At 59.6% G+C, this 56,514-nt stretch carries 50 protein-coding genes and 1 pseudogene (1 of these 51 only partly in view); 28 read left to right on the top strand and 23 right to left on the bottom strand.

What is annotated here, in order from left to right; genetic code table 11:
- The 17 genes from tssF to KGB24_RS04875 form a co-directional block, all read left to right on the top strand.
- Nucleotides 1-1,629: the 3' portion of a type VI secretion system baseplate subunit TssF gene (gene tssF / locus KGB24_RS04955; RefSeq protein WP_223415123.1), read on the top strand. The gene continues 159 nt to the left of window position 1, outside the view; 1,629 of the gene's 1,788 nt are visible here — the last part of the coding sequence; its start codon lies off the left edge, out of view; its stop codon occupies nucleotides 1,627-1,629.
- Nucleotides 1,593-2,600, top strand: a complete 1,008-nt coding sequence (gene tssG / locus KGB24_RS04950) for a type VI secretion system baseplate subunit TssG (protein ID WP_008030662.1) — start codon at nucleotides 1,593-1,595, stop codon at nucleotides 2,598-2,600. The genes tssF and tssG overlap by 37 nt, the downstream gene beginning before the upstream one ends.
- A gap of 13 nt (nucleotides 2,601-2,613) precedes the next feature.
- A complete protein-coding gene (gene tssH / locus KGB24_RS04945; RefSeq protein WP_223415122.1) occupies nucleotides 2,614-5,256 on the top strand; it encodes a type VI secretion system ATPase TssH in 2,643 nt (880 codons plus the stop codon).
- A gap of 10 nt (nucleotides 5,257-5,266) precedes the next feature.
- Nucleotides 5,267-6,784: a sigma-54 interaction domain-containing protein gene (locus KGB24_RS04940; RefSeq protein WP_192228188.1), complete on the top strand. Its 1,518-nt coding sequence runs from the start codon at nucleotides 5,267-5,269 to the stop codon at nucleotides 6,782-6,784.
- Between the two features lie 93 nt (nucleotides 6,785-6,877).
- Nucleotides 6,878-7,018, top strand: a complete 141-nt coding sequence (locus KGB24_RS04935) for a hypothetical protein (RefSeq protein WP_008030659.1) — start codon at nucleotides 6,878-6,880, stop codon at nucleotides 7,016-7,018.
- A gap of 17 nt (nucleotides 7,019-7,035) precedes the next feature.
- Entirely contained in the window at nucleotides 7,036-8,232 is a 1,197-nt protein-coding gene (gene tagH, locus KGB24_RS04930; protein ID WP_008038089.1) for a type VI secretion system-associated FHA domain protein TagH, read from the top strand.
- A 5-nt stretch (nucleotides 8,233-8,237) separates the two neighbouring features.
- Nucleotides 8,238-8,738, top strand: a complete 501-nt coding sequence (gene tssJ, locus KGB24_RS04925) for a type VI secretion system lipoprotein TssJ (RefSeq protein ID WP_223415121.1) — start codon at nucleotides 8,238-8,240, stop codon at nucleotides 8,736-8,738.
- A gap of 2 nt (nucleotides 8,739-8,740) precedes the next feature.
- The gene (gene tssK, locus KGB24_RS04920; protein WP_008030656.1) at nucleotides 8,741-10,072 is read left to right on the top strand and encodes a type VI secretion system baseplate subunit TssK; all 1,332 of its coding nucleotides are present in this window, start codon (nucleotides 8,741-8,743) and stop codon (nucleotides 10,070-10,072) included.
- 5 nt (nucleotides 10,073-10,077) lie between these two features.
- Entirely contained in the window at nucleotides 10,078-10,953 is an 876-nt protein-coding gene (gene icmH, locus KGB24_RS04915; protein WP_008030654.1) for a type IVB secretion system protein IcmH/DotU, read from the top strand.
- Between the two features lie 13 nt (nucleotides 10,954-10,966).
- Nucleotides 10,967-14,506, top strand: a complete 3,540-nt coding sequence (tssM, locus tag KGB24_RS04910; RefSeq protein WP_223415120.1) for a type VI secretion system membrane subunit TssM — start codon at nucleotides 10,967-10,969, stop codon at nucleotides 14,504-14,506.
- Nucleotides 14,506-15,234, top strand: coding sequence for a PP2C family protein-serine/threonine phosphatase (locus tag KGB24_RS04905; protein WP_223415119.1), 729 nt, complete (start codon nucleotides 14,506-14,508; stop codon nucleotides 15,232-15,234). The genes tssM and KGB24_RS04905 overlap by 1 nt, the downstream gene beginning before the upstream one ends.
- Nucleotides 15,231-16,232, top strand: a complete 1,002-nt coding sequence (locus KGB24_RS04900; RefSeq protein WP_192228191.1) for a serine/threonine-protein kinase — start codon at nucleotides 15,231-15,233, stop codon at nucleotides 16,230-16,232. The genes KGB24_RS04905 and KGB24_RS04900 overlap by 4 nt, the downstream gene beginning before the upstream one ends.
- Nucleotides 16,233-16,260: 28 nt before the next feature.
- Nucleotides 16,261-18,297, top strand: coding sequence for a type VI secretion system tip protein TssI/VgrG (tssI, locus tag KGB24_RS04895; RefSeq protein ID WP_223415118.1), 2,037 nt, complete (start codon nucleotides 16,261-16,263; stop codon nucleotides 18,295-18,297).
- 5 nt (nucleotides 18,298-18,302) lie between these two features.
- On the top strand, nucleotides 18,303-19,322 hold the full coding sequence (locus KGB24_RS04890) for a tetratricopeptide repeat protein (RefSeq protein ID WP_223415117.1): 1,020 nt from the start codon (nucleotides 18,303-18,305) through the stop codon (nucleotides 19,320-19,322).
- 16 nt (nucleotides 19,323-19,338) lie between these two features.
- Nucleotides 19,339-22,377 (top strand): calcium-binding protein, encoded by a 3,039-nt coding sequence (locus KGB24_RS04885; RefSeq protein WP_223415116.1) that lies wholly within the window; start codon nucleotides 19,339-19,341, stop codon nucleotides 22,375-22,377.
- 3 nt (nucleotides 22,378-22,380) lie between these two features.
- A complete protein-coding gene (locus KGB24_RS04880) occupies nucleotides 22,381-22,791 on the top strand; it encodes a hypothetical protein (protein ID WP_223415115.1) in 411 nt (136 codons plus the stop codon).
- Nucleotides 22,792-22,983: 192 nt separating this feature from the next.
- Nucleotides 22,984-24,222 carry a lysozyme inhibitor LprI family protein gene (locus tag KGB24_RS04875; RefSeq protein WP_223415114.1) on the top strand — a complete coding sequence of 413 codons (1,239 nt, stop codon included), beginning with the start codon at nucleotides 22,984-22,986 and terminating at the stop codon, nucleotides 24,220-24,222.
- Nucleotides 24,223-24,352: 130 nt separating this feature from the next.
- On the opposite strand, the gene KGB24_RS04870 is transcribed toward KGB24_RS04875, so the two are convergent.
- Nucleotides 24,353-24,751 carry a DUF6124 family protein gene (locus KGB24_RS04870; RefSeq protein ID WP_008030625.1) on the bottom strand — a complete coding sequence of 133 codons (399 nt, stop codon included), beginning with the start codon at nucleotides 24,749-24,751 and terminating at the stop codon, nucleotides 24,353-24,355.
- Between the two features lie 334 nt (nucleotides 24,752-25,085).
- On the opposite strand from KGB24_RS04870, the gene KGB24_RS04865 reads away from it, so the two are divergent.
- Complete coding sequence (locus KGB24_RS04865; protein WP_008030620.1) at nucleotides 25,086-25,475, top strand: hypothetical protein; 390 nt, start codon at nucleotides 25,086-25,088, stop codon at nucleotides 25,473-25,475.
- Between the two features lie 78 nt (nucleotides 25,476-25,553).
- Here the strand turns inward: KGB24_RS04865 and KGB24_RS04860 are convergent, their stop codons facing one another.
- The 6 genes from KGB24_RS04860 to exbB all read right to left on the bottom strand — a co-directional run bounded on the left by KGB24_RS04860 (nucleotide 25,554) and on the right by exbB (nucleotide 32,507).
- Nucleotides 25,554-26,954 (bottom strand): aminoacyl-tRNA deacylase and HDOD domain-containing protein, encoded by a 1,401-nt coding sequence (locus KGB24_RS04860; RefSeq protein ID WP_008030618.1) that lies wholly within the window; start codon nucleotides 26,952-26,954, stop codon nucleotides 25,554-25,556.
- 78 nt (nucleotides 26,955-27,032) lie between these two features.
- Nucleotides 27,033-29,108 (bottom strand): ATP-dependent DNA helicase RecG, encoded by a 2,076-nt coding sequence (recG, locus tag KGB24_RS04855; protein ID WP_008038062.1) that lies wholly within the window; start codon nucleotides 29,106-29,108, stop codon nucleotides 27,033-27,035.
- Between the two features lie 9 nt (nucleotides 29,109-29,117).
- Nucleotides 29,118-30,047, bottom strand: coding sequence for a hydrogen peroxide-inducible genes activator (locus tag KGB24_RS04850; RefSeq protein WP_008030615.1), 930 nt, complete (start codon nucleotides 30,045-30,047; stop codon nucleotides 29,118-29,120).
- A gap of 313 nt (nucleotides 30,048-30,360) precedes the next feature.
- Nucleotides 30,361-31,107: an energy transducer TonB gene (locus tag KGB24_RS04845; RefSeq protein WP_008030614.1), complete on the bottom strand. Its 747-nt coding sequence runs from the start codon at nucleotides 31,105-31,107 to the stop codon at nucleotides 30,361-30,363.
- A complete protein-coding gene (gene exbD / locus KGB24_RS04840) occupies nucleotides 31,104-31,532 on the bottom strand; it encodes a TonB system transport protein ExbD (RefSeq protein ID WP_008030611.1) in 429 nt (142 codons plus the stop codon). Before exbD ends, KGB24_RS04845 begins: the two co-directional genes overlap by 4 nt.
- Before the next feature lie 6 nt (nucleotides 31,533-31,538).
- A complete protein-coding gene (exbB, locus tag KGB24_RS04835; RefSeq protein WP_223415113.1) occupies nucleotides 31,539-32,507 on the bottom strand; it encodes a tonB-system energizer ExbB in 969 nt (322 codons plus the stop codon).
- 188 nt (nucleotides 32,508-32,695) lie between these two features.
- On the opposite strand from exbB, the gene KGB24_RS04830 reads away from it, so the two are divergent.
- On the top strand, nucleotides 32,696-33,553 hold the full coding sequence (locus tag KGB24_RS04830) for an SDR family oxidoreductase (RefSeq protein ID WP_223415112.1): 858 nt from the start codon (nucleotides 32,696-32,698) through the stop codon (nucleotides 33,551-33,553).
- A gap of 138 nt (nucleotides 33,554-33,691) precedes the next feature.
- Here KGB24_RS04830 and KGB24_RS04825 read toward each other — a convergent pair whose 3' ends face one another.
- From KGB24_RS04825 to KGB24_RS04800, 6 genes are all read right to left on the bottom strand, one after another.
- Entirely contained in the window at nucleotides 33,692-34,432 is a 741-nt protein-coding gene (locus KGB24_RS04825; RefSeq protein WP_008030606.1) for a hypothetical protein, read from the bottom strand.
- A gap of 70 nt (nucleotides 34,433-34,502) precedes the next feature.
- Nucleotides 34,503-34,883 (bottom strand): RidA family protein, encoded by a 381-nt coding sequence (locus KGB24_RS04820; protein ID WP_003229509.1) that lies wholly within the window; start codon nucleotides 34,881-34,883, stop codon nucleotides 34,503-34,505.
- 25 nt (nucleotides 34,884-34,908) lie between these two features.
- Nucleotides 34,909-37,014: a bifunctional GTP diphosphokinase/guanosine-3',5'-bis pyrophosphate 3'-pyrophosphohydrolase gene (gene spoT, locus KGB24_RS04815; RefSeq protein ID WP_008038056.1), complete on the bottom strand. Its 2,106-nt coding sequence runs from the start codon at nucleotides 37,012-37,014 to the stop codon at nucleotides 34,909-34,911.
- Nucleotides 37,015-37,071: 57 nt separating this feature from the next.
- Nucleotides 37,072-37,335 carry a DNA-directed RNA polymerase subunit omega gene (rpoZ, locus tag KGB24_RS04810; RefSeq protein ID WP_008030604.1) on the bottom strand — a complete coding sequence of 88 codons (264 nt, stop codon included), beginning with the start codon at nucleotides 37,333-37,335 and terminating at the stop codon, nucleotides 37,072-37,074.
- A gap of 167 nt (nucleotides 37,336-37,502) precedes the next feature.
- The gene (gene gmk, locus KGB24_RS04805; RefSeq protein WP_192420542.1) at nucleotides 37,503-38,123 is read right to left on the bottom strand and encodes a guanylate kinase; all 621 of its coding nucleotides are present in this window, start codon (nucleotides 38,121-38,123) and stop codon (nucleotides 37,503-37,505) included.
- Between the two features lie 12 nt (nucleotides 38,124-38,135).
- Entirely contained in the window at nucleotides 38,136-38,999 is an 864-nt protein-coding gene (locus tag KGB24_RS04800; protein WP_008030602.1) for a YicC/YloC family endoribonuclease, read from the bottom strand.
- 281 nt (nucleotides 39,000-39,280) lie between these two features.
- Here KGB24_RS04800 and rph point away from each other — a divergent pair, with 281 nt between their 5' ends.
- The 3 genes from rph to gltS all read left to right on the top strand — a co-directional run bounded on the left by rph (nucleotide 39,281) and on the right by gltS (nucleotide 42,078).
- Nucleotides 39,281-40,003 (top strand): ribonuclease PH, encoded by a 723-nt coding sequence (gene rph / locus KGB24_RS04795; RefSeq protein ID WP_008030600.1) that lies wholly within the window; start codon nucleotides 39,281-39,283, stop codon nucleotides 40,001-40,003.
- 29 nt (nucleotides 40,004-40,032) lie between these two features.
- The gene (locus tag KGB24_RS04790) at nucleotides 40,033-40,401 is read left to right on the top strand and encodes a DUF4870 domain-containing protein (RefSeq protein ID WP_008038052.1); all 369 of its coding nucleotides are present in this window, start codon (nucleotides 40,033-40,035) and stop codon (nucleotides 40,399-40,401) included.
- A gap of 471 nt (nucleotides 40,402-40,872) precedes the next feature.
- Nucleotides 40,873-42,078: a sodium/glutamate symporter gene (gene gltS / locus KGB24_RS04785; protein WP_223415111.1), complete on the top strand. Its 1,206-nt coding sequence runs from the start codon at nucleotides 40,873-40,875 to the stop codon at nucleotides 42,076-42,078.
- Nucleotides 42,079-42,137: 59 nt separating this feature from the next.
- Here the strand turns inward: gltS and KGB24_RS04780 are convergent, their stop codons facing one another.
- Nucleotides 42,138-42,917 carry an exodeoxyribonuclease III gene (locus tag KGB24_RS04780; protein WP_008030595.1) on the bottom strand — a complete coding sequence of 260 codons (780 nt, stop codon included), beginning with the start codon at nucleotides 42,915-42,917 and terminating at the stop codon, nucleotides 42,138-42,140.
- Between the two features lie 82 nt (nucleotides 42,918-42,999).
- On the opposite strand from KGB24_RS04780, the gene pyrE reads away from it, so the two are divergent.
- Nucleotides 43,000-43,644: an orotate phosphoribosyltransferase gene (gene pyrE, locus KGB24_RS04775; RefSeq protein WP_008038033.1), complete on the top strand. Its 645-nt coding sequence runs from the start codon at nucleotides 43,000-43,002 to the stop codon at nucleotides 43,642-43,644.
- Between the two features lie 139 nt (nucleotides 43,645-43,783).
- On the opposite strand, the gene KGB24_RS04770 is transcribed toward pyrE, so the two are convergent.
- The 7 genes and pseudogenes from KGB24_RS04770 to coaBC form a co-directional block, all read right to left on the bottom strand.
- A complete protein-coding gene (locus KGB24_RS04770; protein ID WP_008030589.1) occupies nucleotides 43,784-44,167 on the bottom strand; it encodes a hypothetical protein in 384 nt (127 codons plus the stop codon).
- Nucleotides 44,154-44,726, bottom strand: a complete 573-nt coding sequence (locus KGB24_RS04765; RefSeq protein WP_008030586.1) for a hypothetical protein — start codon at nucleotides 44,724-44,726, stop codon at nucleotides 44,154-44,156. The genes KGB24_RS04770 and KGB24_RS04765 overlap by 14 nt, the downstream gene beginning before the upstream one ends.
- 18 nt (nucleotides 44,727-44,744) lie before the next feature.
- Nucleotides 44,745-45,005 (bottom strand): hypothetical protein, encoded by a 261-nt coding sequence (locus KGB24_RS04760; RefSeq protein ID WP_008030584.1) that lies wholly within the window; start codon nucleotides 45,003-45,005, stop codon nucleotides 44,745-44,747.
- Between the two features lie 190 nt (nucleotides 45,006-45,195).
- On the bottom strand, nucleotides 45,196-46,101 hold the full coding sequence (argB, locus tag KGB24_RS04755) for an acetylglutamate kinase (protein WP_008030582.1): 906 nt from the start codon (nucleotides 46,099-46,101) through the stop codon (nucleotides 45,196-45,198).
- 17 nt (nucleotides 46,102-46,118) lie between these two features.
- Nucleotides 46,119-47,522: pseudogene (locus tag KGB24_RS04750) on the bottom strand (phosphomannomutase/phosphoglucomutase); the annotation flags it as partial.
- Between the two features lie 256 nt (nucleotides 47,523-47,778).
- Complete coding sequence (dut, locus tag KGB24_RS04745) at nucleotides 47,779-48,234, bottom strand: dUTP diphosphatase (protein ID WP_008030580.1); 456 nt, start codon at nucleotides 48,232-48,234, stop codon at nucleotides 47,779-47,781.
- Between the two features lie 5 nt (nucleotides 48,235-48,239).
- The gene (coaBC, locus tag KGB24_RS04740) at nucleotides 48,240-49,448 is read right to left on the bottom strand and encodes a bifunctional phosphopantothenoylcysteine decarboxylase/phosphopantothenate--cysteine ligase CoaBC (protein WP_008030577.1); all 1,209 of its coding nucleotides are present in this window, start codon (nucleotides 49,446-49,448) and stop codon (nucleotides 48,240-48,242) included.
- Between the two features lie 135 nt (nucleotides 49,449-49,583).
- Here coaBC and radC point away from each other — a divergent pair, with 135 nt between their 5' ends.
- Entirely contained in the window at nucleotides 49,584-50,258 is a 675-nt protein-coding gene (gene radC, locus KGB24_RS04735) for a RadC family protein (protein WP_223415110.1), read from the top strand.
- Nucleotides 50,259-50,396: 138 nt separating this feature from the next.
- Here radC and KGB24_RS04730 read toward each other — a convergent pair whose 3' ends face one another.
- Entirely contained in the window at nucleotides 50,397-51,983 is a 1,587-nt protein-coding gene (locus tag KGB24_RS04730; RefSeq protein ID WP_192228201.1) for an ABC transporter substrate-binding protein, read from the bottom strand.
- Nucleotides 51,984-52,429: 446 nt separating this feature from the next.
- Here KGB24_RS04730 and rpmB point away from each other — a divergent pair, with 446 nt between their 5' ends.
- Nucleotides 52,430-52,663 carry a 50S ribosomal protein L28 gene (rpmB, locus tag KGB24_RS04725; protein WP_003176907.1) on the top strand — a complete coding sequence of 78 codons (234 nt, stop codon included), beginning with the start codon at nucleotides 52,430-52,432 and terminating at the stop codon, nucleotides 52,661-52,663.
- Nucleotides 52,664-52,674: 11 nt separating this feature from the next.
- Nucleotides 52,675-52,830 carry a 50S ribosomal protein L33 gene (gene rpmG / locus KGB24_RS04720; protein WP_007894709.1) on the top strand — a complete coding sequence of 52 codons (156 nt, stop codon included), beginning with the start codon at nucleotides 52,675-52,677 and terminating at the stop codon, nucleotides 52,828-52,830.
- Nucleotides 52,831-53,018: 188 nt separating this feature from the next.
- Here the strand turns inward: rpmG and KGB24_RS04715 are convergent, their stop codons facing one another.
- Nucleotides 53,019-53,381: a cupin domain-containing protein gene (locus KGB24_RS04715; RefSeq protein ID WP_223415109.1), complete on the bottom strand. Its 363-nt coding sequence runs from the start codon at nucleotides 53,379-53,381 to the stop codon at nucleotides 53,019-53,021.
- Nucleotides 53,382-53,629: 248 nt separating this feature from the next.
- Between KGB24_RS04715 and KGB24_RS04710 the strand changes: the two genes are divergently transcribed.
- Nucleotides 53,630-55,123 carry an aldehyde dehydrogenase gene (locus KGB24_RS04710; RefSeq protein WP_223415108.1) on the top strand — a complete coding sequence of 498 codons (1,494 nt, stop codon included), beginning with the start codon at nucleotides 53,630-53,632 and terminating at the stop codon, nucleotides 55,121-55,123.
- 177 nt (nucleotides 55,124-55,300) lie between these two features.
- Complete coding sequence (locus tag KGB24_RS04705) at nucleotides 55,301-56,446, top strand: MFS transporter (protein ID WP_008030563.1); 1,146 nt, start codon at nucleotides 55,301-55,303, stop codon at nucleotides 56,444-56,446.
- The last annotated feature ends 68 nt before the right edge of the window (nucleotides 56,447-56,514 follow it).

Raw genomic sequence — 56,514 nt, 5'->3', positions numbered from 1 at the left:
CGCCTGCGTCAGAAGCTCGACGACGAACTGCCAGAGCTCAGCCATTCCCTGATGCACCTGCTGTGGCCCAACTACATGCGGCCGTTGCCGGCGTTCAGCATTTTGCAGTTCGACCCGTTGAAGCGTTCGGGGCCTGCGTTGAGGGTCGAGCGTGACACGCCGATCGAGAGCGTGCCGATTGATGACGTGCGTTGCCGCTTCCGCACCTGCTACCCGACCGAGGTGTTGCCGCTGGATCTGGCCGCGCTGAATTACTCGGTGAAGGGCGACGGTTCGCTGTTGAGCCTGCGTCTGGAGATGAGCGCTGACGGTCACCTCGGTGAGCTGGAATTGAGCCGTCTGCGTCTGCACTTCGCCGGTGAGCGCTACATCAGCCAGATGCTGTACCTGAGCCTGCTGCGCAATCTGGAGGGCATCGAGTTGATCCCGCTGGACGGCGTCGGCAAGCCCATCAATGGCGCCAACGGCACGCCGATGGCGTTCAAGATGCCCGGCGACCGTGTGCAGCCGGTGGGTTTTGCCGAAGAAGAAGCGTTGATCCCGTATCCGCTGAACACCTTCCGTGGCTATCGTTACTTGCAGGAATACTTCGCCTTCCAGGACAAATTCCTCTTCGTTGATATCAACGGTCTGGACCTGCTCAAAGCATTGCCGGAAGACACGCTCAAGCAGATGCGCGGCCTCGAATTGCGCTTCGACATTCGCAAGAGCGGCATCATGCGTATGCGTCCGACGCTGGACAACGTGAAGCTCTACTGCACGCCTATCGTCAACCTGTTCAAGCACGACGCCTTGCCGATCCGCCTCGACGGCAAGCAAGACGAATACCTGCTGCTGCCCGCCGAATTCGATCTGCAAAATTGCGGCGTGTTCTCGGTGGAAACCGTGACCGGCTGGAAGCCCGGCGGCCTCGGTTATCAGGAGTACGTGCCGTTCGAATCCTTCGAGCACGACCCGAGTTTCGACGTGCCCAACAGCCGTCCGCATTACAGCATTCGCCAGCGTTCCTCATTGCTGCACGACGGCCTCGACACCTACCTGAGCTTCGGCATCCGCCACACCGAAGCCCATGAAACCCTGTCGATCGAGCTGATGTGCACCAACCAGAACCTGCCGCGCAAGCTCAAGCTCGGCGACATCTGCATGGCCTGCGAAGAGACGCCAGAGTTTTTGAGCTTCCGCAACATCACCCCGGCCACGTCGAGTTTCGCGCCGCCGCTGAACCGCGACTTCCTCTGGAAGTTGATCAGCAACATGTCGCTTAACTATTTGTCCCTTGCCGACGTCAATGCGTTGAAGGTGATTCTCGAAACCTACGATTTGCCGCGCTACTACGACCAACACGCGGAAAAGGTCAGCAAGCGCCTGCTCGGCGGGCTCAAGTCGATCAAGCACCACCACGTCGACCGGTTGCACCGAGGGTTGCCGGTTCGCGGGTTGCGCACCGAGCTGACCATCGACCCGGAAGGGTATATCGGCGAGGGCGACTTGTTCGTTTTCGCTTCGGTTCTCAACGAGTTTTTCGCGCTTTACGCCAGTCTCAATTCGTACCACGAGCTGCGGGTAAAAAGCACACAGGGAGAGGTGTACCAATGGACACCACGTATGGGCCTGCAGCCGCTTCTTTAAGCGGACTGACCCGAGGAATACGCGAGTACTCGCTGTTTCAGGCCGTGCTGCTGGTGATTGACCGGCTGCGCGAGGCCCACCCGCACCTGAGCGAAGACGACCTGTACGACCAGCTGGAATTCCAGGCCAACCCGAGCCTGGGTTTCCCTGGTAGCGACGTTGATCGCGTGGAGTTTTTCCAAGAGCACGGGCACATGCGTGCGCGCCTGCGGTTCAACCTGATCGGCCTGGTCGGCTCCGGTTCGCCGCTGCCGGCGTTCTACGGCGAACAGGCGTTGGGCGACAGCGAAGACGGCAACCCGACCCGCAATTTTCTCGACCTGTTTCACCATCGCCTGCAACGGCTGATGCTGCCGATCTGGCGCAAATACCGCTACCGCGCAAGCTTCCAGAGCGGCGCGCTCGACCCGTTCTCGGCGCAGCTGTTTGCCTTGATCGGCCTTGGCGGCGAAGAGATCCGCAAGGCCCAGGAACTGAACTGGAAACGCCTGCTGCCGTACCTCGGTTTGCTCAGTTTGCGGGCGCACTCGGCGGCGCTGATCGAAGCGGTGCTGCGTTACTACTTCAAGCACGCCGAACTGACCATCGAGCAATGCATCGAGCGCCGGGTGGAAATTCTCGACGAGCAGCGCAACCGTCTGGGCCGCGCCAACAGCCTGCTCGGCGAAGACCTGGTGCTGGGCGAACACGTGCGCGACCGCAGCGGCAAATTCCGTATTCACATCCGCGAACTCGACTGGCAACGCTTTCACGAATTCCTGCCGATCGGTTTCGGCTACCAGCCGTTGTGCGCGCTGGTGCGGTTCACCCTGCGTGACCCGCTCGACTACGACATTCGCCTGGTGTTGCGCCAGGAAGAAATCCGCGAACTGCGCATCGGTGAGCAGAACGCCTGTCGCCTGGGATGGACCAGTTGGCTGGGCCGCGAAAAAGCGGACGGCGTGGTGACCCTGGGCAGCAAAATTCATTAAGGACAGATGACCAATGATCAACGTAGACCTGCAACAACTTATCCAGGCGCTGGACGCCGAAACCCGTCGTGATCTGGAAAGTTCTGCCGAGCGTTGCGTCGCCCGTGGCGGCAGCAAGATCCTCGTCGAAGACTTGCTGCTGGGCCTGCTGGAGCGCCCGCAAGGCCTGCTCGCACGCGCGCTGCAAGACGCCGAAGTGGATGCCGGCGAGCTGAGCGCCGCGCTGCAATCGCGGGTCGAGCACAGCGCCTCGCGCAACCCGGTGTTCGCCCCGGAACTGGTGCAGTGGCTGCAAGACGCGTTGCTGGTGGCCAACCTTGAACTGGGCCAGAGCCAGGTCGAGCAAGCCGCGTTGATCCTCGCGCTGCTGCGCAACCCGATGCGCTACGCCGGCAGCCGTTACCAGTCGTTGCTGGCCAAGCTGAACATCGAGCGCCTGAAAGAATTTGCCCTGTCGCAGAAAGAGCAACCGGCCACCGGTAAGCCCGCCGTGCCGGGCGAATCGCTGCTGCAGCGCTTCACCCACAACCTGACCCAACAGGCCCGCGACGGCAAACTCGACCCGGTGCTGTGCCGCGATGGCGCGATCCGGCAGATGGTCGACATCCTCGCCCGTCGCCGCAAGAACAACCCGATTGTGGTCGGTGAAGCTGGTGTTGGTAAAACCGCGATTGTCGAAGGTTTGGCCTCGCGCATCGCTGCTGGCGAAGTGCCGCAAGTGTTGAAAGGCGTCGAGCTGCTGTCGCTGGACATGGGCCTGTTGCAGGCCGGCGCCAGCGTCAAAGGTGAATTCGAGCGTCGCCTCAAAGGCGTGATCGACGAAGTCAAAGCCTCGCCGAAACCGATCATCCTGTTCATCGACGAAGCCCACACGTTGATCGGCGCGGGCGGCAATGCCGGCGGTTCCGATGCGGCCAACTTGCTCAAACCAGCCTTGGCCCGTGGCGAGTTGCGCACCATCGCCGCCACCACGTGGGCGGAGTACAAGAAGTACTTCGAAAAAGACCCGGCGCTGGCCCGTCGTTTCCAGCCGGTACAACTGCACGAACCGACCGTCAGCGAAGCGGTGACCATCCTCCGTGGTTTGGCTCAGGTGTACGAGAAGAGCCACGGCATCTACCTGCGCGACGACGCGGTGGTGGCGGCGGCTGAGTTGTCCGCCCGTTACCTCGCCGGCCGTCAGCTGCCGGACAAAGCCGTCGATGTGCTCGACACCGCGTGCGCTCGCGTTCGCATCAGCCTCGCGGCCGCCCCGGAAAGCCTTGAACGTCTGCGTGGCGAACTGGCTGAAGGTGGTCGTCAGCGTCAGGCGCTGCGTCGTGATGCTGAAGCCGGTTTGTTGATTGATCACGAAGCGTTGGATGCTTTGGAAGATCGTCTGGCCGCCGCCGAAGACGAAATGGTCGCCCTCGAAACGCTGTGGACCGAGCAGAAAGAACTGGCCGAGCGCTTGTTGGATCTGCGTCAGCAACTGGCCAAGGCTCGCGAGGCTGCTGCCGTCGAGCCGACCGTCACGGTTGAGGAAGACGCCGAAGGCACCGTGATCGAAACCCTCGAAACGGTGAATGACGTCGCGTCCCTCGAAACCGCGCTCAACGAAACTCACAAAGCCCTGACCGATGCTCAGGTCAAAGAACGCCTGGTCAGTTTCGAAGTCTGCCCGCGTCTGGTCGCCGAAGTCATCAGCGCCTGGACCGGCGTGCCGCTGGCGCAACTGGCCCGCGAACACAACGCCAAGGTCGCCAGTTTCGCCACCGACCTGCGCACGCGCATCCGTGGTCAGGAACAAGCCGTGCACGCACTGGACCGCTCGATGCGCGCCACCGCTGCCGGCCTGAACAAACCGGATGCACCGGTGGGCGTGTTCCTGCTGGTGGGCCCGAGCGGCGTCGGCAAGACCGAAACCGCGCTGGCCCTCGCCGATTTGCTGTACGGCGGTGATCGTTTCATCACCACCATCAACATGTCCGAGTTCCAGGAGAAGCACACCGTGTCGCGCCTGATCGGTGCACCGCCGGGCTACGTCGGCTACGGCGAGGGCGGCATGCTCACCGAAGCCGTGCGGCAGAAGCCGTACTCCGTTGTGTTGCTCGATGAGGTCGAAAAGGCTGACCCGGACGTGCTCAACTTGTTCTACCAAATCTTCGACAAAGGCGTGGCCAACGACGGCGAAGGCCGCGAGATCGACTTCCGTAACACGCTGATCCTCATGACCTCGAACCTGGGCAGCGACCGCATCAGCGACCTTTGCGAAAACGGTGCACGGCCAACTGCCGAAGTGCTCGAAGAAACCATTCGCCCGGTGCTCAGCAAGCACTTCAAACCGGCGCTGCTGGCGCGGATGCGTGTGGTGCCTTACTACCCGGTCGGCGGCCCGGTGCTGCGTGAGCTGATCGAAATCAAACTCGGTCGTCTGGGCGAGCGCCTGAACCGTCGTCAGCTGGATTTCACCTACTCGCAAGACCTCGTCGATCACCTGGCCGAGCGCTGCACCCAAAGCGACAGCGGCGCGCGTCTGATCGACCACTTGCTGGACCTGCACGTACTGCCGCTGGTGGCCGACCGCTTGCTCGACGCGATGGCAACCGGTGAAAGCCTCAAGCGCGTCCACGCGACGCTCGACGGCGGCGCCAGCGTGACCTGCGAGTTCGCCTGAGGTGGGTGTGATGTTCACTCAAGTGCCGCAGCCGCTGGTGTATGCCGAAGCGTTGCTGGCGCAGTTCGCCAGCCTGTCGCGTGCGGCGGACGGCGCTGCGCTGCTGGGTGACTTCGTGCGCGGCGTGGCGGAACTCAGCGGCTGCGAATTGACACAGCTGTACCTGCTGGACGCGACCCACACGTGCCTGGGGATGAACGCCGAGTGCCTGAACGGCATTCTGCAGCCGCGCGAATCGGCGAGCCTGCCGGCGGATTACAACGGTGAACAACTGCTGCAATTCGCCCTGTGCCAGAACCGCGTGGTGAGCCTCGGCGAGCTGAGCGGCAGCCTGCACGAAACCAGCTTCCTGCCGCCGCAGGCCACGCCGTGGCAGTCGCTGCTGTGCGTGCCGCTGGTCAATCAGCAGAAGGCGGTCGAAGGTTTGCTGCTGTGCGCCAGCCGCCGGCACATCGACTTGCAAGGCTTTGCCGATTCCCTCGGGCAACTGGGGTCGTTTGTGCTCGGCCAACTGCATCTGCTGCAACGTCTGCGTCAGCCGGTCGGTGATGCACGGCCATTGAAGGCCAGCGTCCCGAGTGCCAGTGGTTACGGCTTGATCGGCAAGAGCAAGGCCATGCGCGAAACCTATTCGCTGATCAGCAAAGTCCTGCACAGCCCGTACACCGTGCTGCTGCGCGGCGAGACCGGCACCGGCAAGGAAGTGGTCGCACGCGCCATTCATGATTGCGGCCCGCGCCGTTCCCAGGCGTTCATCGTGCAGAACTGCGCGGCGTTCCCCGAGAACCTGCTGGAAAGCGAACTGTTCGGCTACCGCAAAGGCGCCTTCACCGGCGCGGACCGCGACCGCGCCGGGCTGTTCGACGCGGCCAACGGCGGCACCTTGTTGCTCGATGAAATCGGCGACATGCCGCTGTCGCTGCAAGCCAAGTTGCTGCGCGTGTTGCAGGAGGGCGAGATCCGCCCGTTGGGTTCCAACGACACCCACAAGATCGACGTGCGCATCATCGCCGCGACGCACCGGGATTTGTCGGTGCTGGTCAGCGAAGGCAAATTCCGCGAGGACTTGTACTACCGCCTCGCGCAATTCCCGATTGAGTTGCCGGCCCTGCGTCAGCGCGAAGGCGACATCCTCGACCTGGCCCGGCACTTCGCCGACAAGGCCTGCTCGTTCTTGCAGCGCGATGCGGTGCGTTGGTCCGATGCGGCGCTGGATCACCTGTCCGGTTATGCGTTCCCCGGCAACGTGCGCGAACTCAAAGGCCTGGTCGAGCGCGCGGTGTTGCTGTGCGAGGGCGGCGAGTTGCTGGCCGAGCATTTCTCCCTGCGCATGGAAGCCGTGCCGGAAGACAACAGCCTGAACCTGCGCGAACGCCTGGAGCAGGTCGAACGCAGCCTGCTGCTCGATTGCCTGCGCAAAAACGACGGCAACCAGACCCTCGCCGCCCGCGAACTCGGGCTGCCGCGTCGCACGCTGCTGTACCGCCTCGGGCGTCTGAACATCAATCTCGGTGACTTCGATGGTTAGGCAAATGACCGTCGATTTCACCTCATTCGCTTCTGATAGCGCCGCCCGAACGGGCCGGCGCTTTGTGCTTTGTCTACCCCTGGAGACCCTCTGATGTCTGTTCGTCACTGGCAAGCCGTCCTGCTGACCCTCGTCGTTCTATGCGGCCTTGGCGGCTGCAGCGGCAATTACAAATTCAACGACAACACCTATCGCCCATTGGGTGATCCGCAGGCGGTCAATCGCGGCAAGTGACCGCAAGGAGTATCACCATGGAATTGGTTTTCGAAATGCTGAACACCAAGCAGTTCGTGCCCACGGAGCTGTGCCAGAAGACCTTCAAGCAGGCCGGCGGCGTGATTGGCCGGGGCGAGGATTGCGACTGGATCATCCCGGACCGCAAGCGTCATCTGTCCAATCACCATGTGGACATCAGCTTTCGCGAAGGGACGTTCTTCCTGACCGACACCAGCAGCAACGGTGTCCAGGATGGCGGCAGCGGCGCACGCCTGCGCAAGGGCGAACCGATGCGCATCGAGCATGGCAGCACCTACGTGCTGGGTGATTTCGAGATCCGTGCGCGGCTGGTGCGCGACCCGGCGACCTTCGACGTCGAAGTCGGTCGCCCACAAGCAGCGGGCAGCATCATCCCGGATGACGCGTTCCTTGACCTCGATCCGCTGAACGCCCTTGATCAGCAAGAGCGCGTGTACTCGGAAATCGAAGAGTTGATCACCCCGAGCACCACCATCGAGGACACCCGTCAGCGCGCCGACTATGCGCGCATCGACATGGAAAGCCTGATGGTGCCGGAGTTGATCAACGCCCCCGCCGATCCTGCGCCAAGCCCTGTCGCAAAAGCGCCTGAGCGCCAGAGCGAAGGTTTCTGGGAGCACTTCGGTGCAGCGCTGGGCGTGGACCTCAAAGGCCTCGACCACGACGCCCGCGAAGCCCTGGCGCTGAACGCGGCACGCCTGCTCAAGCAAAGCGTCGGCGGTTTGCAGCAGAGCCTGCGCACCCGCAGCGAACTGAAAAACGAACTGCGTCTGGCCCAGACCACCGTGCAAGGCACGAACAAGAACCCGCTGAAATTCGCCGTCGATGCCGGTGAAGCGCTGGGCATTTTGTTGCAGCCGAACAAGCCGGGCCAATTGCCGGCCGAGCAGTCGATCTCCCGTGCGTTCCGCGATTTGCAGGCGCATCAGGTGGCCTTGCTGACCGCCAGCCGCGCCGCCGTTCGCGGCACCCTGGAACACTTCTCGCCGCAGCAGTTGACCCTGCGTTTCGAGCGCGACAACAAGCCGTTGCTGGCCACCTCCGGCAGCCGCTGGAGAGCGTACGGTCGTTATCACCAGGCCCTGCGTCAGGACGATGACTGGAGCGAGCGCCTGCTGGCCCGTGACTTCGCTCAAGCCTACGAAGAACAGATCCGCCTGATTTCCACCCTTCACACCGACCACCAAGGATGATGCGCATGTCTCGCTGCTCGACCGCTTTTTTCAAGATGCTGACTGCGTTCGCGGTGCTGGTGCTGCTGGCCGGTTGTTCGTCGCTGTCGCCGTATTCCAAAGTGACAAAGGTCAACCTGAAGCTCACCGGCAGCGATCAGCTGAACCCGGACCTCAACGGGCGTCCGTCACCGATTGTCGTGCGTCTGTTCGAGCTCAAGCACCCGGTGACGTTCGAGAACGCCGACTTCTTCAGCCTGTACGAGCGCGCCAAGGAATCCCTGGCCCCAGACCTGGTAGCTAGCGAAGAACTCGAACTGCGCCCGGGTGAAACCATTGAGCTGAAACTCAGTGTGGAGGAGGGCAGCCGTTACGTCGGGATCCTCGCGGCCTACCGCGACCTGCCGGAAACCAAATGGCGCTACACGGTGCAAGTCACCCCGCTGGAAGTCACCGAGGCTGACCTGACCCTCGACCAGGCCGGTATTCGCAACAGCAACGAAAAGCTCGCCAAGGCGGATGACTGATCATGAATTCCCATAAAGTCATTTGGCAGGAAGGCATGCTGCTGCGTCCGCAGCACTTCCAGCACAACGATCGCTACTACGACCACCAGATGAAAACCCGCACCCAGTTGCTGGGCAGTTACACCTGGGGTTTCCTCAATCTCGACATCGATTTGCAGTTCCTCAACATGGGCAAACTGGTGATCAGCCAGGCCTCGGGGATTCTGCCGGACGGCAGCCTGTTCGAACTCGGCGGCAACACCGAGCCACTGGCGCTGGACGTGCCGCCGAACACCGGCAACACGCCGATTTACCTGGCGCTGCCGCTGGTCACCGGTAACCACATCGAGTCGCGCCGCCCGGAGCAATCCGACGTGCTGGCGCGCTACACCGCGTACGAAGCGGAAGTGGCCGACTCCAACGCCGGCGACGATTCCGCCAGCCAGGTCAGCTGCGGTCGCCCGGACTTCAAACTGTTGCTCGGCGAGCAGCAGAGCGATCAGGCCTACGTGAAGCTGAAGATCTGCGACGTGCTCGACACCACGCCCGATGGTGTGATCAGCCTCGATCCGGATTTCGTGCCGACCTACATTCAGGCGCATTCCTCCAGCTATTTGCTGTCGTGCCTGAAAGAAGTGATCAGCATGCTCGGTCACCGGGGTGACACCATCGCCGAGCGCATCCGCTCCAACGGCAAGGTCGGTGGCGCGGAAGTCGGTGACTTCATGATGCTGCAACTGATCAACCGCACCGAGCTGCTGCTGCGTCACTACCTCGGTCTGGAACAGGTTCACCCGGAAGAGCTGTACCGCACGCTGCTGACCATGCTCGGTGATCTGGCGACCTTCTCCAGCGACAGCAAACGCCCGCGTCTGGACAGCCGTTACCAGCACAGCGACCAGGGCGCGAGCTTCCGCAAACTGATGGAAGCGATCCGTCAGGTGCTGTCGATGGTGCTCGAACAGCACGCCATCGAACTGGTCCTGCAAGCGCGTCAGTACGGGATCATCGTCTCGCCGTTGCACGACCACAAACTGCTGGGCTCGGCGTCGTTCGTGCTCGCGGCCAGTGCCAACTGCGATTCCGAAGAACTGCGCCACCGCTTGCCGGCGCACCTCAAGGTCGGCCCGGTGGAGCGCATCCGCCAACTGGTCAACCTGCACCTGCCGGGCATCAAGGTCAAACCGTTGCCGGTGGCCCCACGGCAGATCGCGTTCCACTCCAACAAAACCTATTTCATCCTCGAACTCAGTTCCGAAGACCTGGCACAACTGGAGCGCTCTGGCGGCTTCGCGTTCCACGTGTCCGGCGAATTCGCCGAGCTTGAATTGAAATTCTGGGCCATCAGGAACTGACCGACATGATCAAGGACATGGAACACCATCAGGACGATAAAACCGTCTTGCTCGACCGCCAGGGCCACGGCCCGGCGCAAAGTCCGCTGACCGACTTCGCCGCACCGCCGCGTTTCGAACAACTCGAAGAGCGGATGATCTACGCCGCCCGCCTGCGCCCGGCGGAGACCTTCAACATCAGCCTCAATTCGCTGGTGGCCGCCGGTTCCGACCTGTTGTCGGAAGTGGTTCGCCTCAAGCACAGCGATAGCCGCGAAGACATGTACGCGCTCAACGAGCGCCTGACCGCCGGGCTGAAACTGTTTGAAGTGCGCGCGCTGCACAACGGCGCCGAAAGCAGCCAGGTGATGGCTGCGCGTTACGTGCTCTGCACCGTGGTCGATGAAGCCGTCGTGACCACGCCGTGGGGCAACGAAAGCGAGTGGTCGCAGATGAGCCTGCTCAGCAGCTTCCACAACGAAACCTTCGGTGGCGAGAAGTTCTTCCAGCTGCTGGATCGCCTGTCGAAAAACCCGGTCAAGCACCTGCCGATGCTGGAGCTGATGTACCTGTGCCTGTCCCTCGGTTTCGAAGGCAAGTACCGCGTGCAAGCGCGCGGCATGCTCGAACTCGAAGGCATCCGCGACGCCTTGTACCGGCAGATTCGTCAGCTGCGCGGCGACGTGCCGCGTGAACTGTCGCCGCATTGGGAAGGCTTGAACGACCAGCGTCGCAGCCTGGTGCGCATCGTGCCGGCGTGGATGGTGGTGCTGTTCACCGTGGTCTGCCTGGTGGTGATGTATTCGGGGTTCGCCTGGGTCTTGGGCGAGCAGCGCGACACCGTTCTGCAACCTTATCAGCCGCTGGATTCCGCCGCGGCCCAGCCGCTGTCGCAGCCGTAAACAGGGACGTGTGATGAAAAAGTTTTTCAAGAAAGTCGGCGCGTTCGTGCGCCAGACCTGGGTCTGGACCTTGCTGCTGGTGCTGTTCGTCGCGCTGCTGGTCTGGTTTGTCGGGCCGCTGTTGGCCGTCGATGACTACAAGTTCTGGGAAGGCTCGACCTCCCGCCTGCTGACCATCAGTGTGCTGTTCCTGATCTGGGGCCTGACCATGGTCTTCGTCAGCTGGCGTGCCGGTGTGCGCAAGAAAGCGGTCGAAGAGACTGAGGATGGACAGGATCGTATCCGCCGTGAAGAGTTGATCGACGAAGAGCAGAAGGAGTTGAAGGAGCGTTTCAAGGACGCCCTGAAAACCCTGAAGACCTCGAGCCTCTATCGCGGCCGCAGCGAACGCTGGCGCAGTGATTTGCCGTGGTACTTGCTGATCGGCCCGCAGGGCAGCGGCAAGACCAGCCTGCTGGACTTCTCGGGCCTTGAGTTTCCGATCAACAAGATCGACCGCAAACTGACCCGCGATACCCTTGGCACCCGGCATTGCGACTGGTACTTCGCCGACCACGGTGTGCTGATCGACACCGCCGGACGTTACCTGACCCAGGCGGATGCCGAAGTCGATGGCAGCGCCTGGAGCACTTTGCTCGACCTGCTGCGCAAGCGTCGTCGCAACCGTCCGTTGAACGGCGTGCTGGTGACCATTCCCGTTGAATTGCTGCTGGGCGCTAACGAGCAGGATCTGGAGACGCTGGCGCGTCAGGTGCGTGCGCGCCTGCAAGACGTGCATCAGAAACTGCACGTCGATGTGCCGATCTATCTGGTCCTCAGCAAGGCTGACCAGTTGCTCGGTTTCGACGAGTTCTTCGACCAGCTGACCCGCGAAGAAAGCGATCAGGTGCTCGGCACCAGCTTCCGCAAAGAGCAGAGGGGCACCGACGTCACTGTGCTGCGCGCCGAGTTCGAAGAGCTGCTGCGTCGCCTGAACAGCCAGGTGATCATGCGCATGCACCAGGAGCGCGACACCCAGCGCCGTGGCCGCATCCTCGATTTCCCGCATCAACTGGGGCAGATCGGCGAGCGCCTGTGCCTGTTCGTCGACATGGCTTTTACCGGCAACCGTTACCAGCGTGTCAGCCAGTTGCGCGGTTTCTACCTGACCAGCGCACCGCACCTGACCCAGGAAATGGACCAGACCACCGCCGGCATCGGCGCCAATCTGGGGATCAATTCCGGCGTATTGCCGACCCTGCGCAGCGGCCGTTCGCGGTTCATTCACCATTTGCTCAGCCGGGTGATTTTCCCTGAGGCCGATCTAGCCGGTCTGGACAAGCGCGAACGCAGCCGCATCCATTGGGGCCAGCGTGCGTTGTACGTCGGTGCGTTGGCGGCGTTGGGCCTGTTCGGCCTGCTGTGGGCGAGCGGTTTCTCGGCCAACTATGAGCGCCTGGAAAACCTGCGCAACCTGGCACAAACCTGGACGCAACAGCGCTCGGCCCTGACCGCACGTGATGATTCTATGGCGGTACTGAAGACCCTCGACACCAGCTACGCAGCGACACAGGTGTTCCCGAAAAAGGGCGACGTGGGTTACCACGAGCGTGGCGGCCTGTATCAGGGCGAAGACGTCAACCCGGTGGTCAAGGCGGCTTACGAGCGCGAGCTCGAAAAGCAATTGCTGCCGAAGGTCGCGACCCTGCTGGAAGGGCAGATCCGCGCCAACATGAAGGACCGCGAACGCCTGCTCAACAGCTTGCGCGCGTACCTGATGCTAAACATGAAAGATCGCCGCGATGCGGTGTGGCTCAAGGACTGGGTCGCGACTGACTGGTCCCTGCGTTACGCCGGCAACACTGCGGTGCAGAACGGCCTGAACACGCACTTCGAGCGCTTGCTCAAGCTTCCGTTTATCTACCCGCTGAACGATCAACTGGTGGCTCAGGCGCGTCAGGTATTGCGCAGCGAGTCGCTGGCCAACGTGGTTTACCGGATGCTGCGCGAGCAGGCCCGAGACCTGCCGGAATACCGTTTGAGCCAACACCTGGGCCCGCAGGGTGCGCTGTTTGTCGGCACCGATTACGTGATCCCGGGCTTCTACACCCAGCAGGGTTATCAGCAGTATTTCTCGGTGCAGGGCAGTGCGCTGGTCACCGACATCCTGCGTGACAACTGGGTGCTGGGCGAAGGTTCGGGCATCAGCGGCATGGACTTGCGTCGCCTGATGGTCGAACTGGAGCAGCTGTACTTTCGCGACTACGCCAACTTCTGGAGCGAAGCCGTGGGCCAGGTTGCACTGCCTCCGATCAGCGATTTCAGTGAGGGCGCCGAGCAACTGGCGGGCCTGACCTCGGCCAACTCGCCGGTGCTGCAACTGCTGGTGGAAGTGCGCGAAAACACCCGGTTCCCGGCAGAAGCCGAAGCGGTCGATCAAGCGGCTGATGCCGCTGCCGCACTGGGCGAGCAGAAAGGCAAATTGGGCAAGCTGGGCAAACTGGCGTCTGCCGCCGCGGACAAAGCCTCGGACATGGCCGCGATCAAAAACCTGCCGGACACCGCGAAGAAATCCCTGCAACGCCGCTTCGAACCGCTGCACCGTTTGCTGGATGACAACAACGGCCCGGCCGCTGATTTGACCCCGGCGCTGACGGCGCTCAACGACCTGCAAATGCAACTGTCGAGCCTTGCGCGCGCCAGTGCGCCGGAGCAGGCCGCGTTCGAAATGGCCAAGACCCGCATGAGCGGCCAGCGTGATGCGCTGAGCAACCTGCGCAATGCCTCGAATCGTCTGCCGCGCCCGGTCAGCGTGTGGTTCAACGTGCTGGCCGAAGACACCTGGCGTCTGGTGCTCAACGATTCCTACCAGTACCTGAACCAGCGTTATCAAAGCGAGCTGTACAGCTTCTACGGCAAGGCGATCAACAAGCGCTACCCGTTCAGCGCCCACAGCACCAGCGACGTGGCGATCAGCGACTTCCGCGAGTTCTTCAAGGCGCAGGGCATTGCCGATCGCTTCTTCGATACCTACATGCGTCCGTTCGTGAGTGGCGATCCGGGCAACTACCGTCTGCGCAGCATTGACGGTCACAGCATGCCGATCTCCAAGGTCTACCTCGACCAGATGGCTGCGGCCCAAGTGATCCGCCAGAGCTTCTTCTCGATCAACCCGGCCGAACCACAAGTGCAGTTCAAACTGGAGCCGTACACCCTCGACCCGGCCGTCAGCCGTTCCGAGTTCAAGTTCGGCGACAAGACCATCGAATACCGTCACGGCCCGATTGTGCCGGTGTCGTTCAAATGGCCGACCGATGCTGAAGACGGGCGCACCAGCCTGGTGATGGACAAGATGGCGGGCCGCCCGATCGGCATCGAGAAGAACTCCGGCCCGTGGTCGCTGTTCCGTCTGTTCGACCTGATGCAGACCGAGTACCTCAGCGGTCGTGACGTGCTGGTGCTGAAGGCGGACGTCGGTGGCCTGCGCGCCAACTACTTGCTGACCAGCCAGCGCACGCCGAACCCGTTCGACATGGGCGTGTTGCGCACCTTCCGTATGCCGGTGCAGCTCTGATGCTGGTTGCCAGTGCCTGGCGCAGCGCTGCGCGCACCGATGCCGGCAAGGTTCGGGCGCGCAACGAAGATGCTTTCCTCGACAGTCCGCAGCAGGGGCTGTGGGTGGTCGCGGACGGCATGGGCGGTCATCAGGGCGGCGACGTTGCCAGCCAGTTGATCGTCGCCAGCCTGGCGGAATTGCCGGCGCAGGATGACTTCGACGAACGACTCAAAGGCATTCGCCAGTGCCTGCACTGGCTGAACCGCCGCTTGGGTCAGGAGTTGACCGTCACCGCCGGGCGCCACGACAGCATCATGGGCAGCACCGTCGTGGCGCTGCTGGTGGAAGGCAATCGCGCGGCCTGCATCTGGGCTGGCGACAGCCGTTGCTACCTGTGGCGCGGCCAGCGTTTGTATCAGCTGTCCAAGGACCATTCGCTGCAACAGCAACTCATCGACGAGCAACAGATGAGCGTCGAAGACGCCAGCGCGCATCCCGCCGCGCATGCCTTGACCCGTGCGGTCGGGGCGGCCGAGCAACTGACGCTGGACGTGCTCGAACTCGAGGTTTACCCCGGCGATGCGTTTCTGTTGTGCAGCGATGGTTTGTACAACGGGCTGAGCAGCGATGCCTTGGGTAGCGCCCTGAGCCTGACCGCGCCGCATGTCGCGCTTGAGCGTCTGTTTGACGGCGCGCTGCGTGGTTCGGCCCGGGACAACCTGACTGCCGTGGTGATCCGCCAATGACCCAACTCATGCCGCCGCTCGACGACCTGCTGATGAGCGAAGAGCAAGCCAATAACCTGACTTACTTTGCGTTTGCCAAGTCGCATCAAGCTGAGCCCGCGTTGGCGCCGACACGGGCCAGCGTCGGTGAACTGCCGGACGTGCTGGCAGGGCGTTACCGCATCGAGCGCCTGCTCGGTGCCGGCGGCATGGGCGCGGTTTACCGTGCACGGGACTTGCTGAGCGAACAGTTCGGCGATCCCGACCCTTACATCGCGCTGAAAATCCTCAGCGAAGAATTTGCCGAATCGCCGGACGCCAGCGCCTTGCTCTACAGCGAGTTCGCACTGACCCGACGCCTGCGCCATAACAATGTGTTGCGACCGCACACCTTTGAAGTGGACACCGATTGCCAGCGTGCCTTCATCACCATGGAACTCATGCGTGGGCTGACCCTGGACAAACTGCTCTGCGAACGGCCACTCGGCCTGCCGTGGAACGAACTGCGCGACATCGCGCTGCCGCTGCTCGACGCACTGGCCTACGCCCACGCGCGCGGCGTGCTGCACGGCGACATGAAGCCAAGCAACGTGATGCTCAGCGAAGAAGGCGTGCGCCTGTTCGACTTCGGTCTGGGCCAGGCCGAGGAGGGCATCCTCCCAGGCCTGCCACACCTGAGCCGCGACCGCTTCAACGCCTGGACCCCAGGCTACGCCGCACCGGAACTGCTCGAAGGCCAGCCGCTGTCCGCCAGCGCCGACGTCTACGGCGTGGCCTGCGTGCTTTACGAATTGGCGGGCGGCAAACACCCGTTCCGCCGCTTGCCCTCGACCCAGGCCCGTGACGAACACCTGGAGCGCGAACTGCACGCCCCGAAAAATCTACCGAAACACTGCTGGCCAGCCCTGCGAACGGCGCTGGCATTCGATGCGGCCGATCGAACGATCACCGCCGCACAACTGCGTGACGCCATGGGCGCCACTTTGTCTTTGCTGCAACGTCTGCGACTTCGGGCGTAACGGATGACTACCGAACAGGGAGCAAGCAATGTTCAACCCAGCTAACGAAACGCACTTCAGCCTGACTGTCGAAGACTACGTCGGCGACCTGCAAGTGCTGTCGTTCACCGGCACCGAAGGCATCAGCCAGCCATATCGCTTCGACCTGGAACTGGTCAGCGAAAACCCCGATCTGGACCTGGAAAAACTCCTGCACAAACAGGCATTCCTGGCGTTCGATCCACAGGGCAGCGGCATCCACGGCCAGATCTACCGCGTCGCCCAAGGTGATGCCGGCAAGCGCCTGACCCGCTACAAAGTCTCCCTGGTGCCGCACCTGCAATACCTGCATCACCGCACCAACCAGCGCATCTACCAGCAGATGTCCGCGCCAAAAATCATCGCGCTGATCCTCGAAGAACACGGTATCAAGGGCAACGCTTACAACTTCCAGCTCAGTCAGCCATGCCCGGACCGCGACTACTGCGTGCAGTACGACGAAACCGACCTGCACTTCGTCCAGCGCCTGTGCGAAGAAGAAGGCATTCACTACCACTTCCAGCACAGCGAAAAAGCTCACTTGCTGGTATTCGGTGACGATCAGACCGTATTCCCCAAACTCGGCCAGCCAACCGCGTACGTGCAAGGCAGTGGCATGGTCGCCGACGAACCGGTGATCAAAGGCTTCAAACTGCGCCTGGAAACCCGCACCAGTCGCACCACCCGCCGCGACTACGATTTCGAAAAACCACGCCTGCAACTCGAAGCGGCCTACAAGCCCGATGTTCAAAGCGACGAACCAGACCTCGAAGACTACGACTACCCCGGCCGCTTCCTCGACCGCGCGCGCGGCAAATTCCTCAGCCAGCGCGTCCTCGAACGCCACCGCGCCGACTACCAGCAAGCCGAAGGCCACGGCGACCAGACCCGCTTGATCAGCGGTCACTTTCTGGAAATGTCCGACCACCCACGCACCGAGTGGAACGACCTCTGGCTGCTCACCGAAATCGTCCACGAAGGCAAACAGCCGCAAGTCCTCGAAGAGTCCGTGACCAGCGACACCACCGACAACAAAGACGACTTCCACCAGGGCTACCGCAACCGCTTCCTCGCCACCCCATGGGCCGTGTTCTACCGCCCGGCACTGCAACACCCAAAACCCCGCGTACTCGGCAGCCAGACCGCCAAAGTCACCGGCCCCGCCGGCGAAGAAATCCACTGCGACCAATACGGCCGCATCAAAGTGCAATTCCACTGGGACCGCGAAGGCCAGGCCGACGACAAAACCAGCTGCTGGATGCGCGTCTCCTCAAGCTGGGCCGGCGACCGCTACGGCGCCATCGTCATCCCGCGCATCGGCATGGAAGTCCTCGTCACCTTCCTGGAAGGCGATCCCGATCAACCGCTGGTGACTGGTTGCCTGTACCACAAGGAAAACCAGGTTCCCTACGAACTGCCGGCGAACAAAACCCGCAGCGTGTTCAAAACCCTCAGCTCACCGGGCGGCGGCGGGTACAACGAACTGCGGATTGAGGACAAAAAAGGGGCGGAGCAGATCTTCATCCACGCCCAGCGGGATTGGGATGAAAACATCGAGCACGACCAGAAGATTCGCGTCGGCAATGAGCGGCATGACACGGTGGTGAAGAACACCTACACCGAGCTGAAGGCTGAAGAGCACCGCACCACGATTGCTGATCGCAAGGTTGAAACGCGGGTGGATGATCACCTGACGGTTGGGCAGAACCAGCATGTGAAGTTGGGGACTGCGCAGCTGACTAGCGTTGGGAAAGAGATTCACCTGAAGGCTGGGGCGAAGATTGTTATCGAGGCCGGGTCGGAACTGACCATTTTGGGCGGTGGGAGCTTTATCAAGCTGGATGGCGGTGGTGTGACGGTTGTTGGGCCGATTGTGAAGATCAATGCCGGTGGTTCGGCGGGCTCGGGGACCGGGATCGGGATTAAACCGCCGGTGCTGCCGGGGGCTGCGGATAAGGATAAGGCGGGGAGTTTGATGGATCCGGCGTTGGGGAATGCTCCGCCTGAGAAAGTTAAACCGAAGGCTTTTTTTGTGTTTTCTGAGTGATCGATATGAATGATGTTTCGAAGAAGACAAATGGCTTCGCTGTAGCAGTTTTCACCGCGTCGCTGCTTAGCCTGTTTCATGGCAGCGTTTATGCGAATGAATGCCCATCCGAGGACTTTGCACAGTTCCTTCCGACGTTTTCTGCGGATGCAGAAACGCAGCAGCGCCTGACTGCCATGACAGTGAAGTTGCTTGTTTTAAAGCCCGCGGGGGAGAGCGGTAATTTTGAGCCGCAAACGACGGGAGTCAACAGCTCCACATTGGCATTTCCACTGATGGAACCCATAGCCACAGCAAAGACAAAAGGAGTCGAAGTCGAAGCGGTCGACGACAGTCACTTCAACGTCGTGGATAAGCGAGCGGGTAACAGCAACATCAAGATCTTGAGTTTTTCTCGTCAGGCATGTTGGGTGCTTGAGGGTGTTGAAGACTGGTCGATCAGTGAGAAAGACCTGATTGTGGCGAGTAAGCCGAGCATGAGCGAGGTGGAGAATTTCTGCTTTCAGCGCGCGGAAGTCTACGGGGGACTGGGGGGGCTGGAGCAATACCGGTTGACGGGCGAATTTTTTGAGGCATCGCTGGAAAACTATCTGTGTGCGGCGGCTTCAGGGGATCCTCAAGCCAGCTTGAATGCTGCCAGTTTGAGTCTTTCGGGGATGGCCCCGCAGTTGGAGACGGAGAAGGTTGAGGCACTTTTTAAAGCGGCTGCGACCACTCTCGCTGATGGGGCTGCCTCACTATCCACGTTTTATTGTTACGGAAACAACCCTGCGGCTGAAGGCCCTTGCCTGCATCCCGAACAATCTGAAAAGGAGCTCATTCGCGCTGCCTCAATGGGCTCTGCGAGCGCAATGAATTACTTGGGTTATTCCTTCGAAGAAGGAAGGCTTGTTACTAAAGATATGTCGAGAGCTCTGGCGTGCTATCGCCTAGCTGCCGACCAGGGTAACGACACCGCCATCAGAAACGTGAAACGTTTGAATACGCAAAACGCTGATGCTACCAAAGCCAGCTATTGCTATTAATTTGCAGGAAGCAGAAATGACCGAACCACTCGATTTAAGAAACCAGTACACCGGCGGTGATTACGTATACCTGATGGGTGGTGATGGCCAGCAAACAAACGCCGCGGGAAAAAAGCTGATCGATTGTTCTCATATGGTGAACCTGTTGCTCACTGGAGCGGGGTACCAAATTCCGTATGAGGAGACGAGAACGATGAATGTCTCCTCCTATTACACGGAGGTGGCTCCAGCAGAGGTCAAGAAGGGCGATATCGCCCTTTGGATCGATATTCTTCCCCTTACCGGAGGCTCCCGTCGTTTGTTTCATACCGGCATCGTCATGGATTTCAACCCGGCTTCTAGCGGCGGCAAAATCTTTGGTGCTCAAACCACGAACGGGCCTTCGGAGGCTTTTTTCGGTAATAACCCTCCGGCGTATTACTGGCCTGTACCGACAAAGTTCTTGAGAGCAAAAGAGCAATATAGGTCGGGTGCGGCACCAGCGGCCGCTCCCGCACCGACACCTGCTCCTGCATCGGCAGGTCCAGCACCTCTTATGAACTTCCAATATCCGTTCCGTAAGGCTGACGGTAAACAGTTCACCGATGCAGAAGATGTGTACAAAGCTCTCGAAAATGAAAAGTCGGGCCATTACCTGTTGGGTAGCAATAAGTTTTGGCATGGAGGCATCCACATCAGCGATGCAAGTGTCCCACAATGTGTCCTGAATGAACCGATACGCTGCATGGCCGATGGCGAAGTCGTTGCTTATCGCCTTAATGAGGATTATCTGGAATCGACCTTCGGAGACAACGAGAAAAAACTGAAGTACTCCAACTCCTTCTGCCTGGTGCGTCACGAATACAAATCCGCGCCGAATGCGGAAGAAGGACCGAACAAGGGCAAGCAAAACAAGCTGAATTTCTACAGCCTTTACATGCACTTGTTGCCTCATGCTCGTTACCCGCTGGCTCCTGAAGAAACGCCCGCCAAGAAAGTCACCATGAAAGTCGGTGACTTCAATGCCTATCCAACGGCGCCCCAGCCCGGTGTCGTCTCGCAGGCCGACGGAAAACTGGTTAATGGCAGTCAAATGGAAATTCTCGAAACGGCCGACAGCGGTGAACTGACTTATGCCAAAGGTAAAATTCTTTCCGGAAGCGTGAAAAAAGGCTCGACCAAAACCCGTGGCGTTGGAGATGCAGTCTGGTTCGCTTACCTGAAAAATGGAGAGCCCTACAAAAACACCGCAAATACTCAAATCTGGAAGGAAGAGTTGCTGCCCGAGCGTCTTCGGCCTAACTATTGGCAGGGCAAGGTTAAAGCGAAGTTGGTGAAGCGCTTGCCGCTATACGACGCGCCTGCGAATCCCACTAATGGACAGCCAGCCGGTAGTCCGAAAGGGACGTTGCAGCTGAACGTTGGCAGCGTCATAGAATTCGACAGTAAAGCGGTGTTAAACCTTTCCGTCGGCAATCAAACGCTGCGCATGGCCGCTTGCACATTAGTGAGTGGTGCGCTTTGGGGGAATGGTGTTGTGCCGCCGATGTTCTGGGCCTGTGTGGAGAACGTACTGCCGAATAAATGCGTAAGTTGGGAGACCGTCACGCCCAGTGAGTTCGATAGTGTTGTAGCCACCAGCACTGGCATCAAGGCGGGAGATCCGATTGGATACCTGGGGCAGACGGAAAGTCTCACTAGCGAGCAAGGCGCGTCGGACAGTAAGTTTCAGGTTCACGTCGAAATATTCACCGCCGAGTCGGAAGTGAAAGATTTCCTCAAAAACCTCGCTGGCCTTAAAACAGGTAAGCAGTACCTTGAATTGCCGACCGGAACAGAGCTCAAGAAAGTAGCCCCGGCGACCGGCACGACGCCGCTAAAGCTCGACCACGCCGTCGACCTCAGCAAGGCCCCGGTGATAAAGGTCGGCACGGAAGACTGGTACAACGTAAGCGTCACCGACAACGGTCAACCGGTCAGCGGCCTGGTAAATAAAGCAGACGCGAACATCATCACCCAGCATGATTGGAAAAAACTCGGATTCCAGATTGTTGAAGAAACAAACGCAACGGCGGATGGTTTCCTTGATCCCGAAGACATGCCGCAGTTCTTCAAAGACTTGTTCGCCAAAATTGACACAAACCACGACGGCCAAGTCGATTCAGCTGAGCTCGCGAATGCGTTAAAAAATGCTGAAACACGTTCACGGTGGTCGAAGCTAATCGCTCATCATCCGACCGAGTGGAAGGACAAAGCGGACTCTGCAAAGTGGAGCAAGTTGGATCAGCTATTGGAAACCTCCCCGAAGACGTTGAAGCATGAAAAAGAGCGGATCAGCAAGTATGTTTTTTGGGATGAGCTTTCCGGGAAAGCGGCCATCGAATCTGGTTTGATTTATCACTTTCATCCAATAGGTTTTATCGCAAACTCCCTTGCCGTGGATGATGACAATGATTTGAGGTGGCTGAAGGTCGATAAAGGTCAGTTGACATTTGACGTGGAAGGGAATGATCTGGAAGACCCGGCGAACCCATTGCATATGTATTTCAGTCGGAAGGTCCATTGGCCTGGGGGCGTTTCTGGAGTTACGATCGGGAGAGGTTACGACCTTGGCCAGAGACCTAATCCCGAAAGTGATCTTGCTGCTGTAGGGATTAAAGAACCATTGCTGGGTTGGCTATTGGGGGCAAAAGGTTTAAGTGGGAGTGCCGCAAGAAATTATCTACAGAGCGCGAGCCCAGAAATCAGAAAAATATTCATAACCCGGAAACAGCAGCATCAACTGTTCGTGCCAATTTATGAATTCATGAAAAGTGAAGTTGTGAGGATATCGGATAAGACCGATGCTATTAATCTTTACGGTCGTTTGAATTGGGATTCTACAAGTCCTAAAATTCAGGATATGGCCATCGACTTAATTTATCGAGGTGACTACACAGGGGATTCCAGGGCCCTTATTCAAAGACATATGACAGACAATAATTTGTCTGCATTTTCAGATGTAATAGGCGATCGTTCGAAATGGGGCAATGTGCCTGAAGATCGATTCAATAGACGTGTTGATTATCTTAGGTGATTTATGAAATTTTCGAAGTTGGTACCACTATTTTGTGTTTTTTACCTGGGACACGCAGCAGCCGAAATTCCAGATATCGGCTCTGTCTCGGAAGTCGGGGCCGGCCGCGTTGGCAATGATGTCGTCAGGTATGTAAAAACATTCGGTAATAGTTGTCTTGATGTTCAGGTGATTAGCCCTGAGAAAAACTGGAAAGTTCTGTCTTCTTCGAACTTCTGTACCTTTGAAGGTAAAAAGTTCGGTTCGGACTTTGCTGATGCTGGTTTCGAGGATATTTCGGTGAAAGCTGACGGGGTTCATTTGACACTTAGCATAACCCCTCTGCAGCCAACCGGTGAGCAGCGTAGAAGCTGTGTCATTCCTGTTACGACAGCGGTAATTAAAGACCTGAGCTGTTCCGAAGTAGGGAAATAACTGCGAGGCGTCAGATTAATTTAGCTGTCTCCATCTCTGATTAAGGGAGGCAGCAAATAAATCCGCCTCCTTGGTTGAGTATGGGTAGTGTGATGGTGGTTGACAGGGTTTGTTAGTTGTATTGTTTTTGGACTGTATATAAGTGTATTCGCTGTTTTGTTTTAGTATATGCATCAATACAAGGAAATAGTATTGAATAAGGTTTTGTTGTTGGTGATGTTCTTGTGTCCACCGATTGTGGTTGCTGAACCGATCTTTCAATCCCTGCGGTCGTGCGCGCAGAAAGGGAGTGCAACGAATAATTGCTCGGTGGTGCTGGATGGCAATGGTTATATGTTGGATGCCGGTTCCGGTAAGAAGTTATCCGACACGGCGGAGCCGACTGGCGCTTTGAATTCGTTTGAGCTCTATCGGGATGGCAGTCAGTACATTCTGGCTAATGAAAGTTTTTCCAGTGCTCGGTCCCGCCGCTGGGTGGTGTTCGGATACAAAGGTGGAATAATTGAACTACAGAGGATTTACATCTTCTCCTTAGATACCTCTAAACAGTCGGGGCCTTACTGGCACGGTTACGACTGCCGACCTGACTCCAAACAATTCACTCCGCCAAGCGGTGTGCCTTTCAGCGAATCAGCTATGCAGGCATTGTGTGGAGATGTTGAGGGTGACGTGGTAGTTGTGCCGAGAGTCCCATCCGTCTCCGTGCCCTTCAAATCCTTGGTCGTAAGTGTTCCCGTGTATACAGCACGAACCCGTGTCGGCGTTGCGACTTACGTATTTGCCGGAAATGACGATCCGAATCTGCCGACGGTGTCCTGCCTGTCCAATTGCGTTTCCGGCACATCAGAAAAGGCTAGGCCTCCGGCGGCGAATGCTTCATCTGCTTCAAGTGTTTCCGCTAGCGCCAAGGAAGCCTGCAACCCCGACAGCTTTACCAATCCCGATTTGATCACTTGCGGGCAGCAAAGCTTCGAAAAAGTCGATGCCGTGTTGAATGACCAATACAAGAAAGCAATGGCCAGTTTGTCTCCCGCAGACAAGAAGCAACTGACCGATGTGCAAAGAAAGTGGGTGCGTTTCAAAGAAACGTATTGCGAGGATATCTATCAGTCCGCTTTGCCGGGAGCGGAGGCGCCCATTGAGAAGCTTGCGTGCTTGGCGCAAACAACCAATGCCCGGTTGGGTGAGCTCATTTATCTACAGACAGGGATGCCGAATGATGGCTTTTACAAAGCTGCATCGCTGATGGCAGGGCCGGATCGAGAAAACGGCCTAAAGGTCTCGATCAACCTGCTAGGCGGAGTTGAATTCGACGATCCGGTTTGGAAGCAATATGCCGATGCGCAGTGCGACATGAGTTTCCGCATGTTGCGCGAAGACCTCGCCTATTGCGCTGTACGAATGCGTTTTCAGTTACCCATGAACCGCTAAAAAAAGACAGGTCTGAACTCGCCGCCCGAGACAGGCTGTTGAGTCAGGGATTATCGAGAAAGGGGACGCCAAGTCCCCTTTTTTACGTCGATTGATGCGCCACCATCGCCAGCAAGCTGGCTCCTACAGGTCAGCTGACTCGGCTTTGTTGCTTGGCGAAAATCGCCGCCATTTCCGGTTCATCCAAATGATCCAGCGCTCGCTCAACCAACAAATGCACGCCGTCGGCCATGCGGCTGAGCGCCAGGGCTACGGAGCGGCGTGAGCCTTCCACCCCGTCGGCGAGGTCGGAGGCGATGGCGCTGATGGACAGGAGGTCTTCCGAGGCGTTGGCGAGGAGGGCTTCAGTGTTGATGTCGGGGCAGACGCTGAAGAGGTCGCCGTTGCGACGTTTGGATTTTTTATCCGGCGGTGTGCCGAGGTGATGGTCGAGGGCGCGCTCGGCAGCTTCGTGGAGTTTTTTGGAATCTAAGGATTCGTAGGGAGAGGTGGCTTCGTGTTCGGGCGATTTGGATGTCGGATTGGTCATTGGTGTAAATCCTTGGAGTTAATGAATTGTTTTTCTCCGATTTCGGACTTGCACATCCGGTCGCTGATTTCGCGGCAACGAGCAAAGGTTATCGATGAAGATCAGGGATGCCTAGTTCATGAACAACACCACGAGTTGAAGGAAATATCCGATAGCCTCGAGCGTAGAAAGACCAAAAAACCTCAGCTTTTAAACAACAGCGTTTCGTCAATGACTTGGTAGTCATCAGCGTCAAAAACCACGGCATCTTCTTCTAACACTGCGCAATAGTGGCGTTCTCGCTCGAAGCCGCTACACTGCGCCGGCCGTTCATTTTCCTTTTGAGGCTGTGCGCATGAAATTTCGTTTTCTTCTGTGGATGCTGGGTTTGTTGATGGGTAAGGCCAGTCGGACTAATCCTGCGTTTCAGCAGCAGTTGGGTGACAAGGAGTTGGTGTTCCAGCTACAGACCCTGGACGGGAAAGTGGCGCGGCATTTCTTTGTGAAGGATCAGCGCATTACCAGTAAGTCGGGCGTGTATGCCGAGCCGGCGTTTGCGATTGCGTTTAAAGATGCGGCGTATGGCTTCGCCACGATGCAGGCGAAGAACAAGCAATTGGCGTTTATGACGGGGATTCAGGACAAGTCGATTCAGATCAAGGGCAACCCGGCGTTGGTGATCTGGTTTCAGGGGTTGACCAAGTATTTGAAGCCGCGGAAGGCGAAGGCCAAAGCCAAGGTTTGAGGTTGTCAGGTAGACCGAGGTGGATTCTTCGCGAGCAAGCCCGCTCCCACATTTGACCGAGTGTGGGAGCGGGTTTTTTTATGCCTGGGTGAATTGCGAGGCGAGTTCGCGCAGCAGGACTTCGGCTTCGAGGACTTTGCTGACGACGTCGTTGGCTTTGTCGCGTGTCAGACCGACACGTTCCAGCAGGGCGTCGGGGATGTCTTCATCGGGGCCGGAGCCGATGCCGCGGCTACGCAGCAGGCGCACGGACAGGCACACGAGGTTTGGGTATTCAGCGTAGGCGCCGTCGTAGCTCGGGTCGTGCTGGAAGCGCAGCGCGGTGGCCAACTCATCGGGCATGTCCCAGTAGCGCATCAGCCATGAGCCGATCTGTTCGCGGCTGATGCCGAGCAGGTGTTGCTCGACGTAGCTGTGGCACAGGTGCGGGTTGACCTCCAGGTGGCGGCAGATCAGCGAGAAGTGCGGCGGGAATACGTGGGCCAGCAGCAAGTAGCCGAAGTTGTGCAGCAGGCCGGCGAGGTAGGTCAGGCCGGCTTCCGGGCGCTGGGCGCGCGGCATGGCGCGGGTCAGGCCTTCGATGACGGCGGCGGTGTAGATCGATTGCTGCCAGTACGGCGTGGTGTGTTGCGGGTGGTCTTTGGGCAGGCTGAGGGTTTTGCCCAGGGCCAGGCCCAGCGCGAGGTTGATCACCAGGTCGAAACCCAGCACGCGGACGATGGCGTCTTCAACTGAACGAATCTTGCCCGGCGAGGCGTAGTACGGCGATGCCGCCCAGCTCACGACTTGTGCGGCCAGGGCCGGGTCGGTTTCGACCACGCCGGTGATGTCGTCGATGGTGGCGTTGGGGTCGACGCGCAGTTTGATGATTTTCTGCGCGGTCTCGGCCAGCGGTGGAATTTCGATGGTGGCTTCCAGGCGTTGCTGGATGCGTCGCGCGGTGAACGCCTGGACGGCCTGGGTGATTTCCTCGCGGTCATCGTCCGGGCGGTCGAGGTTCGGGCGGATGCTGCTCACGTTCTCGCCAAAGTTGGCGGCGCTGGCCTTGGTCAGCATGGTCTTGAAGGCTTCGCTGGTGATTTCCAGCAGCACGCCCGGCTCGCCCGAGTTGATCAGCAACTTCGGTTCGCGCAGCAGGCTTTCTTCGTACAGGCAGGGCGAGCTGGTCAGCGCCGGCAGGCCGGGCAGCAGGCTCAGGTTGTGTTTGCCGAGCATCTTTTCCAGGCGCTCGGTCGACACGGCGGCGAGGCGGCGGCCGGTCAGTTCGGCGAGGCGGTTGAGGTCGAGCAATTGGCTTTGCGGGAACAGCACCATCAGCGCGCCCACGGCGTCGTCGAGCAGCACCGCTTGCACTTTGCGTGAGGCGTTCAGGCCGTGGTGGTCGAGGACTTCTTCGTAGGCGATGCCCAGTTTGGCGAGCAGCAGCCGAATAACAGACGGAGCGTGCGGGGTTTCGGGGACGAGGGCAGCTTCAGTCATGGTCTGTATCCGTATTCAAACAATTGCAGGAGTATAACCAGCTTGTTTAAGGGCAGGGTCCAGAAACTGCGACGGTGCTCACACTTGGCCGTATTGCTGCCCGTGGCGCAGCCAGCGGTCGAGCAGCGGGCTGACGTGATCCGGCCAACGCTCCAGCAATGCCTGGGCGGCGTCGCGCACGGCGGGTAGCAGGTCGGCGTCGCGCATCAGGTCCGCGACCTTGAATTGAAGCAGGCCGGTCTGCCGCGTGCCGAGCATTTCGCCGGGGCCGCGCAGTTCCAGGTCTTTTTCGGCGATGACAAAACCGTCGTTGGTTTCGCGCATGATGCCCAGGCGCTGACGGCCGATCTGTGACAGCGGCGGATGGTAGAGCAGCACGCAATGGCTGGCGGCGCTGCCCCGACCGACGCGGCCGCGCAATTGGTGCAACTGCGCGAGGCCGAGGCGTTCGGGGTTTTCGATGATCATCAGGCTGGCGTTCGGCACATCGACGCCGACTTCGATCACGGTGGTGGCGACCAAAAGTTGCAGGTTGCCGGCCTTGAATTCGGCCATCACGGCGGCTTTTTCCACGGGCTTCATGCGGCCGTGAATCAACCCGACCTTCAACTCGCCGAGGGCGGCGGTGAGGTCCTCAAAGGTGGTTTCCGCCGCTTGGCAGGTCAGCTCTTCCGACTCTTCGATCAGCGTGCACACCCAATAGGCCTGACGCCCTTCGGCGCAGGCACCGCGCACCCGTTCGATGACTTCGACGCGCCGGGTGTCGGTGACCAACACGGTGTTGACCGGGGTTCGGCCGGGCGGCAGTTCGTCGAGGATCGAGGTGTCGAGGTCGGCGTAGGCGCTCATCGCCAGCGTGCGTGGGATCGGCGTGGCGGTCATGATCAGCTGATGCGGGCACATGCGCCCGCCGACGCCTTTCTGCCGCAGCGCCAGGCGCTGTTGCACGCCGAAACGGTGTTGTTCGTCGATGATCACCAATGCCAGATTCTTGAACTGCACTTCGTCCTGGAACAGCGCGTGGGTGCCGACCACCATGGGCGTGCCGCTGGCGATCTGTTCCAGCGCGGCCACGCGGTTCTTGCCTTTGAGCTTGCCGGCCAGCCACGCGACTTCAATGCCCAGTGGTTCGAGCCAGCGCTTGAAGGTGATGAAGTGCTGCTCGGCGAGGATCTCGGTCGGCGCCATCAACGCCACTTGGTAACCGGCTTCCAGCGCTTGCAGTGCGGCAAGGGCGGCGACCACGGTTTTGCCCGCGCCGACGTCGCCCTGAATCAAGCGCAGCATCGGTTCGTGCTGGCTGAGGTCGTAGGCGATTTCGTTGCCGACGCGTTGTTGGGCGCCAGTTGGATTGAAGCCGAGATTGGCCAGGTATTGGGCTGGCAATCGGGTGGCTTTCGGCATCGCCGGCGCGCGCAGGGAACGCATGCTTTCGCGCAGGCGCTGCTGGGACAGTTGATGAGTCAGCAGTTCTTCAAAGGCCAGACGATGCTGCGCCCAATGATGACCGAGGGCGAGTTCGTCGACATCGGCGTCGGCCGGCGGGTGATGCAGGTAACGAATCGCGTCGGCCAGCGGCGCCAGTTGATAGTCCCGCGCCAGTTCGTTCGGCAGCCAATCCGGCAGGCTGGTCGGGCCGAGCATCGTCAGGGTTTGCATGCAGAGCTGGCGCAAACGCTGCTGGGTCAGGCCTTCGGTGAGCGGGTACACCGGCGTCAGGGTTTCATCCACCGGCGGCGGCTCGTCGCCGGTGAGGGCGCGGTATTCCGGGTGGTAGATTTCCAGTCCCGACGCACCGGGCCGCGCTTCGCCGTAGCAGCGAATCCGCGTGCCACGTTTGAGGCCTTCTTTCTGGGCGTTGCTGAAATGGTAGAAACGCAGGCTGAGCCCGCCGGTGCCGTCCTGCAAGCGCACGACCAGGCTGCGGCGCCGGCCCATGACCACATCGGCGCCGCTGACGGTGCCTTCGATCACGGCATCTTGCCCCGGTCGCAGGTGGCCGATCGGGACTACGCGAGTGCGGTCCTGATAACGCAGCGGCAGGTGAAACAGCACGTCCTGGAGATTCTCCAGGCCGACCTTGGCCAGTTTCTCGGCCATGGCCTCGCCGACACCCTTGAGTGCCGTGACCGACACTTGCGACAACTCGGTCATGACAGCGACTTAAGCCGCAGCCACTGGTGCGGGCGGCTTGGCCACCGAGCACAGGCGAATGGAGTCAGCGAGAATTTCAATGGCCTTCGGACGCGGGAAGCTCGCGCGCCAGGCAATGGCCACGGTGCGGAACGGCACCGGCGCGGTCAGTGGGCGCACTTCGATCACGCCGGGGGCGTAGTGATGGCTGTCCACGGCCGACAGCGGCAGGATCGAAATCCCGAGCCCCGAGGCGACCATGTGGCGAATGGTTTCCAGCGAGCTGGATTCCACTGTGGTGTGCTTGGCGCCGTCGTTGCCTTTGGTCAGCGTCGGGCAGGCTTCCAGCACTTGATCACGGAAGCAGTGGCCTTCGCCGAGCAGCAGCAGGCTCTTGTCGTTGAGCAGGGCGGCGTCGATGGATTCTTTTTGTGTCCACGGGTGCTGGGCCGGCATCAGGACGTAGAACGGCTCGTCGTAGAGCTGCAGGGTCAGGACGTCGGCTTCGTTGAACGGCAGGGCGATGATGATCGCGTCGAGCTCGCCGTTGCGCAGTTTGTCGCGCAGCACGTGGGTGAAGTTTTCTTCGATGTACAACGGCATCTGCGGGGCGACCCGGTGCAGTTGCGGAATCAGGTGCGGAAACAGGTACGGGCCGACGGTGTAGATGGCGCCGACTTTCAGCGGGGCGGTCAGCTGGTTTTTGCCGGCTTGGGCCAGTTCGCGGATGCCTTGGGCCTGTTCCAGGACTTTTTGGGCCTGGGCCACGATGCCTTCGCCGACCGGGGTCAGGCGCACGGCGCTCTTGCTGCGCTCGAAAATCAGCACACCGAGTTCGTCTTCAAGCTTTTTCACGCCCACCGACAGGGTCGGCTGGCTGACGTGGCAACGCTCGGCCGCGTGGCCAAAGTGCTGCTCTTGGGCGAGGGTAACGATGTAGCGTAATTCTGTAAGAGTCATAGCGAGCGTCCATGAAGTTGCGGGCCAAGCATACCGGCTGCAATCGATAGACGCACGTTATCAGAGAGAGTGTGTCGAGTGACACCGGGCAATGCGCGTTTGCCGCTGGCGGATATGCAAAAGGCACCTTTCGGGTGCCTTTCTCGAGCAAATCGCCAATCTCTCTGTAGGAGCCAGCTTGCTGGCGATCCGACTGCAGCGCAGTCGGGCATAGCCTCTGCGATCTTGCAGGCTCACCGCACTTGCAGGGGGGGGGCGACTGCTGCGCAGTCGATCGCTGGCAAGCCAGCTCCTACAAGAGTTATGTCAGCCTTTAGCGGCGGCGTTCCAGCGAGTAAACAAACGGTGCAACAATTTCGATGGAGCCGTTGTTCAGCATGTCGGCCGGTGGCTTGGGCAGCGGCTGGGCACGCTTGATCATTTCCAGGGTGGCCCGGTCCAGATCGGCGTTGCCGGAACGGCCCACCAGTTCGAACGACAACACGTTACCTTCGCCGTCCACCACGAAGCGCAGACGGTTCAAACCTTCCTTGCCCCGCGCCTGTGCACTGGCCGGGTACTTTTTGTACTTGGCTAAGTGCGCCAGCAGGGTGCCTTGCCAACTGGCCTTGGCTGCTTGCTGCGCGGGCGATGGGCCCGGTGCCGGTTGAGCGGATTTCTCCGACGGTGCCTGGGTCGGTTGCGCTTCGCTCGGTTTTTCCTCGGACGGTTTTTCCTTCGGCGGCTCCGGCTTTTTCTCCACAGGCTTGGGCGGTTGAGGCTTGGGCTTGGGTTTGACCGGCTTCGGTACGGTGATTTCTGCCTTCGGCACTTCGGCCAGTTTCGGGATCGGCAGCTCTTCCACCGGAGCAGGTGGTTGTGGTGGCGTTATCACCTTCGGTGGTGCCGGAGGAGGTGGTGCCGGAACCGGCGCCAACTCGACCATCATCGCCTGCGGCGGCAGCTCGATGGGTGGGCGCGACGTCCAGTTCAGCGCCAGCGCAATGGCCAGCGCATGGACGCCCAGCACCACGGCCAGGCTACCGCCGTAACGCGTCAGCTTATGGCGCGTCGTGATCATTTCTTCACTGCCGTCTCGAGTCCGACCAGACCGACCTTCAGGTAGCCGGCAGCGCGCAGGTTGTCCATCACGCTCATCAGGTCGCCGTAGTCCACGCCTTTATCGGCCTGGAAGAAGATCGTCGTGTCTTTCTTGCCCTGGGTTTTGGCGTCGAGCGTGGCACCGAGGGCTTCGGCTTTCACTTCGTCTTCGCCGAGGAACAGGCGCTGGTCAGCCTTGACGCTGAGGAACACCGGTTTCTCTGGCCGCGGCGCCGGTTTGGCGCTGGAGGCAGGCAGGTCGACCTTGATGTCCACGGTGGCCAACGGAGCGGCCACCATGAAGATGATCAACAGCACCAGCATCACGTCGATGAACGGCGTGACGTTGATTTCGTGGTTCTCGGCCAGATCGTCGTCTGCGCCTTCTTTCAAATGCAGGCCCATGGCCGATTACCCCACTTTCACCATGTGCGGTTGCGAGCTGCGCTCAGGCTGGTGGTCGAGGTCGCGGCTGACCAGCAACAGGACTTCTGCCGAGGCGTCGGACACTTGCGCCTTGTAGCCGGCGATGGAGCGGGCGAACACGTTGTAGATCACAACGGCTGGAATCGCGGCCACCAGGCCCAGTGCAGTAGCCAACAAGGCTTCGGCGATGCCGGGAGCCACGACGGCGAGGTTGGTGGTCTGGGTTTTGGCAATGCCGATGAAGCTGTTCATGATGCCCCACACGGTGCCGAACAGGCCCACGAACGGCGCGGTAGAACCGATGGTAGCGAGGACGCCGGTGCCGCTGCTCATGTTGCGACCGCAGGCTGCGACCAGGCGCTCAAGACGGAAGGCGACGCGTTCCTTGATGCCTTCTTTCTCGCGGCTGTTGGTCGACAGGTGCATCTCTTCCAGCGCATCGTGTACCAACAGGTTGGCGAGGGTGCCGGGCTTGGCTGCCGTTACACTGGCTTCCTTGAGGGTGGCCGCTTTCTTCAGGTGGACGATTTCAGTGCGCAGACGACGCTTGGCGCCCATCAGCTCGAAGCCCTTGGCGATCCAGATGGTCCAGGTGATGATCGACGCGATGGCGAGGCCGATCATCACGATTTTCACGATGATGTCGGCGTTCTGGTACATGCCCCACGGCGACAGGTCATGGGCCATGCCCAGGCTGTTGTCGGCTTCGAGGACTTGCGGCGCGTCTTCACCAGCGGCGTCTACGGCCTGGGCCGGATCGGTGGCAACCGGTGCTGCGTGTTCGGCAGAGTGGTCTGCGGGAGCGGGCGCAGTGGCAGCGGCTGGGGTGGCCGGGGCTTGTGCGTCAGCGAAGGCGGCGGTTGGCGCCAGCATCAGGCTGAGCAACAGGGCGGCCACCGCGCTCCAGGCGCGAGGTCGATTGGTTGGCGAAGCGGGGAGTTGATTGCGTGTCATGCTGGCCGGACCTGAGAGAAAAAGACGGTAAATGTTCTTCCAGGCCTCGAAGGCCGAGAACAAAAGTGGCGGGCATTATTGCAAGTAATTCTTGTTAACAGAAGTAATAGAGTATCTTTTTTTCCTTCATTGCTAGCCGCTCGTCCATTGCCGGCGCTAGTCTGTGGCTTTCCGATAGGAGTTTTTTGATGTCCGCGCCCTCTGTTTTGATCGCCGGCTGCGGTGATGTCGGCAGTCGTCTGGCTACACAATTGCTCGGTTGCGGGTGGGAGGTCCATGGTCTGCGCCGTGACGTCTCGCGCCTGCCCGAGGGGGTGATTGGCGTTGCCGGTGACTTGTTCAACAAGGATTGCCCGCAAACCTGGCCGGTCGGTGCGGTGGACTACCTGGTGTATTGCGCGGCAGCCACCGTTCACGATGAAGCCGGTTACCGAGCCGCTTATGTCGAGGGCTTGGAGCATGTGATCGAGTGGCTGGACGACTACGGACAGGTGCCCAATCGCTTGCTGTTCGTTTCCAGTAGCAGCGTTTATGGCCAGCAGGACGGCGAGTGGGTCGACGAAACGTCGCCGACCATCGCTGCCGGCTATTCAGGTCGACTGATGCTGGAGGCGGAGCAAGTGGCGCTCAACAGTGGCATCCCGGCAAGCATCGTGCGTTTGACCGGCATCTACGGCCCGGGCCGCGAATGGCTGCTGACGCAGGTTCGTCGCGGATATCGCGTGGCGATTGATCCGCCGTTGTACGGCAATCGGATTCACGTGGATGACGCGGCCGGGTTGATGGCGTTTCTGCTTGAGGCGGATCGGCGCGGTGTGGCGTTGGATGACGTTTATATCGGCGTCGACGACGCGCCTGCGCCGCTGGCCGAAGTGGTGGATTGGTTGCGTGAATATCTGGGCGTGACTGAATGGGCTGACGATGCGAGTGTGCGGCGTACTGGCAGCAAGCAATGCAGCAATGCGCGGGTGAAGGCCTTGGGTTGGGTGCCGAAGTACCCGAGCTATCGCGAAGGGTACGCCGCTATCCTCGAAGGCCGCTGCTGATTTCCTTCCACCCCAAACAACTGTAGGAGCCGGCTTGCCGGCGATGGCGGTGTACCAGCCAACAGAGATGTTGGATGTTATGGCCTCATCGCCGGCAAGCCGGCTCCTACATGGTATTGCGTTGGCTTTAGAGCCGGGTTACTGCTTTTCCAGCAACCACTTGCGATCACCCGGCGTGAACTGCGGCATTTCGTCTGCCTGCGCGGTGTTCACAGCCTGGAGGATCTCCAGTTCCTTGCCCTTGCGCGCAAAGATCCAGGTGTTGCCCTGGCCCTTGAGTTGCAACCACATGTTGTCGTTGCCGCCGCTCATCGACGCGCAATCGCCCGCCAGACACAGCGCGTAGCGATCCGCACCCGGCAAACCGGTTACCTGGCCGTCGGCCTGGAACTGCACGGAGCTGCCTTCGCCAGGACCGCTGACGACTTTCCAGCTGCCGCCCATGTAGGCGGAATACAGCGCACGTTCGAAGCTGGCACCCATCGGTGCGCCATCCGGCACCGGGATCAGCGCGCGGTCGAAGACCTGTGCGGGTTCGTTGTCGCTGGCGACCTGGGCCAATTGCTTGCCATCACGCTTCAGCTCGCTCGCGGAACTGCCGTAGAAGTCGACTTTCCAGGCGCCGGACGCTTCGCCCAGCAGCTTGCCTTCGACATTCTCAAAACCGTTGGTGTAGCGGGCCTGACCGGCCTTGGTGTTGACGTCCCATTCCAGGTTCGGACCATAGGCCTGGAGCGCTTCGCGCAGGGGGCCGCCTTTGGACGCAGCATCGATCGCCACCTGATTGATCCAGGTGCCGCTGATGTCGCGGTCGGCAGGGTTGCTGGCACATCCGCCCAAGAACAGGGCGACCAGCGAGACAGCAAGCGCAGTGCGCATGGTGGAATCCTTTCAAAACGCTTTTTATACATACGGCATTGGCGCAGCCTTTCGGGCTGCGCCGAACGCATTACTCGATGACCAGAATGGCATCCATTTCAACCTGCGAACCCTTTGGCAGGGCGGCTACGCCGATGGCGGCGCGGGCTGGGTATGGCTGGTCAAAGTACTTGCCCATGATCTCGTTGACCTTGGCGAAGTGGCTCAGGTCGGTGAGGAAGATGTTCAGTTTGACGATGTCCTTGAACGAACCGCCAGCGGCTTCGGCCACGGCTTTCAGGTTCTCGAACACCTGGACGGTCTGGGCTTCGAAGCCTTCAACCAGTTCCATGGTTTTTGGGTCCAGAGGAATCTGACCCGACATGTAAACGGTGTTGCCAGCCTTGATCGCCTGGGAGTAAGTGCCGATGGCGGCCGGGGCCTTATCGCTGGTGATAACAGTCTTGGTCATGAATGACTCCTTGTAATAGGTTGGCTTAGGCGCGCATGCGGGTGATGCGGATCACCCCGGTCAGTGCGCGCAGTTTCTTGATCACGCGAGCCAGATGCACACGGTCGTGCACGCTGACCACCAGTTGGACCACGCTGATGCGACCATCGCGTTCGTCCATGCTGATTTTTTCGATATTGCCGTCGGCCGCGTTGACGCTGCTGGCCAACAGTGCGATCAAGCCGCGCTGGTGTTCCAGCTCGACGCGCAGCTCGACGTTGAATTCGCCGGTGACATCCTTGGCCCACGAGAGCTGGATGCATTTTTCCGGATTGTGGCGGATTTCGCTGATGTTGCGGCAGTTGTCCAGGTGCACAACCATGCCTTTGCCCGCCGACAGGTGACCGACGATCGGGTCGCCCGGGATCGGCGTGCAACACTTGGCGTAGCTGAGCACCAGACCTTCGGTGCCGCGAATCGCCAGCGGGCCTTCCGCGCTTGGCAGCTGTTCGCCTTCGCCCAGCAGGCGGCGGGCGACGACGTAAGCCATGCGATTGCCCAGGCCGATGTCTTCGAGCAGGTCTTCGATCAGTTCGAGGCGGTACTCGGTGAGCATCGCTTTGACGCGCTCGGCCGGGACTTTGTCCAGGGCGCTGTCGAAACCGTTGAGGACCTTGTTCAGCAGGCGTTCGCCAAGGCTGATGGACTCAGAGCGGCGTTGCAGTTTCAGCGCGTGGCGGATATGGGTCCGCGCCTTGCCGGTGACCACGAAGTTGAGCCACGCCGGGTTCGGCCGTGCGCCGGGAGCACTGACGATCTCGACCGTGGAGCCGCTTTGCAGCGGTTCGGACAGCGGCGCGAGACGACGATTGATCCGACAGGCAATGCAGCTGTTGCCGACGTCGGTGTGCACCGCGTAAGCGAAGTCGACCGCCGTGGAGCCTTTGGGCAGCTCCATGATCCGGCCTTTGGGCGTGAACACGTAGACCTCGTCCGGGAACAGGTCGATCTTCACGCTTTCGATGAATTCCAGCGAGTTGCCGGCGCGTTGCTGCATTTCCAGCACGCCTTTGACCCACTGGCGGGCGCGGGCGTGAGTGCCTTTGGGCTGCTCGTCGCCGCTGGATTTGTACAGCCAATGGGCGGCGATGCCGTTGTTGGCCATCTCTTCCATTTCACGGGTGCGGATCTGGATCTCGATCGGAACACCGTGCATGCCGAACAACGTGGTGTGCAACGACTGGTAGCCGTTCGCCTTGGGGATCGCGATGTAATCCTTGAAGCGCCCCGGCAGCGGTTTGTACAAATTGTGTACAGCACCCAGCACGCGGTAGCAGGTATCGACCTTGTCGACGATGATCCGGAACGCGTAGACGTCCATGATCTCGTTGAAGGCCCGACGCTTGCCGCGCATTTTCTTGTAGATGCCGTAGAGGTGTTTTTGGCGACCGCTGACTTCGCCCTGAATGCCATCGATTGCCAGGCAGTGGCCGAGGGATTCTTCGATCTTGTTGACGATTTCCTTGCGGTTGCCCCGGGCGCGTTTGACCGCCTGGTTGATCCGCGCGGAACGCATCGGGTGCATGGCCTTGAAGCCGAGGTCTTCGAATTCTATGCGGATGGCGTGCATGCCCAGCCGATTGGCGATGGGCGCATAGATTTCCAGGGTTTCCTTGGCGATCCGCCGGCGTTTTTCACCGGACAGGACTTCCAGCGTGCGCATGTTGTGCAGGCGGTCGGCGAGTTTGACCAGGATCACGCGAATGTCGCGCGCCATGGCCATGGCCATTTTCTGGAAGTTTTCGGCTTGTGCTTCGGCCTTGGTCTCGAAGTTCATCTGGGTCAGCTTGCTGACGCCATCGACCAGTTCGGCCACGGTTTCGCCGAACTGCGCTTGCAGCGCTTCCTTGGCAATGCCGGTGTCTTCGATCACATCATGCAGCATCGCAGCCATCAAACTCTGATGGTCCATGTGCATGTCGGCAAGAATATTCGCCACCGCAAGAGGATGCGTGACGTACGCCTCGCCACTGCGGCGGCGTTGGCCGTCGTGGGCTTGTTCGGCGTAGAAGTACGCTCGGCGGACCAGGTTGACCTGGTCCTTGCCGAGGTAGGTCGATAAGCGATCGGCGAGGGCGTCTATGCTCGGCATGATGACTCCTGCCGTTCGCTGTGACCCCGCGCCGTGCTACGTCGACCAGGCATAGGCTTAGACGGCCTCGTTGGACTCGTCCTCGAACGCTGCGAACAGCGGTTCATCCTGGACGATTTCTTGCTCGGCGATGAACTCGTAGCTCATCAGGCCTTCAGCGATTTCACGCAGCGCTACAACGGTAGGCTTGTCGTTTTCCCACTGAACCAGCGGCTCTTTGCCACCGGTGGCCAGTTGACGGGCACGCTTGGTAGAGAGCATGACCAGCTCAAAGCGGTTTTCCACGTGTTCTAGGCAGTCTTCAACGGTTACGCGGGCCATGGTATTCCTCGGAGCGAATGCAATATGCGCGCTGCCCGGTTGGGCGAGCGGACTCAACAGTTTAAAAAATCACCAGCGATTAGGGAAGCGCTGATTTTTTGACCAAGCCCTTCAACGCGCTGCAAGTGCCAATGTAAAGCCCTTGCAGCGGTTTTGGGAAGAGCTGTTTAGCCGAGCAATTCAGCCAAAAGTTTGCCGTTGCGCTGCTGCTGACGCTTCTGATGCAGCTGATTGGCGCGGAAAATCGCCTGCAAATCGCGCAGGGCATGGGCGAAATCGTCGTTGATGATCAGGTAGTCGTAGTCAACGTAGTGGCTCATCTCGCTGACGGCTTCACGCATGCGGCCGTCAATGATCTCGTCGCTGTCCTGGCCGCGATTGGTCAGGCGCTGGTGCAAGGCCTGCAGGGACGGCGGCAGAATGAAGATCGAACGGGCCTGGGGCATCAACTTGCGCACTTGCTCGGCGCCTTGCCAGTCGATTTCCAGAATCAGGTCGTGGCCTTCGTCCAGGGTCTGCTGCAGGTGGCTTTGCGAAGTGCCGTAGAGGTTGCCGAATACTTCGGCGCGCTCGAGGAAATCGCCGTGCTCGATCATCTTCACGAACTCGCCGCGTTCGACGAAGTGATAATTCACGCCGTCCACTTCACCGGGGCGCATGGCGCGGGTGGTGTGGGAGACCGAGACGCGGATCTCCGCATCAGCGTCAGTCAGGGCCTTGACCAGGCTGCTCTTGCCCGCGCCCGAAGGGGCGGAAATGATGTACAGGGTGCCGGTGCTGTGGGTCATGTCGGGTTTGCCTTACTCAATATTCTGCACTTGTTCGCGCATCTGCTCGATCAACACCTTGAGGTTGACCGCCGCCTGAGTGCTGCGCGGGTCGAAGGCCTTGGAGCCCAGTGTGTTGGCTTCGCGGTTGAGCTCCTGCATCAGGAAGTCGAGGCGCCGGCCGGCAGCGCCGCCGGACTTGAGTACCCGGCGAACTTCGATGATATGGGTGCTCAGGCGATCCAGTTCTTCGGCGACGTCGCTCTTCTGAGCGAGCATGACCATTTCCTGCTCCAGACGCTGCGGGTCCATTTCCGCCTTCATGTCGGCGAAGCGGTCGAGGACTTTCTGGCGCTGGGTGGCGAGCATCTGCGGGACCAGTTCACGCAGGGTCACCACGTCTTCTTCAATGGACGTCAGGCGATCGTTGATCAGCCGTGCCAGCTCCGCGCCTTCGCGCTCGCGGCCAGCCTTGAGTTCCTTCAGGCCTTCGTTGAACAGCGCCAGTGCTTCGGCATTCAGGGCTTGCGGGTCGGTGGCATCGCCCACCAGCACGCCGGGCCAGGCCAGCACTTCCAGCGGGTTCAGCGCGGCCGGGTTCTTGATCAGGCCGGCGATGGTCTCGGCGGCGGCGACCAATTGCGCGGCGCGCTCGCGATCCACTTGCAGGGGTTTATCAGTGTTCTCTTCGGTGAAGCGCAGGGTGCATTCGAGTTTGCCTCGGGAGATGCCTTGGCGCAGCGCTTCGCGGACCGCGCCTTCGAGATCGCGAAACGACTCCGGCAGACGCAAGTGTGGTTCCAGGTAGCGGCTGTTGACCGAGCGCAGTTCCCAGCTCAGGGTGCCTTGGACGCCGGCTTTCTCGACGCGGGCGAAGGCGGTCATGCTGTGCACCATGGAGGTACCTCGCAATGCAGGTCGATGCGTTACCAAAGGTTTCGCGGACCCGCTATCTGTGAATTAAAGCCGACAGGCAGCAAAGGCGCAGGATTGTAGCGCAGTGGGGCGGATGCGCCCAAACACACGGTGTGACAAAGGGCTGCAGGCCGTCGGTAAAGCGCTGTTCTAAGCTCAAGCCAGAGCCTTCAATCGTCGGGCGGATTTTTTAGAAGTGCCCAGTACTGGCGCGCGGCTCTATAATGCTCGGCAGTTTTCCGTCCCCCGTACAGGTATTCCCTATGAAACGTCCAAGTGGTCGCGCTGCCGATCAGCTCCGCTCGATCCGCATTACCCGCAACTACACCAAACACGCCGAGGGATCCGTACTGGTCGAGTTCGGTGATACCAAAGTCATCTGCACCGTCAGCGTCGAAAACGGCGTGCCGCGTTTCCTCAAAGGTCAGGGCCAAGGCTGGTTGACCGCCGAATACGGCATGCTGCCGCGCGCCACCGGCGAGCGTAACCAGCGTGAAGCGAGCCGCGGCAAGCAAGGCGGCCGCACCTTGGAAATCCAGCGTCTGATCGGTCGTTCGCTGCGCGCCTCGCTGGACATGTCCAAGCTGGGCGACGTCACCCTGTACGTCGACTGCGACGTGATCCAGGCTGACGGCGGCACCCGCACCGCGTCCATCACCGGCGCGATGGTTGCGCTGGTCGATGCCTTGAAAGTGATCAAGAAGCGCGGCGGCCTGAAAGGCGGCGACCCGCTCAAGCAAATGATCGCCGCCGTTTCGGTAGGCATGTACCAGGGCGAGCCTGTGCTCGACCTCGACTACCTGGAAGACTCGGCTGCCGAGACCGACCTGAACGTGGTGATGACCAGCACTGGCGGCTTCATCGAAGTTCAAGGCACTGCCGAAGGCGCGCCGTTCCAGCCTGAAGAGTTGACCGCTATGCTTGAGCTGGCGAAGAAAGGCATGACCGAAATCTTCGAACTGCAAAAGGCTGCACTGGCTGACTGACCGGAACCATCCCAGACAAGGAGGACAACATGAGTGACGAGCAAGAGCTGCTTCCCGTCCCGAGCAAAGAAGTTCGGCAATGGGCGATGTTTTGTCACCTGTCCGCCTTGCTGGGGATCTGGATTCCGTTCGGCACGCTGATCGGCCCGCTGATTCTCTGGCAGATGAAGCGCGAGATGGACCCGTTTGTCGATGCGCAGGGCAAGGAGGCGCTGAACTTTCAGATCACCGTCGCCATCGCTTCCGCCATCTGCTTCCTGCTGATGGTGTTGATCATCGGGTTCTTCCTGTTTGGGTTGCTGGCGATCGGTGCGTTGGTGTTGACGATCATTGCTGGCGTGAAGGCCAATGAAGGGGTGCCGTATCGGTATCCGTTCACTTGGCGGTTGATCAAATAACGAACAGCGCATAGTTCCTGTGGGAGCAAGCCTGCTCCCACAGTAAAAATCAACGGGTGTAAAGGTGTCGATAAAATGATGCTGCGTGCAATGCGCAGTTCATGTCAGCCTAAAACTAAATAACGTCATTTGTAGGACTTTTCTTATTTTTAAGTTAGAAACTTACTAAGTTTACATCTGATGTTTACTATTTCAGACTAAGCCCTTCTCCAAGATTTGTATTGAGTACTGATTGTCCTAACATGTTTAGTCACAACTGCAATGCTTCAATATAGCCTGTAGTCATTGGCAATGAGACTTGTCGATTGATAAAGTTGTTTTCAGCACTATCCACTAAGAAATATCTCGATACGTTCAGACCAGTGACGGTTCTTGAATCCAATACCAATTAGTGTTGATAAAAATCAACCTGTTCTAGAGGCGTGTCCGGGTAAACAGTTCGCCTATGAATATATATTCCAAGAGTATCCAATGGTTCAGCTCGATTTTTATGGAACACTTGTTGCTGCCTCTTTAGTGCTGTTGCTGGGACGCGGACTAGTCACACGAATCGGTTTTTTACGCAGCTACAATATTCCCGAGCCTGTAGCAGGCGGCCTGGTAATTGCTCTGCTTCTCCTGGCTTTGCGGGGCCTTGATTTTGAAGTCCGATTTGACACCTCCCTGCAGACTCCCTTGATGTTGGCGTTTTTTGCCACTATTGGCTTGAGCGCGGACTTCGCCAGTCTGAAGAAAGGCGGGCGCGTAGTGGGGGTATTTCTCCTGGCAGTCATCGGGCTTCTGGTGGTGCAGAATGCCTTGGGCATCGGGCTCGCAAAGGCTTTGGGGCTCGATCCGTTAATGGGCTTGTTGACGGGCTCGATAACGCTGTCTGGTGGTCACGGTACAGGCGCAGCCTGGGGAGCAACGTTCAGTGAGAAGTTCGGTCTGGCATCCGCCTCTGAACTTGCCATGGCCTCTGCAACGTTTGGGTTGGTGCTGGGCGGGCTGATCGGTGGCCCGGTCGCTCGCCTGCTGATCAAGCGTGTCCAGACACCCGGCTGCGAGCACGATAAGCCGCGGTTGCCAAAGGGCTTTGAGCAGCCAAACGAAGAGCGCGCGATCACGCCGTTTTCGTTCATCGAGACACTCGCTCTAATCGCCATCAGCTTGATGGCGGGCACTCTTCTGAACGGCCTGCTTTACGGAACTGCATTTGAACTGCCGACGTTCGTTTGCGTCCTGTTCGTGGGTGTGATTTTACGCAACGGGCTTTCAGCGTTTGGCCTGTATCAAGTGTTTGAGCGTGAGGTCTCGGTCCTGGGGAATGTCAGTTTGTCGCTGTTTCTGGCGATTGCTTTGATGTCACTCAAACTGTGGGATCTGGCTGCGCTGGCGCTGCCGATTTTCATCATCCTGGCCGCGCAAGCGTTAGTGATGGCGTTGTTTGCGATTTTCATTACGTTCAGAGTCATGGGCAGTAACTATGATGCGGCAGTACTGGCGGCGGGGCACTGCGGTTTCGGATTGGGCGCAACACCCACTGCCATCGCTAACATGCAAGCAGTGACACAACGTTATGGGCCATCGCAAATTGCGTTTCTGGTGGTGCCGATGGTGGGGGCGTTCTTCATCGACATTATTAATGTCGTCGTGATCAAGATTTACCTGGCGCTGCCTCTGTTCGCTGCCGTTTAACGTAGGTCGCATAAAAATGCCCGTATCTTTCGATACGGGCATTTTCGTTAACCGGTGCGCTAGATGGTCAGCGTCCAGTCGTAGTCCACGATCAGCGGTGCATGCTGCGAAAACCGTGGCTGACGTGGCAAGCGAGCGCTGCGTACGAAGCGGCGCAGGCCCGGCGTCAGTATCTGGTAATCGAAGCGCCAGCCCAGGTTGAGCATCTCAGCCTGTTCGTTGTCCGGCCACCAGCTGTACTGATCGCCTTCACGGCTGACTTCGCGCAGGGCATCGACATAGCCCATGTTGCCGACAATCTCGTCCATCCAGGCACGCTCAGGTGCCAGGAAGCCCGGGGATTGCTGGCTGTCGCGCCAGTTCTTGATATCCAGCTTCTGTTGCGCCACGTACAGCGAGCCACAGTAAATGTACTCGCGACGTTTGCGTCGCTGTTTATCCAGATAACGGGCGAAATCGTCCATTAGCTTGAACTTCTGGTTCAAGTCTTCATCGCCGTTCTGCCCCGAAGGGAGCAGCAAGGTCGCGATGCTGACCTTGTCGAAATCGGCTTGCAGGTAGCGCCCGTAGCGGTCGGCCGTCTCGAAACCGAGACCGCTGATGACTGCCTTCGGCTGCAACCGCGAATACAAAGCCACGCCACCCTGGGCGGGAACTTCGGCTTCGCAGGCATAAAGGAAGTAGCCATCCAGTTGGAAGGCTGGATCGTCCAGTTCAAAGGCGGAGGCGCGGGTGTCCTGCAGGCAGATGACGTCGGCATTCTGTGCTTGCAGCCAACTGAGCAAACCTCGCTCCACTGCAGCCTGAATACCATTGACGTTCACACTGATGATCCGCATAAATGGCCCCAAAAATCGCGTGCGTGTATGATACACGGCGTCAACCTAATTAGCTAAATCCGTGGTATTTGGGGTTTTTTTCATGCAAGCGTATCAGCGCGATTTCATTCGTTTTGCCATCGATCGCGGCGTTTTGCGCTTCGGTGAGTTCACCCTGAAGTCCGGGCGTACCAGTCCATACTTCTTCAATGCCGGCCTGTTCAACTCGGGTTCGGCCCTGGCGCAGCTGGGTCGTTTCTACGCGGCGGCCATCGTCGAGAGCGGCATTCCCTTCGACGTATTGTTTGGCCCGGCCTACAAAGGCATCCCTTTGGCGGCGACCACCGCAGTGGCCCTGGCTGAACATCACGACCGTGATTTGCCATGGTGCTTCAACCGCAAAGAGGCCAAGGCCCACGGCGAAGGCGGCAGCCTGGTCGGCGCGCCATTGACCGGTGATGTGCTGATCATCGACGACGTGATCACCGCCGGCACCGCGATCCGCGAAGTGATGCAGATCATCGCTTCCCAGGACGGCGCCAAGGCAGCGGGCGTGCTGATCGCCCTGAACCGCCAGGAGCGTGGCAACGGTGAGCTGTCGGCGATCCAGGAAGTGGAGCGTGATTTCGGCATTCCGGTGATCAGCATTGTTTCGCTGAATCAGGTGCTGGAATTCCTCGCCGACGATCCGCAGCTCAAGCAACACCTGCCAGCCGTAGAAGCCTACCGCGCCCAATTCGGCGTCTGACCCTGTAGGAGCCAGCTTGCTGGCGATCAATGCAACGCGGTGTGTCAGGCACGCCGCTTTGGCGGGAAGGGGTTACGTACAAATAAAGAGCCCCCGTTCGGGTCATCCGGACGGGGGCCTTTTTATTTCTGATACCTGTTTATCGAAGTTTTTGCCACTTGAGCGCGAGTTGGACGGTCAGCTTCAGGTTGAACAGCGCAAACACCATCAGTGCAAACACAACCATCACGTAAAGCGTGCGATCCACATCAAACGCCCACAGATCCAGTTTGCTGCTGCCCATGATGTTCACCGCGGCAGGCAAGTTGACGTAAAACAGTGCCATGAATGCACTCGTCAGCGGCAAGGCGCAGCTGAACAACGCGTTAATCACATTCTCTCGACCACGTTTCCTGGCTTGCGCGCCGGACTGCTTTTCATCGAGCATCAGCGCTTCGTTCAACCTCGGCCACGCAAGGTTGAACATGAAGGTGGTCAGGGTCAGCAGCAGGCCACTGACCGCGACGACGTCACTGAACGGCATTCAGGCCCAGTGTCTGGCACAACAGCGCATGGGAGTCTTCGCTGATTTCGAACTGCCCGGCACTGCCTTTACGTTTGATGATGGGTTTGAAGGTTGGCTCGTTCTGTGTGATCAGCATGTTCAGCTCATCGCGAATAACGTCCGAACTGATCACCACCAGATACACCGTTTGCGCGTGTTCTGCAGATTCGATCACGGCGCGCATGCTGTGCTGCAGAATCTCGTCCAGTTGATTGCGAAAGCGTGAAACCGTGTTTTTCAGCAGGGTTTTGCTTTGGCTCTGGGTCAGCTGGAAAATCGTTGATATCTGCGATTCGGTCGGCAGGGTTTGCCCGAAGTAGCTTTGAATCAAATACAGCAAGCGGTCCTGTTTCGCTTCATCGGCCCGGCTCGGCATACCGCCTTCTACTAGCATTTTCAAGTATTCGGTCAGGCTCGCCTTGGCGATACGCTGTAGGGCGTGGGCGATTTCGTGATCGGAAATTCTAAGTGTCTTTTTGACCGGCTCCTTTTGCTCGAGGTCGAATGCCTGGGCGTCGATCGTGAAGGAAATCTGCATGGCTGATCACCTCCGAGGCTATTTTTTGCTGGCAGGGTTGGAGGTTTCGACCCTTTTGATCGCTGCGGGTTTGTCGGCTTTCTTTGGATAGGGATCAATCACGGCGTCGCCCTGGCCGGAAAGAACTTTCCATCCATTGCGCGTGTGTTTCGATTTCAGATACTGAGGGCATGGCGGGATCGAGGTCTTTGCCTGATTCGAATACTGATGTCCGCAGTCCACGCATTCAAAGGTGCCTGCTGAAACATCGCTGCCGTAAGGAACGTAGTCTTTTTGCATGAGGTCATTCTCCTGTGGATACAGGGAAGATCCTATGCGGACTAATACTGACGGGATGTCAGACGTTTCGCTGAGTTAGGTCGGACGTTTCCGGTGCGCATAAAAAAGATCGCAGACTTCGTCAGCTCCTACGGAATATTCGTACGTCCGTAGGCGCTGCCGCAGGCTGCGACCTTTTGCAGTTCTAGAATCAGTGACGCTTGCGATTGCTGATCAAAGTACCCACGCCGGTATCGGTGAAGATTTCCAGCAAGATCGCATTCGGCACCCGACCATCAATGATCAGCGAGCTGCCCACGCCACCCTGAACCGCTTCCAGCGCGCAACGGATCTTCGGCAGCATGCCACCGTAGATCGTGCCGTCGGCAATCAGGTCGTCGACCTGCTGAGTGCTCAGGCCGGTCAGGACCTGGCCCGACTTGTCCATCAACCCGGCGATGTTGGTCAGCAGCATCAACTTCTCGGCTTTCAGCGCTTCGGCCACCTTGCCGGCCACCAGGTCGGCGTTGATGTTGTACGACTCGCCGTTGGCACCGACGCCGATTGGCGCGATCACCGGGATGAAGTCGCCTTTGACCAGCAGGTTCAGCAAGTCGGTATTGATACCGACCACTTCACCGACGTGGCCGATGTCGATGATTTCCGGTTGGGTCATCTCCGGCGTCTGGCGGGTGACGGTGAGTTTCTTCGCGCGAATCAGCTCGGCGTCTTTGCCGGTCAGGCCGATGGCGCTGCCGCCATGACGGTTGATCAGGTTGACGATGTCTTTGTTGACCTGGCCACCCAGGACCATTTCCACCACGTCCATGGTTGCCGCGTCGGTGACGCGCATGCCATCGACAAAGTGGCTCTCGATCGACAGTCGCTTGAGCAGGTCACCGATTTGCGGGCCGCCACCGTGAACCACCACCGGGTTGATCCCGACGGCTTTCATCAGCACGATGTCGCGGGCGAAGCCGGTTTTCAGCTCCTCGCTTTCCATCGCGTTGCCGCCGTATTTGATCACCAGCGTCTTGCCGACATAGCGGCGGATGTAAGGCAGCGCTTCGGACAGGACCTTGGCGGTGTTGGCGGCGGCTTCGCGTTCGAGGGTCATTCAGGGCTCCGGGTGAATCAGAACGGTAGTTGGAGATCAGGTGCAACACGCTTCAACTGGACTTTGAAAACGTCCTTGATGCGCTGCAATTCAGCCTCGTCATCGGCCTCGAAGCGCAGCACCAGCACCGGTGTGGTGTTGGACGCGCGCACCAGGCCCCAGCCTTTGGCATAGTCGACTCGCACGCCGTCGATGGTGGTCAGGTCGGCGCCTTCGCCCCACTTCGCGTCGTGCAATGCATCAATGATGCTGAATTTGCTCTCTTCGGTCACATGGATATTGATTTCCGGCGTAGAAATATCATTCGGGAAGGTCGCAAACAGCTCTTCCGCGGTGGATTTTTCCTTGCTGAGGATCTCCAGCAGCCGTGCGGCGCTGTAAATGCCATCGTCGAAACCGAACCAGCGTTCCTTGAAGAAAATGTGCCCACTCATTTCGCCGGCCAACAGGGCGCCGGTTTGTTTCATTTTCTTTTTGATCAACGAGTGACCGGTCTTCCACATTAGCGGACGACCGCCGTATTCCTTGATCAGTGGCGTCAGGCGACGGGTGCATTTGACGTCGAAGATGATTTCCGCGTCCGGATTGCGCGCCACAACGTCGCGGGCGAACAGCATCAGCAGGCGGTCCGGGTAGACGATGCTGCCGGTGTTGGTCACTACGCCAACGCGGTCGCCGTCGCCGTCGAAGGCCAGGCCGATGTCGGCGTTGGTTTCCTTGACCTTGGCGATCAGGTCGACAAGGTTTTCAGGCTTGCCCGGGTCCGGGTGGTGGTTCGGGAAGTTGCCGTCCACTTCGCAGAACAGCGGGATGACTTCGCAGTTCAGCGCTTCGATCAGTTGCGGGGCGATCACGCCGGCCGCGCCGTTGCCGCAGTCGACCACGACTTTGAGGCGGCGGGCCAGCTTGATGTCCTGGACGATTTCGGTGTTGTAGCGATCGAGGATCTCGACCTTGGTGATGCTGCCCTTGCCGCTGCTCAGGTTGTTGGTCTTGAGGCGGTCGTGCAGGGCCTGGATCTGTTCGTTGGCCAAGGTGTCACCAGCGATGACGATCTTGAAGCCGTTGTAGTTCGACGGGTTGTGGCTGCCGGTGAGCATTACGCCGGATTTGCCGGCCAGTACGTTGGCGGCGTAGTACAGCGCCGGAGTTGGCACCAGGCCGACGTCACTGACGTGGCAACCGGCCTCGGCCAAGCCTTTGATCAGCTGCTCGACCAGTTCCGGGCCAGACAGGCGACCGTCGCGGCCAACGGAGACGTTCGGTTCGTCCTGGGCCAGGCTTTGGGCGCCAATGGCGCGACCGAGCCAGTAAGCGGTTTCAGCGTTCAAGAATTCCGGGACGGTGCCGCGAATGTCGTACGCGCGGAAAATGCTGTCGGGGAACTTGGGTGCGACTTGGGCTGGGGTGCTCATCTGTGGGAATGCTCCATCTCGAAAGTGGCTGGACCTGCGCGCGAAGAACGCTTCGGCGGGTTCGAACTGAAGGGTATGACGGCGTTTTTCGCAGAGAGTTCGTGGTGCGAAAAGGCCATGCCACCAACGCCAACCAGGATTTGGCCAGCCAATGCCTTGTTTTCCAGTGTTAAACCTTCCAGATGACGGCTATGCAATTTTCATTCTGAAAATGCAGAGCACCCTTCAGGCCGGGCAGGGCGCCCAGCCTGAAAACCAGAAATCAATGCTTGCCGGAATGCCCGAAACCGCCCGCACCGCGCTCGGTTTCAACGAACTCTTCGACCATCTCGAAGTGCGCTTGAACCACCGGCACCAGAACCAGCTGGGCCAAACGCTCGCCGACCACCATGTTGAAATCGGTCTGGCCACGGTTCCAGCACGAAACCATCAACGGACCCTGGTAATCGGAGTCGATCAGGCCGACCAGGTTGCCCAGCACGATGCCGTGTTTATGGCCCAGGCCGGAGCGCGGCAGAATCAGCGCCGCCAGGCCAGGATCGCCAATGTAGACGGACAGGCCGGTCGGAATCAGCACGGTTTCACCCGGTTTGATCACGATGTCTTTTTCCAGCATGGCGCGCAGGTCGAGGCCGGCGGAGCCTGGGGTGGCGTATTGCGGCAGCGGGAATTCGGTACCGATGCGTGGGTCGAGGATCTTGGCTTGCAAAGCGTGCATGTAAATTAAACCTGGTTCAGACGTTCGGCGATAAAAGTGATCAGCTGGCGAGCAATCTTGCTCTTGCTGGTCTGGGCGAAAAGTGTGGCGTGGAGCTCACGGTCGATCACGCTGCAGGCGTTTTCTTCGCTATTGAAGCCAATGCTCGGGTTGGCGACGTCGTTGGCGACGATCAAATCGAGGTTCTTGTCTTTCAACTTGCGCGCAGCGTAATCGAGCAGGTGTTCGGTTTCAGCGGCGAAACCGACGCTGAATGGGCGGTCGGGGCGCGTGGCAATGGTGGCCAGAATGTCTGGGTTGCGGACCATTTGTAGTAGCAAGCCGTCGCCGTTCGTAGGGTCTTTCTTGAGTTTCTGTGGGGCGACGACTTCCGGGCGGTAGTCCGCGACTGCCGCCGAGGCGATGAACAGGTCGCAAGGGATCGCGGCTTCGCAAGCGGCGAGCATGTCGCGGGCGCTGACCACGTCGATGCGGGTGACGCGATCCGGCGTCGGCAGGTGCACCGGGCCGGTGATCAGGGTCACGCGGGCGCCTGCTTCAACGGCGGCTTCGGCCAGGGCAAAGCCCATTTTCCCGGAGCTGTGGTTGGTGATGTAGCGCACCGGGTCGATGTTTTCCTGGGTCGGGCCGGCGGTGATCAGCACGTGTTTGCCGGTCAGCGCCTGGCGCTGGAAGCAGTCCGCCGCGCATTGGGCGAGTTCGACGGCTTCGAGCATGCGGCCCAGGCCAACGTCACCACAGGCCTGGCTACCGGAGGCAGGGCCGAAGGCCTTGATGCTGCGGCTTTCGAGGGTTTGCAGGTTGGCCTGGGTCGCCGGGTCGCGCCACATGGCCTGGTTCATCGCCGGAGCGACGGCGACCACAGCGTCGGTGGCCAGCACCAGCGTGGTCAGCAGGTCGTCGGCGATGCCTTGGGCCAGACGGGCGATCAGGTCCGCGGTCGCCGGAGCGATCAGCACCATATCGGCCCACTTGGCGAGTTCGATGTGGCCCATCGCCGCTTCGGCCGCCGGGTCCAGCAGGTCCAGGTGGACCGGGTGCCCGGACAGGGCCTGCATGGTCAGCGGAGTGATGAACTCGGCGCCGCCACGGGTCATGACCACGCGCACTTCGGCGCCCTGATCGATCAGGCGGCGAACCAGATCGGCGCTCTTGTAGGCAGCAATACCGCCGCCGACGCCCAGAACGATGCGTTTCCGATACAGCCGCTGCATAGGTCTGCCTTTCATTTCGTTGATGACTGCGTAGCGATACCCCCTCCCCAGGAGTGAAATCGCCCACAAAAAAGATGGGCTACGATATCACAGCGACCGCTACGGAACAGCGGCGCCCACAGACAGGGAGGTGCTATGAGTATTCGCGATTGGCCGGTGGCCGAGCGGCCGCGGGAGAGGTTACTGGAGTTGGGTTCGGCGAGCCTTTCGGACGCAGAGCTGTTGGCGATTTTTTTACGGACCGGCGTGTCGGGTAAAAGCGCGGTGGATCTGGCGCGACATTTGTTGAGTCAATTTGGCAGTTTGCGCGCATTGCTTGAAGCAGATTTGAAAACCTTCAGCGGGCAGTTGGGGCTCGGGCCGGCAAAGTTTGCGCAGTTGCAGGCAGTGTTGGAAATGGCCCGTCGGCATCTGGCTGAGCGCTTGCGCCACAGCTCCGTGCTGGAGAATCCGTTGATGGTGCGTGATTACCTCAAGTCGATGTTGCGACATGAGCCTCATGAAGTATTTGGTTGTCTGTTTCTCGATTCGAAACATCGAGTGCTGGCGTTTGAATCACTGTTTCGCGGCTCTATCGACTGCACCAGCGTTTATCCGCGTCAGGTGGTCAAGCGCGCTTTGGCTCACAACGCCGCAGCTTTGATCCTTTGCCACAACCATCCCTCAGGCAATCCCGACCCAAGTCATGCCGACCGAAAGCTGACCAAGCGCCTGCAAGAGGCGTTGGACTTGATCGATGTGCGGATACTCGACCATTTCATCATCGGCGACGGGGATCCGCTGTCGATGGCTGAGTACGGGTGGATGTAGGCGAGGGTTGCGAAACTCCCTGTAGGAGCGAGCTTGCTCGCGAAGAACGTGAACGATGACGCAGCGTGTCTGGTTGCCCGCGTTGTCCGTCCGTTTTTCGCGAGCAAGCTCGCTCCTACAGGGTTTTGCGACAAGCTGTTATTTGAGGTTGACCTTGGAGTAGTCCTGGCGGCCAAACGGGCTGACCGCATACCCCTCGACTTCCTTGCGCATCAGCGCGAAGGCCGTCGGGTGGGCCAGCGGCAGCCACAGCGCCTGTTGCTGGATCTGCGCCTGAGCCTGTTCATAGAGCTTGGTGCGTACACCTTGCTCGGAGGTGGTCTTGCCGGCACTGATCAGCTTGTCCAGGTCCTGGTTGCAGTAACGGGCGAAGTTGGTGCCGGACTTGACCGCCGCGCAGGAGAACTGCGGCGTCAGGAAGTTATCCGGGTCGCCGTTGTCGCCAGCCCAGCCCATGAACAGCAGGTCGTGTTCGCCGGCCTTGGCGCGGCGGATCACTTCGCCCCATTCGATCACGCGAATCTCGGCCTGAATGCCGATTTCCGCCAGGTCCGACTGGAGCAGCTGCGCGCCGAGGCTTGGATTGGGGTTAAGCAGGCTTCCGGACGGGCGGGTCCAGATCGTCGTCTGGAAACCGTCTTTCAGGCCGGCCTTGGCCATCAATGCCTTGGCTTTTTCAACGTCATGCGCGTAGCCCGGCAAGCCTTTGGCGTAGCTCCAGGTATTCGGTGGATACGGGCCGTTGGCGGCTTCGGCGGTGTCTTCGAACACGGCTTTGACGTAGTTGGCCTTGTCGAACGCGAGGTTGATCGCCTGGCGCACTTCAGGCTTGTCCAGCGGCGGATGCTGGCTGTTGATGGCAACGAACGCGGTCATGAACGCGTCAGTCTTTTCGACTTTCAGTGTCGGCTCTTTCAGCGCGGCTTGTACGTCCAGTGGTTTGGGCGAGAGGGCGATCTGGCACTCGTTACGACGCAGTTTCTGCAACCGCACGTTGGCGTCCGGGGTGATGGCGAAGATCAGCGGGTCCACCGAAGGCTTGCCACGGAAGTAGTCCGGGTTGGCCTTGTAGCGAATCGTGGCGTCCTTCTGAAAACGCGTGAACACGAACGGGCCGCTGCCGATCGGCTGGCTGTTGAGCTTCTCCGGGGTGCCGGCTTTCAGCAACTGGTCGGCGTATTCGGCGGAGTAGATTGAGGCGAAGCCCATGCTCAGGGTCGGCAGGAAGGTCGATTCCGGATGATCGAGCGTGAAGCGCACGGTCAGCGGGTCCAGCGCGTCGATCTTCTTGATCAGTGCCGGCAATTGCATCGATTGCGCGTGCGGGAAGCCGCTCTGCGCCACTTTGTGCCACGGATTTGCCGGGTCGAGCATGCGCTCGAAGCTGAATTTCACGTCTTCGGCGGTCAGTTCGCGGGTCGGGCTGAAATATTCGGTGCGGTGGAATTTCACCTGCGGGTGCAGCTTGAACACGTAGGTCAGGCCATCCGGGCTGACTTCCCAGCTATCCGCGAGGCCTGCGACCACTTTGCCGCTGGCGGTATCGAAGTCCACCAAGCGGTTCATCAGCACGTCGGCCGAGGCGTTGGTGGTGGTCAGCGAGTTGTATTGCACCACGTCGAACCCTTCCGGGCTGGCCTCGGTGCAGACGCTCAGGGCGGCGGCGTGGGCCAGCGGGCTCAGTAGAAGCGGGGCGAGCAACAGCGGTAGGGCAGCGAGGCGCATGGTCGGATTCCTTTACAGATCGAAGGCCCATCTGCAAGTGCAGTCTGGAAAAGGCTTACCCTAGAGGGCTCTTTTGTAAATGACTATCCCCTTTTTCATTTTAAGGGGACTATGTGCGATCGTTTTCGGTGAATGCCGGCCGAGAAAACCCCAGGATTGGCCGGTTGGCCGATTTTCTGCGACGAGCGGTCTTTATCGACGATAGCCTTTACCCAAGGCGCTCGCAGCCTGAAAAATGGGGTTTTTATCAAGTCTGTTCGCACGGAATGTTGTTGCACCTCAGTCTTTCTGGTATAAAGCAGCGCTCTTTTCTAGGGGCCCGGTTCCTTCACTGTAGGTGTAGCCGGTAAGACCTCTAAAGAAACGCGGCGCCTGGCGCCAAATGACTGAGAGATTAAGCGGCCAACCCATGCCGGGTTGGGCATGTGGTTTTAGAGGGCTGAGGCATGTCGAGAGTATGTCAAGTTACCGGTAAGGGTCCGGTGACTGGGAATAACATTTCCCACGCAAACAACAAAACCCGTCGTCGTTTCCTGCCGAACCTGCAGCATCACCGCTTCTGGGTTGAAGAAGAGAAACGTTTCGTGCGTCTGCGCGTATCTGCCAAAGGCATGCGTATCATCGACAAGCGTGGCATCACTGTCGTGCTGGCCGAAATCCGCGCCGCTGGCAAGATCTAAGGGAGCTAATCATGCGTGAATTGATTCGTTTGATTTCGAGCGCCGGTACTGGTCACTTCTACACTACCGACAAGAACAAGCGCACTACTCCGGACAAAATCGAGATCAAGAAATTTGATCCGGTTGTTCGCAAGCACGTGATCTACAAAGAAGGCAAAATCAAGTAATTGATTTTTCCCTCTTACGAAAAAGGCCCGTATCGCGAGATACGGGCCTTTTTTGTTGCCTGAGGGTTTTGCGTTGGTTGTCAGGGCCTCATCGCGAGCAGGCTCGCTCCCACAGGTTTTGTGATCGACATAGATCCCTGTGGGAGCGAGCCTGCTCGCGATGAGGCCGGCCCGAACAACGCAAATCTTCAGGCCTTCTGTTCAAACGCCACATAAATCTTGCGGCACGGTTCCAGCACTTCCCAGGTGCCACGAAAGCCTGCCGGGATCACAAAGCGATCACCCACGCGCAGTGTCTTGGCATTGCCGTCGAGGTCACGCAGCACTGAAACACCCTGAACGATTTCGCAGTATTCGTGCTCGGTGAAGTTCACCGTCCACTGGCCGATGGCGCCTTCCCACACGCCGGCGTTCAACTGGCCGCAAGGGCTGTTGTAGTGGTTGTAAACCACTTGCTCGGGGTCGCCCTTCAGGATTTTCGCCGGGCCCGGCCTGTAACGCTCGGGCTCGGTAGTGGCTTGGCTAAAATCGACGATATTCTGGATGCTCATTATTGTTATCCCCCGTGATTGCGGCGCGAGTGGCTGAAAAGGTGCTGGAAAGCCCAAAGTCTATGTTTATTAAAATGAACACCGCAAGGCCGTTTACCGACCTTATGTCAAATATATTGAAACAACCCCGGCCACTGGTTTAGGGTGACGGTTGCCTTCGGCCGAATTGCAGGCTGGCTGGGCAGAATTCCTGGGGACGTCCGCGAAGAACGCGGGGCGCTCGTATTCAATAAGAGGAGGACACTCGAATGACCACCCTGACTCGTGCCGATTGGGAACAGCGGGCTCGCGATCTGAAGATCGAAGGCCGCGCCTACATCAATGGCGAATACACCGATGCCGTCTCCAGCGAGACCTTCGAGTGCATCAGTCCGGTCGATGGCCATCTGCTGGGCAAGATCGCCAGCTGTGACGCCGCCGACGCCCAGCGCGCTGTTGAAAACGCTCGCGCCACGTTCAATTCCGGCGCCTGGTCGCGTTTGGCCCCGACCAAACGCAAAGCCACCATGATCCGTTTCGCCGGCCTGCTGAAACAGAACGCCGAAGAGCTGGCCCTGCTTGAAACCCTGGACATGGGCAAGCCAATCAGCGATTCGCTGTACATCGACGTTCCCGGCGCGGCGCAAGCCCTGAGCTGGAGCGGTGAGGCTATCGACAAGATCTACGACGAAGTCGCTGCGACCCCGCACGATCAGTTGGGTCTGGTCACTCGCGAGCCGGTCGGCGTTGTCGGCGCCATCGTGCCGTGGAACTTCCCGCTGATGATGGCCTGCTGGAAACTCGGCCCGGCGCTGTCCACCGGTAACTCGGTGATCCTCAAGCCATCCGAAAAATCACCGCTGACCGCCATCCGCATCGCGGCGCTGGCCGTTGAAGCCGGCATCCCGAAAGGCGTACTGAACGTGCTGCCGGGCTACGGTCACACGGTCGGCAAGGCCCTGGCCCTGCACAACGATGTCGACACGCTGGTGTTCACCGGTTCGACCAAGATCGCCAAGCAACTGCTGATCTACTCGGGCGAATCGAACATGAAGCGCGTCTGGCTCGAAGCCGGCGGCAAGAGCCCGAACATCGTGTTCGCCGATGCCCCGAACCTGCAGGAAGCTGCGGAAGCGGCTGCGGGCGCCATCGCCTTCAACCAGGGCGAAGTCTGCACCGCCGGTTCGCGTCTGCTGGTCGAGCGTTCGATCAAGGACCAGTTCCTGCCGTTGGTGATCGAGGCCTTGAAGGCCTGGAAGCCGGGCAACCCGCTGGACCCGGCGACCAACGTCGGCGCGCTGGTGGACACCCAGCAGATGAACACCGTGCTGTCCTACATCGAATCCGGCCACACCGACGGCGCCAAACTGGTTGCTGGCGGCAAGCGCACGCTGCAGGAAACCGGTGGCACCTACGTTGAGCCGACGATTTTCGACGGCGTCAGCAACGCGATGAAAATCGCCCAGGAAGAAATCTTTGGCCCGGTATTGTCGGTCATCGCTTTCGATACCGCCGAAGAAGCCGTCGCGATTGCCAACGACACGCCTTACGGCCTGGCTGCTGCGGTGTGGACCAAGGACATCTCGAAGGCTCACCTGACCGCCCGGGCCTTGCGTGCCGGTAGCGTGTGGGTCAACCAGTACGACGGTGGCGACATGACCGCTCCGTTTGGTGGCTTCAAGCAGTCGGGCAACGGTCGTGACAAATCGCTGCATGCGTTCGACAAGTACACCGAGCTGAAGGCGACCTGGATCAAGTTGTAATTTGATGTGAGCCCCGGAGGTTTCCGGGGCTCAACGCAGATCCCCTGTGGGAGCGAGCCTGCTCGCGATGGCGGTATGACAGTCGACGTCAATGTTGAATGTTGCTCCGTCATCGCGAGCAGGCTCGCTCCCACAGTGTTTTGTGTTGCACAAAAAATATCCACAGGAGCGTGGAACATGCGTTGGGCGACTTATTTCGCCGTGTTGGCGTCTGTCTTGAGTGTCGGCCTGGCCCTGGGTGTCAGCATGCCGCTGGTATCGTTTCGCCTGGAAGGCTGGGGTTACGGTTCGTTCGCCATCGGCGTAATGGCCGCGATGCCGGCGATTGGCGTATTGCTGGGGGCGAAGATCTCCAGCCATCTGGCGGCGCGGCTCGGCACGGCCAATCTGATGCGCTTGTGCCTGTGGGCCGGGGCGGCCTCCATCGGTTTGCTGGCGCTGTTGCCGAGTTATCCGGTGTGGCTGGTGCTGCGGCTGATGATCGGGGTGATCCTGACCCTCGTCTTTATCTTGGGTGAAAGCTGGATCAACCAGTTGGTGGTCGAGCAATGGCGCGGTCGGCTGGTGGCGCTGTATGGCAGCAGCTATGCGCTGAGTCAGCTGGCCGGGCCTTTGTTGTTGGGTGTTCTGGGGACTGAGCTCGATTATGGATTCTGGGTCGGGGTCGGTTTGCTGACGGCGGCACCGTTCCTGTTGCTCGGCCGCAGCGGTGCGCCGACCAGCGAAGCCTGCAGCGTGACTTTCAGCGACTTGTGGGGCTTCTGCCGAGGCCTGCCGGCGATTGCCTGGGGCGTGGCGCTGTTCGCGGCGTTCGAGGCGATGATCCTGACCTTGTTGCCGGTCTATTGCCTGCGCCAGGGCTTTACCACGGAAATCGCCTTGGCGATGGTCAGCACTGTGGTGGTGGGCGATGCCTTGCTGCAATTGCCGATTGGCGCACTGGCGGATCGCTTGTCGCGACGTACGTTGTTCACCGGTTGCGCTGTGGTGCTGATGCTCTCGAGCCTGGCGATTCCATTGCTCATCGACACGTTGCTGATCTGGCCATTGTGGGTGTTGTTCGGCGCCAGTGCCGGGGGCTTGTTCACCTTGTCGCTGATCCTGATCGGCGAGCGTTATCGCGACGATGCGCTGGTGCGGGCCAATGCGCATATTGCGCAGCTATGGGGCATTGGTTGCCTGGTCGGACCATTGGCGGCTGGTGCCGGTAGTCAGTGGATTAGCGGTCATGCGTTGCCGCTGTTGATGGCGGCGGGTGCGTTAGGACTGGTGATTTTGTTGTCGCGCCAAGGTGCGTTCGGCACGGTGGCCGAGCCTGCCTGAAACCGAAATGTAGGAGCGAGCCTGCTCGCGATGGTGTGTCAGCCAAACCTGTGTGGCTGACACACCAT

It is taken from the genome of Pseudomonas sp. BF-RE-25, assembly GCF_019956105.1.
GTDB lineage: Bacteria > Pseudomonadota > Gammaproteobacteria > Pseudomonadales > Pseudomonadaceae > Aquipseudomonas > Aquipseudomonas migulae.
This window is presented reverse-complemented; position numbering and strand designations above follow the sequence as displayed.

Bases quoted from the DNA above. Each gene is read 5' to 3' on its own strand.
- tssG (WP_008030662.1), top strand. From the start codon at position 1,593: ATGGACACCACGTATGGGCCTGCAGCCGCTTCTTTAAGCGGACTGACC.
- tssH (WP_223415122.1), top strand. From the start codon at position 2,614: ATGATCAACGTAGACCTGCAACAACTTATCCAGGCGCTGGACGCCGAA.
- KGB24_RS04940 (WP_192228188.1), top strand. From the start codon at position 5,267: ATGTTCACTCAAGTGCCGCAGCCGCTGGTGTATGCCGAAGCGTTGCTG.
- KGB24_RS04935 (WP_008030659.1), top strand. From the start codon at position 6,878: ATGTCTGTTCGTCACTGGCAAGCCGTCCTGCTGACCCTCGTCGTTCTA.
- tagH (WP_008038089.1), top strand. From the start codon at position 7,036: ATGGAATTGGTTTTCGAAATGCTGAACACCAAGCAGTTCGTGCCCACG.
- tssJ (WP_223415121.1), top strand. From the start codon at position 8,238: ATGTCTCGCTGCTCGACCGCTTTTTTCAAGATGCTGACTGCGTTCGCG.
- tssK (WP_008030656.1), top strand. From the start codon at position 8,741: ATGAATTCCCATAAAGTCATTTGGCAGGAAGGCATGCTGCTGCGTCCG.
- icmH (WP_008030654.1), top strand. From the start codon at position 10,078: ATGATCAAGGACATGGAACACCATCAGGACGATAAAACCGTCTTGCTC.
- tssM (WP_223415120.1), top strand. From the start codon at position 10,967: ATGAAAAAGTTTTTCAAGAAAGTCGGCGCGTTCGTGCGCCAGACCTGG.
- KGB24_RS04905 (WP_223415119.1), top strand. From the start codon at position 14,506: ATGCTGGTTGCCAGTGCCTGGCGCAGCGCTGCGCGCACCGATGCCGGC.
- KGB24_RS04900 (WP_192228191.1), top strand. From the start codon at position 15,231: ATGACCCAACTCATGCCGCCGCTCGACGACCTGCTGATGAGCGAAGAG.
- tssI (WP_223415118.1), top strand. From the start codon at position 16,261: ATGTTCAACCCAGCTAACGAAACGCACTTCAGCCTGACTGTCGAAGAC.
- KGB24_RS04890 (WP_223415117.1), top strand. From the start codon at position 18,303: ATGAATGATGTTTCGAAGAAGACAAATGGCTTCGCTGTAGCAGTTTTC.
- KGB24_RS04885 (WP_223415116.1), top strand. From the start codon at position 19,339: ATGACCGAACCACTCGATTTAAGAAACCAGTACACCGGCGGTGATTAC.
- KGB24_RS04880 (WP_223415115.1), top strand. From the start codon at position 22,381: ATGAAATTTTCGAAGTTGGTACCACTATTTTGTGTTTTTTACCTGGGA.
- KGB24_RS04870 (WP_008030625.1), bottom strand. From the start codon at position 24,751: ATGACCAATCCGACATCCAAATCGCCCGAACACGAAGCCACCTCTCCC.
- KGB24_RS04865 (WP_008030620.1), top strand. From the start codon at position 25,086: ATGAAATTTCGTTTTCTTCTGTGGATGCTGGGTTTGTTGATGGGTAAG.
- KGB24_RS04860 (WP_008030618.1), bottom strand. From the start codon at position 26,954: ATGACTGAAGCTGCCCTCGTCCCCGAAACCCCGCACGCTCCGTCTGTT.
- recG (WP_008038062.1), bottom strand. From the start codon at position 29,108: ATGACCGAGTTGTCGCAAGTGTCGGTCACGGCACTCAAGGGTGTCGGC.
- KGB24_RS04850 (WP_008030615.1), bottom strand. From the start codon at position 30,047: ATGACTCTTACAGAATTACGCTACATCGTTACCCTCGCCCAAGAGCAG.
- KGB24_RS04845 (WP_008030614.1), bottom strand. From the start codon at position 31,107: ATGATCACGACGCGCCATAAGCTGACGCGTTACGGCGGTAGCCTGGCC.
- exbD (WP_008030611.1), bottom strand. From the start codon at position 31,532: ATGGGCCTGCATTTGAAAGAAGGCGCAGACGACGATCTGGCCGAGAAC.
- exbB (WP_223415113.1), bottom strand. From the start codon at position 32,507: ATGACACGCAATCAACTCCCCGCTTCGCCAACCAATCGACCTCGCGCC.
- KGB24_RS04830 (WP_223415112.1), top strand. From the start codon at position 32,696: ATGTCCGCGCCCTCTGTTTTGATCGCCGGCTGCGGTGATGTCGGCAGT.
- KGB24_RS04825 (WP_008030606.1), bottom strand. From the start codon at position 34,432: ATGCGCACTGCGCTTGCTGTCTCGCTGGTCGCCCTGTTCTTGGGCGGA.
- KGB24_RS04820 (WP_003229509.1), bottom strand. From the start codon at position 34,883: ATGACCAAGACTGTTATCACCAGCGATAAGGCCCCGGCCGCCATCGGC.
- spoT (WP_008038056.1), bottom strand. From the start codon at position 37,014: ATGCCGAGCATAGACGCCCTCGCCGATCGCTTATCGACCTACCTCGGC.
- rpoZ (WP_008030604.1), bottom strand. From the start codon at position 37,335: ATGGCCCGCGTAACCGTTGAAGACTGCCTAGAACACGTGGAAAACCGC.
- gmk (WP_192420542.1), bottom strand. From the start codon at position 38,123: ATGACCCACAGCACCGGCACCCTGTACATCATTTCCGCCCCTTCGGGC.
- KGB24_RS04800 (WP_008030602.1), bottom strand. From the start codon at position 38,999: ATGGTGCACAGCATGACCGCCTTCGCCCGCGTCGAGAAAGCCGGCGTC.
- rph (WP_008030600.1), top strand. From the start codon at position 39,281: ATGAAACGTCCAAGTGGTCGCGCTGCCGATCAGCTCCGCTCGATCCGC.
- KGB24_RS04790 (WP_008038052.1), top strand. From the start codon at position 40,033: ATGAGTGACGAGCAAGAGCTGCTTCCCGTCCCGAGCAAAGAAGTTCGG.
- gltS (WP_223415111.1), top strand. From the start codon at position 40,873: ATGGTTCAGCTCGATTTTTATGGAACACTTGTTGCTGCCTCTTTAGTG.
- KGB24_RS04780 (WP_008030595.1), bottom strand. From the start codon at position 42,917: ATGCGGATCATCAGTGTGAACGTCAATGGTATTCAGGCTGCAGTGGAG.
- pyrE (WP_008038033.1), top strand. From the start codon at position 43,000: ATGCAAGCGTATCAGCGCGATTTCATTCGTTTTGCCATCGATCGCGGC.
- KGB24_RS04770 (WP_008030589.1), bottom strand. From the start codon at position 44,167: ATGCCGTTCAGTGACGTCGTCGCGGTCAGTGGCCTGCTGCTGACCCTG.
- KGB24_RS04765 (WP_008030586.1), bottom strand. From the start codon at position 44,726: ATGCAGATTTCCTTCACGATCGACGCCCAGGCATTCGACCTCGAGCAA.
- KGB24_RS04760 (WP_008030584.1), bottom strand. From the start codon at position 45,005: ATGCAAAAAGACTACGTTCCTTACGGCAGCGATGTTTCAGCAGGCACC.
- argB (WP_008030582.1), bottom strand. From the start codon at position 46,101: ATGACCCTCGAACGCGAAGCCGCCGCCAACACCGCCAAGGTCCTGTCC.
- dut (WP_008030580.1), bottom strand. From the start codon at position 48,234: ATGCACGCTTTGCAAGCCAAGATCCTCGACCCACGCATCGGTACCGAA.
- coaBC (WP_008030577.1), bottom strand. From the start codon at position 49,448: ATGCAGCGGCTGTATCGGAAACGCATCGTTCTGGGCGTCGGCGGCGGT.
- radC (WP_223415110.1), top strand. From the start codon at position 49,584: ATGAGTATTCGCGATTGGCCGGTGGCCGAGCGGCCGCGGGAGAGGTTA.
- KGB24_RS04730 (WP_192228201.1), bottom strand. From the start codon at position 51,983: ATGCGCCTCGCTGCCCTACCGCTGTTGCTCGCCCCGCTTCTACTGAGC.
- rpmB (WP_003176907.1), top strand. From the start codon at position 52,430: ATGTCGAGAGTATGTCAAGTTACCGGTAAGGGTCCGGTGACTGGGAAT.
- rpmG (WP_007894709.1), top strand. From the start codon at position 52,675: ATGCGTGAATTGATTCGTTTGATTTCGAGCGCCGGTACTGGTCACTTC.
- KGB24_RS04715 (WP_223415109.1), bottom strand. From the start codon at position 53,381: ATGAGCATCCAGAATATCGTCGATTTTAGCCAAGCCACTACCGAGCCC.
- KGB24_RS04710 (WP_223415108.1), top strand. From the start codon at position 53,630: ATGACCACCCTGACTCGTGCCGATTGGGAACAGCGGGCTCGCGATCTG.
- KGB24_RS04705 (WP_008030563.1), top strand. From the start codon at position 55,301: ATGCGTTGGGCGACTTATTTCGCCGTGTTGGCGTCTGTCTTGAGTGTC.